Genomic DNA, 41,391 nt, shown 5'->3' with positions numbered 1-41,391 from the left:
AGTGCAGCGGTGGGTCGCGGCGGACGTCCCCATTACCGGACCGCTCGCGACCTGGCGCGGCTCCGAAGGCGACCGCACCACGTGGACCCAATCCACCGTCGCCGCGCAACCGAACGTCGCCGCAATCGAAGGAGCCCAAGCTGTCACATTCGACGGCGGCGACTTCATGGCGTCCACGTTCGTCCCCGGAGCGAGCTTCACCGCCTACTACGTGTTCCGCATCGACAGCATCGGTGCCGTGTCGCGAATCCTGTCGCACCTCGGCGGCATCGTCCTCGCAGTCAACAGCGAAGGCGTCCTCCGAATGGGCGGCTCCAACACCGGAATCTCCGGCGGAACCGTCATCCCGAGCCGCTGGTACGTCTTCGCGATCACCTTCACCGGCACCACCGCGACGATCAACTTCAACGACGCGCTCACCACCTCCACCGCACTCACCCGAGGCGCCAACCCCGGCTACTCCTCACTCGGAGCAGCCCCAGACGGAAGCACACCCCTGTTCGGTGCACTCCGAGACGTCATCTTCTACCCGACCGTGCACAACACCGCCGACCGGGAAAACATGGTCGCCGCACTCCGCTCCTGGTACACCGCCGCCTGACACACGAACGCCCCCTCGCTACTCCTCAGGGAGCGGCGAGGGGGCGTTCTTGTCGTTGACCGACGGACGGGGGCTCCCGCGGTCGTCAAGCTCGCAGATAGGATCGCGCGCATGACCGACGCGCTGCTGCACCAGTTCACTTCCCACATCGCAGGCAAAAACGCGAAGGTGAACATCTACGCCGACCGCATCGAATGGGAGAAGCCGCGCGGACTCTCGGGAGCCAAGCTGACCGCTGGCGTCGTGACCATGGGCATGTCGTTGGCGGCCACCGGCGTCGGCAAGAAGGGGTCCGCGTCCACCGAGATGATCCCCCTCCGCAGCGTCACCTCCGTGACCACCAAGCGCGACGGATTCCTCAACTCCATCGTTTCCGTACTCACCGGCGGCAACAGTATCGACTTCCGCGTCTCACACAAGGAAGCCGAAGAGGTCCGCGGAATCCTCAACCGGCTCCTGCTCGCCCTTTAGACTGGACGCAGGCCTAATGGCCGCAGAGGTCCGGGTTCGAGCCCCGGTCGCCGCAAGGCGAGAGCGCGAGAGGCAGCGCAGCGAAGGCCCCGACTCCAATAGGAGGGCGGGGCCTTTCGTGTTCATGCCCCGTAGAACTCGAACGTACGCGCGCACCCGTCGGAGCAGAACCCGTCACGACGCGCCCGGCGCAGGCCACATGCTGTGCATAGGCGGTGGAAGAACAGGCGACGGTACAGGGCGAACCACATGGCGGGAACGTTAGCACGTGTCTTTACGAATGTCTTTACGCGTGGGACACTTGGGGTATGCACCCTTTCCTCGTGATCAGCCTCAGCATCCTGCATTCTCATGCGCTCTCTGGTTGTTCACGCGCGCGGCGCTCGCGGTGCATCACTGGGCTCAGGTTGCTACAGATAGTGACGGAACCAAGCCAACCGAGGTTTCCGCAGAGATCGAAGCCGCGGTACGGCTGTTCGAAAGCACGGTCGAAGTGGACGCGCGCACCTGTAGCGAATCGAGCTCGTACGCCCGTTGGGATGCGCGTCGAAGGCTCATAGGGGAAATCCGGTTCGAAGCAGGCAAAGACAGGTTCGGACGAGGGGGAGACGCATGAGCAGTCAACAGAGCGTGAGGCGCTTCATGATCCGCCGACCCCCGGGGGACGCTTGGCGAAAGTGGTACCCGTGGGTCGTCTACGACCAGGATCTTCACACCGGGGAATTCTTCGGCGACCACGCGAGCGCCCTCCAACATGTCGCCGGTCGCCTCGCGGCAGAGGAGCGAGCCGGGTGTGACCGATGACCTCTGCGAACATGGACCGTGTGACCAAGACGCCCGTGTCGAACTTCCGCATCCCCCTGGATATCAAGCAGGCGGCGAAAGAGAAGGCTGAGCGCGAAGGCAAGGATCTAACGCGGGTCGTCGTCGACCTGCTCAGGGAGTACGCGAGAGAGGACAAGTCATGACGCTCGAGGAACGCATCGCCGCCATAGAAGCACGGCAACGGCTCTACAGCCAGCACGACCCAAGCTGCGCACTGCGGCCGTGGCATCAGGGCGACCAGCCACCGTCGCTCGCCTCGCGCTGCACCTGCTGGCTGGACCAGAGGGGCGACTGGTGAGAGAAGTCACGCAAGACGACATCGAACGCGCGTTGAAACGAATTCGCGCCGATCTTGGCGTGGACCGATACCAGATGCAGGCCGACACCGATTTCCGTAGCTACGACATCGGTGGCGACGTGGACGTCTTCGTGTCCGCGGAAGAGCTCATCCGATCGGTGCTCTCCTCCCTCGAGTGACCAAGGCGACCCATGCCGTTACGGCGACCTAGCCGGCCAGCAGCTCCCCGTACTGGATGGAATGACCAGCCGCCTCGCAAGCACGCGCCACGGCAGCAAGATCACCGTTGTACACCTCCCGGTTATCCATCCAGCCGATCATGTGCGCCGGCTCGGGAAGGTTGTCGACCACCGTCAAGATGCGCGCCTTCACGTCGCCTGACGCGCTCAACGCAACCTCGTCGTAGATCGCGGGGATGTCTATCTCAAGACCCTTGCTGTTCGCGATCGCAGTACCGACCTCGACCGTCGCATCCGAGAACGCCCCGCATGCAGCAGCGTTCGGGTCAGCCGTCGCTGTGGGCGTGGGCGTCTCGGGTGCAGCGTCCGGGGAGGATGAGCAACCCGCGAGGACGAGAGCGAGCACGAGCCAGGCAGTAGACGCTTCATGGCCATCAGCGGCTCAGGCTGCGGCGACGAGCGTTGAGGCCGACGATGAGGGACCAGACCCCGAGGCCGAGGAGAATGAGACCCGGGAAAGGGCCGCCCCCTTCGCTGCTCCCGAGCCCGTAGATGCCAGCGAAAAATCCCCATGCAATGAGGACCGCGCCGATCACAATGCGCGGGGTACCGGCGATCTTCTTCTCAGACATACGCGCGAGCCTACCGACTGGCGGGTGTCGGCGGTCACCCTCATCATCGGGTCATGGCGCACCACTGGACCCCCATGAGCATGGTCTCGAGATCCGTTCGACCCCGCGAATGGCGCATGGGCGACAAGAGGGAACACCTCGGGTGGATCAGGCTCGTGTACATCGACGGGAAACAGCGGTACGTGTGCGTCACGACAGACGAGATGGTCGTGTGTCAGGGGGAGACGCTGAAGGATGCGGCTGAAACGTTCCTGAAGTGGGCACAAGATGTCGGTAGTCGGCCGCACGATTGACCCATGCCCGACCTCGAGGTGCTCCACTTCGCACGCGACCATCGGGCGTGCGAGCAAACCGACGTCGAGATGCGACGCCTGTTCGGGAGCCCAGCGCGCTACTACCAGCGGCTCGGGCGGGCGATCGACGACCCTGACGTGCTCGAGAGTGACCCGCAGCTCGTGTACCGGCTGCGGAGGATCAGAGACGGACGGCGGGGGAGTCGGGCCGCGAGGACGCTAGAGCGCCTCTAGCTGTAGCGGCGGCTCGATGACGGGCAGAACGTGCCCCATCGCCTCCTCCATCGTGGCGCTCATCTGCCGGTGCGCGTCGGGAAGCAGATGACCGTAGGTGTCGACGGTGGTAGTGATCTTCTCATGCCCCAATCGCGCTTGGACGAACGGCAGTGGAGTCCCGGCGGCGATCTGCCATGACGCCTGGGTATGCCGCAAATCGTGAGGGTTGGGACGCTTCCCCAGCGTGGGCAAGCCAGCCGCAGCGCACCTCTCCGCATCGTTGGCAGCCGCCACCGCTCGATCCCAGATGCGCGTCTTGAAAGACCCATACCAGAGGCGTCCGCCGTTGTTGCGGCCCTGGAACAGGAACTCGTTCCCGGGGCCGTCGAGCGGCAGAGCGGCGATCATCGCGGGCCACAGACTGACGGTGCGCCGCGACTTCGGCGACTTCGGCGGGCCGATGACGTTGCCCTTCTTCCACGCCTTGTCAATGCGGACGGTCGGGGGAGTGGAGTCGAGGGTGACGTCTGAACGCAGAAGCGCGGTAGCTTCTCCCCACCGCGCCCCGGTGCCGGCGAGGAAGTTGACCAGCGGCTTGTAGTACTCGGGCACGAAGTGGAGCAGCGTGGCGAACTCCTGCCGCGACAGGAACGTGGCCTCGTACTTCCGTCCGCGCGTCAGCCGCGCCTTGTGCGCGGGGTTGTCGGCCATCAGCTTGTGTTCGACGGCGGCGCTGAGGATCGCGGACAGCAGCGAGTGGTAGTTCTTCACGGTCTTCGCGCTGATCGGCTGGCCCTTGGTGCGCCCCGACTCCTGCGACTCCTGCCACGCGATCCAGCGGCCCACGTCCGCCTTCGTGATCGCGTCCACGGGCAGCTCGCCCAGCACGGGCAGGAATGACTTCTCCGCGATCGACCGATAGCCGACACGCGTCCCGGGCTGGATGCCGGTGAGGATGCCGGACTCGAGATCCAGGTAGCGGCCGGTCCACTCTCGCAGCGAGGGCGCGTCGAGGTTCGTGTTGCGCGACCGGAGCACAGCCAAAGCCGACTCCGCGCCTACACGGTCAAGCAGCGCACCGAACGATCGTGCCGCCTTCTCCTCGGCGAACGTCTCCTGCTTCATTTTCGGCGGGGTGCCCATGCGGAACTGCACCCGCCATGAGGTGGTGCCGTCGCGGTTCCGGCGCGGGGTGACGCTAGCCATAGAGATCCTGCTTGCTGAACGCGCGCATATCAGCAACGGCCTGTTCGTAGCCCGCCCGGTACGCCTCATCTCGAAGGTCTACGTCCGCCTCGGGCGCGAGCTCGAAGAATGGCACGCCGAGCGCCCTAGCCAGCGCGGCAACGTCTGCCACGGACACGTCCTTCTTGTTGCCGCACTCGATATTCGCGATGACGCTCCGGGTGATCTTCGGCGGCAGCATGTCCGCGAGCTTCTGCGCGGACAGTCCCGCCGCGCGGCGCCTCATTGCGAGTCGGCTGGCTAACGTGTCTTCACTCATTGAGCGCCTCCCAGTCGCTCTTGGCGGTCGTCACGGTGCGCCGCATGATCTTCGGCTCACCCTGGGGAAGCTCGTCGTAAAAGATCGAGCCGGGCTTGAATGCACTGGCCCTGTAGCGGCGTTCGAGGATCATCCACTCCATGTCCACGAGCCTCAGACCCTCAGCGAAAGGCTTCGGGTCGCCCCAGAAGACGGCGTACTCCTCGTGGGTCCGCTCAGTAAGCATTGATCTGCCCCCGGCTGCACTCGAAGCTGTAGCTGTTGCTCGTCTTCCACAAGAGAACCTCCGCGCCGCGGTAAGCGATGTGGCTTCCGGCGTGCCCGACTGGCCCAACGCACGACAGCGATTTAGTCCGCGCACCGCAGTTGCTCGAATCCACGTTCAAATCATGGACGACACCACCGACATCCGCGATTGCGCGCAGGACGGTCCGGGCGAGGTACTCAGCGCTGCACCCAGCATCGTGGGCAAGATCGGAAACGTCCGACTGGCTGGCGACAAGCTCGTCGAGCGGTCTTCTTCTGGTGGTCACTTGCGGCTCCTCTGGTTGGAGTCCGCGGCTTAACTGTCGAGCGGGATGTAGGCACATCGTGTAGGCAAACCGAACACGAGGGGCTTACATCCCGCTCAATCACTGGGGTGAGTAACGGGGCTCGAACCCGCGACCTCCTAGACCACAACCAGGCGCTCTGCCAACTGAGCTATACCCACCAGGACGGTGTTCCGAGAGGGTGTCCCTCCCGAAGCAACTGTACGAGACTACTACATCCGCGAGGCGAACTCGTCCACGACGGCGGCCGACACGGCCTGGACATCGGCGGTCGACGGCCCCGGGGCGGCGACGAAGGCGGCCCTGCGGTAGTAGCGGAGCTCCCGGATGCTCTCGAGGATGTCGGCCAGGGCGCGGTGCCCGCCGTGCTTGGCGGGGGCGTTGAAGTAGATGCGGGGGTACCAGCGCCGCGCGAGCTCCTTGATGGAGGACACGTCGACGTTGCGGTAGTGCAGATGACCGTCGAGGCGGGGCATGAACTTCGCGAGGAAGGCGCGATCGGTGCCGATCGTGTTGCCGGCGAGGGGAGCGTGCTGCTCGCTGGGCACGTGCTTCAGCACGTACTCCAGGACCTGGTACTCGGCCTCGGCGACGCTCACACCCGACGGGATCTCCTCGAGGAGACCCGAGGTCTCATGCATCGTGCGGACGAAGTCGCCCATGTGCTCGAGCGCCGACGCGTCGGGCTTGATCACGATCGACAGGCCCTCGTCGAGGGGCTCGAGATCGAAGTCGGTGACGACGACGGCGATCTCGACGAGCTCGTCGACGGAGAGGTCGAGCCCCGTCATCTCGCAGTCGATCCACACAAGACGGTCGGGGGCGCTACTCATGCCGGGCAGTCTATCCGCGGCCGCCGACACGCCGCGGGCGGCCGGGCCGGCCTCGTACACTCGACTCCCGTGATGACCCTCGTCTGCTGGATGCTGATCGCCAACGCCGTCTGGAACGCGGTGGTCTGGCCGCCCTTCCTCCGTCGCGTGCGGAAGGACCCGCGGGCGCGCGATGCCAACGGTCGCGCGACGACCTTCCTCCGGGTGCACACGATCCTGATCGGGATCTCGCTGCTGCTGGCGGTCGTCTCGCTGATCGTCGGCGTGGTCGGGCTCGTCCAGGGCTGACCGCCTCGCGTCGGCTCCGCGTCGTTCCCGACCCTTCGTCGGAGGCCCGGTACTCTGGGGGACGGACGCCCCCGTAGCTCAGCGGATAGAGCAGGAGCCTTCTAATCTGATGGGTCGGTGTTCGGCGGGACGGGCGACCCTTCGCCGGTCATGAGCCAGTACTTGTCGACCTGGGTCCGCAGGACGATGCGGTTGATCTGCGCGTTGTAGTTGCGCGGCTGCGATCCCGCCTCCCACCCGGACCAGAGGTTCTGAGAGATTCCGCACTCGCGCTCGGCCTCTTTGACGTTCCAGCCCATGCGCCAGCGGACGAGGGCCAGGCGCGCGCCGAGAGACGCGGTGTCGGGGATCCATGCGTGAGCAAGAGTCGTCGTGGTCATGGGGAGACTCTATCCATATCCGCGCAAACCGCGCAACATGCGACGAGTCGTGAAAATCACTGCGCGTAAAGTTTGTATTTCACGACTCGGCGCGTATGGTCCTACCCATGACCGACGCAACCGTGAATATCACGACAAGGAAGCTCGCCGAGGCGATCCCCGTCGATCCCTCCACCGTGCGACGTTGGGTCGAGAAGGGCCTGCTCATCCCGACGGCGGTGACGCCGGGCGGACACTTCCGTTTCGACCTCGCTGAGGCAAAGCGCCAGCTGGGCATGAGCCCGAGCGCGTCCGAGGCGGCGCACACCGCCAGCGGCTCGGCGCTGCAGCCCACTGGACCCGCAGCAAACAGATTAGAAGGCTCCTTCTCTGCCTCTACGGCGCTCGCCGAGAGCGGGGCTGCCTGATGAGCGTCCCCGCTCCCGCGGTACTTCGAGTTGCAGACGGCCAGTTGTGGATCGACGGCTTGTCAGCCGAAGCCGGCAGCCCCGCGAGCTCAGAAGACCTCGCGACCTCCCGAGATCACTCCATCCGATCCGTCAGCGTCGGTGATCTTCGTCTCGATCTGAGTGACGGCACGGTCAAGGACGGCAACGGTGTTAGCCACGGTCTCGACGAGGTCGAGGACCGTCTTATTCGCCTTCGGAATCCAGGCGGTGAGGTTGAACTGGGTGTTGCCGCCCTTGCCGTCGGGCTCCCAAGCGGCGGACATCTTGGCGGTGCCCTCGCGCAGCTTGTCGATCTGGTTACGCAGCTCAGCGACCTCGTTACGCAGCTCTCCCATGAGACTTCCCCTTCGGTTGACGGGCAGGTGCTCGTTACACCGGCTTCCGTCGCTTCGACCGTAGGGGATCCCGCCGACACGGTCACCCGTCTCGGCGAGGGCGCCGAGCCGGCTCCCCCCGCCGGCTCGGCGTCTCCCTAGCTCTTCACTCTCTCGCTGCCCTTCGGGGCGCTCATCGTCGCGCCTCGGCGCGGGAAGGACTCGATCATGTTCGAGCTCGTGCAGTGGTTCGGCGGCATCGTCGCCGTCCTCCTGATGCTCTCCTCTGGTGGTGCGCGATGACGTGGCACATGCCGGCGATCGTCGCTCTCGTCCTGGTTGCCCTCGCCCTGACCGTGGCGAAGGTAGCGGTCGGCTCCTTCGTCTTCGATGGCGTGTCGGTCCTGATCGTCGTGCTGATCGTCCTCGCGGGAGTCGCTGGTCTCCTCTCGCTCGTGAAGCCGGAGGCGGCATCGTGCTGACGCCGTTCGGGGAAAAGCCCGCGCCGACGGTGCGGGAGATGATCGAGCTCGAGGCGTTCTGGCCGGACCGCTCTCGGCGGATGCGCGTCGACGGCGAGCTGCTGACGCACGACGAGGTCATCCGCAACCGGTGGGGTCTCTCGGAGACCCGCTACCGCCAGCTGCTGTTCCACGCTCTCGGGTACCGGATGCAGGAGTGCCTCGACGTGAACGCCGAGGTCACGTACCGGCTGCTCGCGGTCGCGGCGCGGCAGAAGAACGCGCGAGCGACGCGCACGGTCGCGGGGCTGCGCTGATGGCCGCCGAGATGTGCGCCCGTGAGGGCTGCTCGCGCCCGGTGCTCGCCCGCGGCCTCTGCGACTCCGACTACGAGACGGCGCGCAAACGGGGCGATTTCCTGGGTCTGGGGCGGCCGCGTCGTGCGCCCGGCTTCGTCTGCCCGCCGGAGCACCCGCATGGGGCGACGGGCGCGTGCTACAGGAACCACCGCTGCACCTGCGACGGCTGCTATCGGGCACGCTCGGCGGCCGCTCGGCAGTATCGGCTCGACCGGTTCTACGGCCGGCCGCGCAGCCTCGTGGATCCGCGTGGCATGCATCGCCGGATCCAGGCGCTGCACGCCGCGGGCTGGTCGTTCCGGGAGCTCGACCGCCGCATCGGCTTCCCTCGCGGCAAGACCGCGTTCCTGCTGACCGAGAAGTCCGTCATGCCCGCGACCTTCGAGAAGGTCCGCGAGGTGTTCGCGGAGCTCGAGCTGCGCGAGCCGCCGTCGTCGACCGCGCACGAGCGCGGTGCGATCGCCGGCGCCCGGAAGCGAGCGGCCGCTGAGGGCTGGGCTCCGCCGCTGGCCTGGGACGACATCGACGCCGACGACGCGCCCGCGGTCTCGGGCGGGCCGGTCGAGATCGACGAGGTCATCGTGCAGAACCTCGTCGACGGCTACCGCGAACCGGGAGCGAGCTACGCCGAGCGCCGGGAGGCCATCGCGACGCTGAACGGTCGCGGCCTCAGCGACGCCGAGATCGCCGAGCACCTGGGACTAACCCGCGCCGCCGTGAACAAGGTCCGCGAACGGGCTGCCATCTCCGCCGCCGTCGGTGCTGACAGGGAACGGATCGTCGCATGAGTGGGCAAGAGGGCCTCGAGGCGCTCGAGCGTAGGGTCATCGCCGCCATCTATGACGCCTCGGTGAGCCGCGCATCAGTCGAGTTCGACTGGCCCGAGTGCCACAAGCGCGCGTGTCAGGGGCGGCACGGTTCGGTCGAAAGCGCGTTCACGACGATCCAGATCCGCATCGCCGAAGCCGTCCGCTCCGAGCTCCGTTACCGGTCGACCACTCAGCCTGACGTGGCTGAGGACGGCGACTCGCCGGAGATGGCCGCTGCGATGACGCTCGCCACGCTTCTGGGCCGCTACACCTCGGGTACGACCGGCCGCGCGGGAACGTACCTCGGAGCAGCCCGGCTGATGCTCGAGGCGTACCCCGATCTCGTCTCAGTCTTCGCCGCGGCGCCCGGAGAGGTGGCGTCATGACGCGCTCGCCGATCTTCGCCGACGCGCTCGACCGCTGGAAGGAGATGCGCGCCGACTTCGAGCTGTTCCTCGAGAACGCCTACGAGCGCGCTGAGACCGCGTGCAACGGGCGGTTGCTGAACGACCGCGGCCGCCGCGCCGGGGTCGACGCCTACTCGCTCTTCTACGGCACGGCGGTGCGCGCTCGCGCGTATGCCTCGCCCGAGCTGGTCGAGCACTGGGCGAAGTACCCGCGGATGACGGTCGCGGAGTACGAGCGGCAGTGGCCGCTCCCGGAGCGTTCGGAGGAGGCCGCATGACGCCCGCGCACCCGAAGCCCGCGCCGCGCCCGAAGTCGCGGCCGGAGCCGGTCCCGATCGGGGTGCAGCTCGCCGTCGAGGCGCGGTCAGGCGGCATGTGCGAAGGCTGCGGCCTCCACCGTGCAACCGAGAAGCACCACCGCAAGTTCCGCTCGCGCGGCGGCGAGGACACGGTCGAGAACCTCCTCGACCTCTGCGGGTCCGGCAACCACTCCGGATGCCACGGCGCAGCGCACGGAGCCCGGCCGGCGCCGGAGCGCTGCGAGGCGATCGGCTGGGAGGTCCGCACGGACGAGGACCCCCTCGACGTCCCGGTCCCCTACCGCGGCCGGCTCGTCCACCTGACGGCCGACGGCTACACCATCACCCCCGAGCAGTACGAGAAGGAGAGGGCCGCATGAACGCCCCCGAGCTGGCCATGACCTACGCGGTCTGGTGGCCCGAGCACGGCGTGCTCAAGGTTGGCCGCGCGGCGAAGCAGTCGCGCATCCGCCGCTTCGCCGAGGCGGGCGCGCAGGTGCTGATGCTGCTGCGCGGAACCCCGGACCTGTGGGAGGCGGCCGCGCTGGCCGAGCTCGACGCGACCTTCGATCGCGCGTACTCCTCGCGCATCGAGGCCGCCGTGGTGCTGGGGAAGACGGGCGGCTACACGGAGTGCTTCCGCGTGAAGGCCGCGGAGGTGGCGGAGGCGGTGCGCACGATCATCAGAGGGATTCGACGGTATGTCCATGACGAAGCGCCGGATCTTGCATCCGGAACTGTGGCGGCACGAGCTGCTGATCGAGCTGCCGACGGAGGTGTTCACGACGGCGGTCGGTCTGCACATGTACGCGGACGACGAGGGCCGGGAGTCGGCGAATCCGGGCCTGATCCGGTCGGCGCTGTGGCCGAATCGGCCGGCGATCACGGACTCGACGATCGACGAGCACCTTCTGCTCCTCGACGAGATCGGGGTGATCGCGATCTACGCGACGGATCCGCGACGGACGTGCTTCGCGATCGGGGAGACCTGGTGCAAGCAGAACAACCCGACGCCGTCGCGGTTCCCGCCGCCGCCTGCCGGCTCGTTCCGTACGGGCTACGGATCCGATCCGGATTCCGTACCGGTAGAGGAGGGAGGGGGAGAGGAGGGCGAGCAGTGGGTGCCCGCCGAGGGAGCCCCGTCCGGACCCGATCCGGAGGGCATGCCACCGTCCCCGTTCTGCAAGGCGCACCCGTCAGGCACCGAACGACCATGCCGGAACTGCGGGACTGCACGCCTCCGCGCCCGCCGCTGGTACGAGCAGCAGATCTACTCCGAGGAGAGCTGAGCTGATGCACACGGGCTTCACCTACGCGCTCCCCGACGACCAGACCGTCTCGCTGTACCTCCCGCCGGGCATCGTCCCGCCGTCGTACATCCCGGTGCAGCGCCTCGGCCAGGTCGAGCAGGCGCTCCGGATCTCCGACCGGGACCTGACGTGCGAGAACGCGGCCGGCGACAAGCACGGCGCCCGCGGATGCACGGACACCGACTGCCACCGCCGCGAGCTCGGGAAGTGCCAGTGCGGCCGCCACCCGGGCGAGCTGCCCTTCCGCCGCGCTGCGGCCCCGACCACGAACAGAGAGACCACGCGATGAAGATCCTGACGGCGCTGCGGCGCCTCATCACTCGGCGAGTCGAGACGCGCACGCTCGTCTCGCTCGACCTCGCCGAGAACTGCGGCCACTGGACCGCCTGGATGGTCGAGATGGACGGCGAGGACGACCGCGACCCGGCGCTCGAGATGTCTGAGGAGCAGTGGGCGCAGCACCACCCCCTCGACGTCTACGACGACCTCGCCCTGTGCGACCTGAGCCAGCAGGGCGAGGTCGTCGAGTACCGCTGCCCCCGGGACGGCGAGTGGCACGACGCCTCGGACCTGCGGACCTGCGAAGAGCTCGCGGCCCGTCGACCGGCGAAGGCGGCGCGCTGATGGCCGGCGAGACGATCATCACCGTCGTCGGCAACCTCACCGCCGACCCCGAGCTGCGGTACACGCAGAGCGGCCTCGCCGTGGCGAACTTCACGATCGCCTCGACGCCGCGCACCTTCGACCGACAGAAGAACGAGTGGGTGGACGGCGAGCCGCTGTTCCTCCGGGCGAGCGTCTGGCGCGAGTTCGCGGAGCACGTCGCCGGCTCGCTGACGAAGGGCGTGCGCGTCATCGCGACGGGCCGCCTCAAGCAGCGCCGCTACGAGACGGAGGGCGGCGAGAAGCGCACGTCGACCGAGCTCGAGATCGACGAGATCGGCCCTTCGCTCCGCTACGCGACCGCACAGGTCACGAAGGCTTCGGGTGGCGGCGCTGGCGGCGGCCGCGGGCAGGTCGGCGGCGGTCAGGGCGCGAGTCAGGGTGGCGGCTTCGGCGGCAACTCGGGCGGCGCTCGCGGTGGCCAGGCCGAGGAGCCGTGGGCGCCGAGCGCTCCCGCTCCGGGCGACGTCTGGTCGACGCCGGGCTCCTACAACGACGAGACGCCGTTCTGATGCGGTGCGCGTGGTGCGGGGAGCCGGCGACCGGGATCGCGATGGAGATAGGTGACACGCAGACGAACCCGTCGTGCGGCGCCCTGCTGCACGGCATCCACTTCCGAGCGGAGGACTCGTGACGAAGCAGCAGGAGCTCGAGACGGCGCTCGCCGCGGAGGCGGCCGACGAGGGGGCCCCCGCTTGCATCCGTGGGTGCGTGCGGCGGGGGACTGAGCACGATGACGTCCCGGAGCTGCTGGGTGCTCGGCATGGCCGCTTCTGCGATCGGTGCTTCTTCGGAACGCAGTCCACGCTCCGCCTGATGCCCGTGCTCGCGGGTCACATCGCGGCGCTGGTGGGGGTGAAGGGCGGCGACGTCGACTCCGAGGTGCGCGGCGGGAAGGAGGCGCCGCTGCCGTTCAACGCGCAGGCCTTCGATGACCTGAACGGCCTGTACGAGTCGGTGGTGCAGTTCGCTGGCCTGTTCGCTGCTCGCCTGCGGGTGCAGCGCCCGGAGGCGGCTCTGCGGGCGTGGCGGACGTCGACGGGCCGGGTGAAGGGCCTGCCGGGGGATGCGTCGTCGTGGCTGGCTCGTCGCGAGGTGGCGGTGATGACGGCCTGGCTCGATCAGCATCTCGAGCGCGTGTTCGTGTCGGCACGGAACGACGAGTACGTCGACGTGATCTCGTACTTCGTCGATGAGGTCCGCGACTTCCGCCGGCTGGCGGCGCGGTGGCCGCTCGAGATGCGCGCGGCGTACTCCCGGCTCCCGCACTCAGACGGGGTGACGTGCTGCTGGCCGCGCCGCATCGCGATCATCCCGGCGCCGGGCGAGGGCGAGTCGAGGCACATCCGGTGCGACGGGTGCGGGCACCTGTGGACGGAGGACGAGTACGCGGCCGCGGTACTCGCCTACGAGGCGGAGTTGCGCGCGCTGGCGCGCCCGTCACGAGTGAAGCGGCACCTGGTCAGCAAGTACACGGAAGAGACGGGGACGGTATGAGCACGAGGAAGCGCACGGCGGAGGAGTGGCCGCGGATGAAGGTCCGCGGGGGCCGGCGGCGGCATGGGCACCGCGACGTCGGGAAGGCGCTCGACGAGATGTCGGCGGCCCTCGTGTGGGTGCAGGAGTGCCTCGGCCTGTTCGTCGACGAGTGGCAGCGGCATGTGATGGGGGCGGTGCTCGCGTTCGAGCGGAGCGCGGAGGAGGCGCAGGCGACGCGCGATCTCGGCGACGAGCTCGGCCTGAGCCCCGCTGTGGTCGCCGACGTGATCACGCGGACCCTGCAGCAGAGCCGGTCGGATCCGACGGACTGGGCGATCGCCCGTGAAGAGCTCTCGGCGCTCGCGAGGTGCGCTCGTGAGGCGCGTGCTGGTGGTCCTCGGCGTGCTCGCGGCCGCCGCGGTGGCGCTGCAGGTGTCGCAGGGCGACCCCGGCGTGCTCCGCTCGGCGTCGGTCCGGGTGGCGAATGCTGCTCTGCGCACGGTGGGGAGGACTCGGTGAGCGGCGTCGAGATCGTCAAGGTGGGCACGGAGTGGTCGCACCTGCACATCTCCGGCCCGGCTGAGCGCGAGGTGCAGGACTGGGATCTCGAGATGGCGATCGATGCGGCGCAGGCGGAGGCCGACGGGCCGGCTCTCGAGGTCGCCGTCGGCGGGTCGATGGTCGGGGCTCCGGTGGTCGACCTGATCGCGTACGGCCGTCTCCTCGCCGCGCATCACCCGGCGGGCTCGGAGGAGCGCGAGCTCCTCGCCGCCCTCGCTGAGGCCCTGGACGTCCGGCGGCCGGAGCGGGTCCTCGTGCAGATGGGCTGCCTGCAGTTGGCGGAGCGGAGAGCCCGGGAGCGGGTCGTCGTGCTCGAGCGCAAGCTCACCGAGGCACTGCGCCTCGTCCCCACCCCCGAACCCACGGCGCTCGCCGCGGGACAGAACACGATCGGAGACGACGATGCCCGAACCCCGTAGCAGCAACATCCCGGGGGTCTGGTTCATCAGGCGCCCGCTCGGCGAGTTCGTGGGGGCGGTCGCCGCGCGACGCGAGCGTGCGCCCTTCATCGATCCCGCTGAGTTGGCAGCCCGGATCACGGCCTACGGGATCACCCCGGCGATGTGCGAGAAGGCGAGAGAGGACGGCGACCTCATCGTCATCCTCGTCCGCGGCCCGCTCCCGTCGACGAGCGCAGAGCTGCAGGACCTGTACCTCGCGAAGTTGGCCGGCTACGCCGCCTGACCGCCGGACCGTGCTCGACCGAACCACCGACCTCACGGCGCTCGCCGCGGGTCAGAACCGATAGGAGATCACCATGACCACCACCGCCCAGCGCATCGACCACGTCCACCCGGGCCTCTCGGAGGCGATCCGCGCCGAGGCCCGCCGGCAGCTGCACTCGGAGGGCACGACGGACGGCCTGCTCGAGCAGCTCCGCACGGATCCGATCTCGACGGCCCGGCCGACGTTCATGCGTCACCTCAGGAAGTTCCTCGCCGAGGTGTCCGCGGAGTTCGCGGCCACTCGTGCTCTGGTGGCGGCCGCGATCGCCGGCTATCCGGAGAGCACGTGGAAGACGCCCATCTGGTCCGAGAACGCGATCGCTCAGGTCGCCGCTCGCGCCGCCGCCCGCGTCGCGAAGTAGGGGGGCCCGCCCGTGCCCACCCGCACCAGCATCACCCGCACCCTCCGACGCGTCCGACCCCGGTCCCGCTCGCGCGTCACCCCACTCGCGAAGGCCGAGCCGGCCGTCGACCTGTTGCACTCGCTCATCGGCCAGGTCGTCCGCGTACGTGGCATCAACCCCGGCCCGAGCTACCTCGCGGGACTCGTCACCGGACCCGAGAAGCCAGTCGACATCACCGGCCGCATCAACGGCGTGCGAGGCGATGGCATCGACCGAGTCGCGGTCGGCTTCGTGATCGGCGGCTTCTACACCTACCGCATCGACACCATCGAGGTCATCGAAGCGCCGGCCGCCGCAGACATCGTCGTCGCCCACACCAACCCGTACCTCGCCCTGTAGGAGCCCACCATGCCCAGAACTCGAAGCCGTGCCGCGTCCGCTGCCGGCGCCACCATCGCTGTCGTCATCATCACTCTCGCCGGGGTGCTCGTGTCGAGCGTCCTCGTCCTCGGGATCGTGTCCGTGTGGCGCCTGATCGCGGGGGTGTGACGTGAGCCCCGGCGTCTCCTACGCGCTCGGCGTCGCCACCATCCCTGCCCTGGCGGTGATCGTCGGGCTCTGCATCGTCATCCGCGAGGCCGCGCAGCCGAGTGGCGTGGCGCGTGGTCATTGCGACTGGTGCCGCGAGCTCGGAATCCGTTCCCGCGATCTCGACGGCAGCCAGTCGAACTTCGTCGACGTGATGCACGAGGCCCGGCACGACCTGATAGCGCGCCTGCACGCACGGCACCGCGACTTGTGGGAAGAGCGCTACCAGACCCGCCCCAGCCTCCGCGGGCCTCGCTGGGAGTCGGCGCGACGCAAGTACGGCCGACCGAACCGATCAACCAGACCCCCGGCGCCTGCCGCCGACCGATAGGAGCACGACATGGAGTCAGGACCGACGAACGTCCGGCACCTGCACACTGAGGCGCCGTCCGCGCCGTCCGCGTCGCCCGAGCCGACCCTCGCCGAGCGGAACGCGGTCGCCTTCCGCGCGGATCCCGTCTTGGCCTTCGGCTACGGCATCGAGTTCGGCCACGGCGACCCCACCCCCGTCCCGAAGCCGACTCGGCGGACGCGGATCCGCCGCCAAGTCCGGGAGGCGCGTGCTCGTCTCCGCGAGGCGTGGTCGATCATCCGTCACGGAGAGGACTACTGGCGATGACCCGAAGCGACGACGACCGCACCGTGTACGGCTACGGCGTCGAGGAGCCCCCCTGCGCCGGCGGCGAGCCGCTGGTCATCCGCGGCCGCGAGAACCGCCTCACGGACACGCAGACCGCCGGCGCGATGCTCCTGATCGGACTGCTCACCGACACGGACGAAGACGACGACGAACACGACCAGACGGCGCTCGCCGCAGACACGAAGGAGGGACACCGTGCCTGATGTCACGCCCCAAGAGCCCGTCGAGCAGGCCGAGATTATCGACGGTCCTGCCGTCGAGATCCAGCACATCAAGTTCGGCACGGTGCGTCGCTGGTTGGTGGTGCATCACGAGGGGAAGGTTCTGATGCTGTGGGGGCCCGAGGGCGAGTTTTCGATGCCCGGCGCCCCGCAGGACGTTGCAGCCGCGTTATTGCGCCACTACGAGTCGCTAGGGGGCCGCATCGATCGGTCGATGCATCCGAGGGACGCCGCCGCCGCTGAAGAGTCGCCGGCTCCCTAAAGGGTCCCGGGGACGCCGCGTCGCACGACGGCCTCGACGACCTCCTGCTTCCACACGTACCCGAGGCCGGACTCTTCTGAGACCCGACCAGCGTAGATACCGATGAACTGGCGCTGGGTGCCGTCGCCTTCTGGATCGACGAAGCCCATGAGCATCCGGTGGCCGGTCGTCGTGTCCTGGACTGGCGTGCCGCCCGCGGGGACGTAGGCGTAGACGGGTGACCCCGAGAGACCCTTCCTGGTGTTGCTATCAACGAGGAAGATCGGCCGGTCGAAGTAGTTGAGTTCCATTTCGGTCGCGATTGTGCCCTGGATCCAGATGGCAGCGGCGGGGGCGCCTCCGGTGAGGCCGAGCGGGTAGCCGACGATGAAGACGGTTCTCGCGACCGAGACGACCAAGCGGAGCTGGGGAGGACCGAGAACGAGTGGATCGATATTGACCGGTGAGAGGAGCAACCCATCGGGGATGGGGATCGGGAAAGCGACGACATCAGCGTCGCCACCGAGCTCAGGGTGTTCGAGCCAGCGCGGCTCGAAATTGTCCAAGAGCAGGTATGTCGCGATCGTCCTCTCGTTCACTCCCTTGCGAAGGAAGGTCACCTGCACCCGGTCGGGTCGTCGACCGCGCGCGTCGAGTACCTCGCCGGTGAACGCATGCCTTCCACGGAGGACGTGCCGGTTGGTGATGAGGTTGTAATGGCCCGCGTGTTCAACCAGGAACCCGGATCCGGTGCCGATTTGCTCGTCCCCCGCCCACAGCGTGAGAGGGAGGGTGGCGGTCGTCAGCGGGTCGACGCGGATAATCTTGACCAAGGGGACCTCTCCATCTAGGCGCGAGCGTTGCGCCTGGCGATCATCCCACCAGGGCGCGGTCGGCGGGAGCGCCTAGATCCTGGCCGCCGTCATCCTGGCCGAGTCGGCTTGACTTTCACTCGATCACGAAATGTGTATGATGGCCACAGGCCGACACGTGTAGGAAGCGAAAGTGTCGAGCGGAAGGCGCCTCCCCGGCAACCGGGTCGAGGCGCCTTCGTCGTTCTCGGGGAGGCGCGCGTGGCTGCTGGGATCCCGGGCCGCACCACAGCAGCGCACCGCAAGAACCGCGCCGACCTCAAGCAGAAGACGCGCGAGCACAACCTGCCGTGCGCGCTGTGCGGGGAGCCGATCGACACGACGCTCGACTGGCGCGACCCGCAGTCCTTCGCGTACGACCACAAGAAGTCGCGCATCGCCTACCCCGAGCTCGCCGACGACCCCGCGAACGGGCAGCCCAGCCACGCACGCTGCAACAAGAACAAGGGTGCCGGCGACCAGCGTCCCGGCCTCGGAGATCCATCGGAGGTCTGGTAGGCATGTCCGCAACGCTCATCACCACGCAGCACGTGCAGCGCGCCAACGCCGTGGCGATCGCTGACCTGCTCGCCAGCATCGCCGGCGTCACCCTCAGCCTCCGCCCTCTCGTGCAGTTCGCCGACCAGCCGATCGAGATCGAGACCTTCGCGAACGGCGGCGCCTTCCTCCACGCGACGCTCGCCATCGAGCTCGACGCCGACCAGCTCGCGAGCATCAAGCAGCTCACCGAGATCGACGAGGACTCCTCTGCACCGTCCCGCCCGCAGCAGCCCGCGTTCGACCACGACCACCGCCCGGTCCAGCACCGCGACGCCAAGCCGCCGTGGTGCCCCGTCTGCAAGCTCACCGCCGAATTCCGCGTCCCGCACGCGCACTTCGACGCCGCCCGCGAGGGTAGGGCCTCGAAAATCTCTGGCTGAATCGCACGACGACTTCCACCGGCAGTGATCTGTCCCCCCCGAGCAGTGCTGTCCCCCCTGTCCCGTGTCCCCCCACCTCTGGGAGGTGGTCTCCATGCCTCTCACCCCTGACGAGAAGCGGCTGCGCGAGCGAGAGAAAAAGGCCAGGCAGCGAGCTAGATCCCGCGAGTCCGGACACGTCGCTCCGGTCACCGACATGCACACGCCTCGCCCTGCGCGAGGGGGGACATCCGGGGGGACACGAGGGGGGACACCTGCTGTCCCCCCTGTCCCGCCTCCGCCGGTCGCGGGGGAGCGCCCTGCCGCGCTCGCCGGGTCCAACGAGGCCGCGGCGATCAAGGCGATCGCGGCGCTCGAGGTGCCCGACGCGATGGGCTTCCTGGCCGATCTCGTCATGACGCTGGCGCGCGACCTCGACGGCGCGGAGAACGTGCCGCAGCGCGCGAACCTCGCGTCTCGCTACGTCGAGATGATGACCAAGCTCGCCGAGGCGTCGAAGACCAAGGAGGTCAGCAAGCTCGACACGCTGCGCACGCAGTTCTGGAACGGAGGTTCACAGAGTGGCGGGAGCAGGAAGCGGGAGGCGTAGCGCGAAGCCGGTCCTCGGGCACGAGGTGCCGCGCGTCTTCACGCCGCCGCGGCGCAAGCTGACCGAGAAGACCTCGGCCGGCTTCGCCGCGATCCGCTTCTCCGAGTGGCTGCACGACGAGGTCGCCGGAACGAAGTTCGAGCCGCTCGTGCCTCCGCTGCTGCCTTGGGAGCGCTGGTTCCTGATCCACGCGCTCGAGCTCAACCCGGACGGCTCCTACCGGTTCAAGCTCGTACTGCTCTGGGTCGCGCGCCAGAACGGGAAGACCTTCGTCGCCGCGCTGATGATCCTCTTCCGCATGTTCATGGACGGCGACGCGCAGGTCATCGGCGTCGCTCAGAAGCTCGCGACCGCGAAGAAGCCGTGGGAGCAGGCGAAGAAGATCATCCGCGCGGTCGCCGAGCTGCGCGCCGAGTACACGCGCGAGTCGAACACGAACGGCGAGCTGTGGTTCGAGCTCGCGGGGGAGCAGCGCTACTGGGTCGACTCCGCGGACAACGGCGGCCGCGGCCTCACCTTCGACTTCGTCTTCGTCGACGAGATCCTCAAGCACAAGACCTTCTCGGCCTGGTCGGCGCTGTCGAAGACCACGAACGCCCGCCGGCGCGCGCAGATCCTCGCTGCAGCGAACACCGGGTACCTCGACGCCGTCGTGCAGCGCCACCTGCACAAGCAGGCGATGGAGGCGATCGAAGCCGGCGACAAGACGACTGCGACCGGCCTGTTCTGGTGGTCCCCTCCGAAGGGTGCGCCGGCAGACGCTCCGGAAACCTGGGCGTACGGGAACCCGTCGCTCGGACACACGATCCACGTCGACAGCCTGGCCGCCTCCTACAGCTACGACCCCGCGTCCGTGTTCCTCGCAGAGGTGATGAACGTCTTCCCCGACGACGCGACCGGGGGGCCCTTCCACGAGGGAACGTGGGCGCGACAGCGTGACCCGCTCTCCAAGCGCGCCGACCCGAAGACTCCGGTGTACCTCTGCGTCGAGGTCTCCCACAACCTCGAGTGGACGCACATCGCCTTCGCTGCAGAGCGCGAGGACGGCGACGCGCACGTCGGCGTGATGAAGTCCCGCCCGGGCACCGACTGGCTCGTGCCGTGGCTGAGCTCGCCCGACCGCAAGTTCCCGATCGGCGGCATCACGCTACAGAGCCGCGGCGCGCCTGCGTCCTCGCTGATCCCCGAACTCGAGGCCGCGGGCTTCGAGCTCACCGAGTGGCAGGGCCCTGACCTCGGCATCGGCACCGGCATGCTCCTCAACGCCGTGCACAACGGCAAAGCGTGGCATCGCGACCAGCCCGTCCTCGACGTCGCTGCAGGCTCGGCCGTGGTGAAGAAGCTCGGCGACGTCTACGTCCCCGACCGCGTCAACTCGCCCGGCGACGCTTCGCCACTCATGGGCGTCATCGGTGCTCACTGGCTCATGCGAGCTCACCCGACCGCCGGCCCATCTGTCTACGAGGAGCGCGGCCTGATCGCGCTCTGACCTGCGAGGAGCACCCCATGGCACACCCCGACCGGCTGATCCGAAACCAGCTGCGCTCGAGCATCGTCGTCACCCTCCTCAGCGAGGAGACGTTCGACGGGGTCCTCGTCGACGCCGACGACACGCATGTGATCCTCGCGAACGCTTTCGCGCTCGTCCCCAACGGCGACCGGGTCCCCGTCGAGGGCCGCCTCTGGCTGCCCCGCCTCGGCATCGCTACATGCAGCAGACGAAGTGACGAGGAGGCCCGAGTGATCATCTCCAACGGCGCCCTCGTCTCCGTGCCCGGGTCGGCCCTCGGCGACCTGACCCCGATGTTCAACCAGGGCAGCTACTACGCCAGCGGCGCCGGCCTCGGCCAGATGACCGCCTTCGGGAAGATCTACAGCGAGCAGCTCTGGGTCGGGATCGTCGTGCGCAAGCTGGCCATGGCGACCGCTCGCAACCCCTTCGACGTGAAGCGCCAGCTCGAAGGCACCGAGCAGGAGCCCGAGGCCGGCAATCTCTCCGCGCTGCTCGCGTCGCCGAACGAGCACATGTCCGGATTCGATCTGTGGGAGTGGACGTCGTCGACGTACGACATCTACGGCGAGGCGTTCTGGCTCAAGCTGCGCGGCACCGACGGACGCGTGCGCGAGCTGCACCCGGTCCACCCGACGAACATCACCGCGCACCGCAACGAGCGCGGCGAGCTGATCTACCGGTACGGGTCCGCGGTGAACGCGTCCGGTCAGCCGATCGAGTGGCCGGCCGCCGACGTCGTCGTGTTCAAGAACTACAACCCCGACAACATCCGGCGCGGCCTCTCGAACCTCGAGGGCCTGCGCATGACGCTCCTCAACGAGGACGCGTCCCGCCGAGCGAACGCCGCCTGGTGGCGCAACGGCGCCCGCCCCTCGCTCGTGCTCAAGCACCCCAAGAACCTTTCCGACGCCGCGGTCACCCGCCTGCGCAAGCAGATCGAGGGCGACCTCTCCGGCGCCGACAACATGGGCCGCGTGCTCGTCGTCGAGGAGGCGATGGAGCCGACCACAGTGCAGCTCTCCGCCGAGGAGATGCAGTACATCGAGGGCCGCAAGCTCAACCGCGAGGAGGTGTGCTCGGCCTACGACGTCCCGCCGCCGGTCGTGCACATCCTCGACAAGGCGACCTTCTCGAACATCACCGAGCAGCTGCGCTCGATGTACCGCGACACCATGGCGCCGCGGTTCGAGAAGTTCGAGTCGGTCGTCGACAGCCAGCTCGTCCCCGACTTCTACCCCGACCGTGACGTCTTCACGAAGTTCAACATGGACGAGGTCCTCCGCGGCGACTTCGAGACGCGCGCCACCGCCGTCACCAGCCTCATCCAGACCGGCGTCGTGAAGCCGTCGGAGGCGCGGCCGATGTTCGGCCTGCCCCGCGCGGGCGACGAGGCCGACCAGCTGTTCGCGAACGCCGCGCTCCTGCCCCTCTCGGCTGTCGCGGCGCAGCAGGCTCGCCAGCCCGGCGGCCAGCAGGTCGCGACGGACGGGACCCTGATCCCCACTCCGGTGCAGCGCGCCATCGAGCACACCCGCGAGGCCCGATCGGCCGCCGGGCGCCGCGGCCGCGTCAAGGCGAAGAAGAACGCGGCGCGCGACAAGCTCGTGACCGAGCACGTCGAGCAGCTCGAGATCTTCTTCGAGACCCAGCGCGACTCGGTCGTCTCGGCGGCCTCGTCGAAGGCGTCCGGCGTCTTCGAGCCGGCCGACTGGGACGAGGCGCTCGCCGAGATTCTCGGCTCGCTGTCCACGGCGACCGCGAAGGTCGCCGGTGGCGCCACCGCCGCGTCTCTCGGCGCGACCTACGACCCGAGCACCGTGCAGGGTTGGATCGACTCCGACGCCACGGACTCCGCGAAGCGCATCAACCGCACGACGGCCGACCAGATCGACGCCGCACTCGACAGCCTCGAGGACGACGACGACCCGGCCGACACGCTCGGCCGGCTCTTCGATGAGGGGCAGACGTCGACACGCGCGACCGAGATCGCGACCTCGCGCGTCGCCAGCGTCATGGGCTTCGCGGCGATCGTCGCCGGGCAGCAGGCGGGGCAGCAGCTCGACAAGCAGGTCACGAAGACCTGGAACACCGAGTCCGGGAACCCCCGCTCGGCTCACGCCGCGATGGACGGCGAGACCGTCGGCATCGACGAGCTGTTCTCGAACGGCATGAACGCACCCGGCGATCCCGCGGGCGGCGCGGACGAGGTCGCCGGCTGCATGTGCGGCATCACCATCAACGTCACCTGAGGAGCCTCATGAACGTCATCCGCAAGGACGCCACGATCACCAACACCGGACCGGACGACGCGTTCCCCGGCGAGTTCGAGGTGATCCTCTCCGCGCCCACCCTCGACCGCGACGGCGACACCCTCCTCCCCGGAGAGTGGAAGCAGCCGCTGCCCGAGCACATCACCTTCGACCAGGACCACGGCATGTCCGTCGCGACCACGGTCGGATCCGGGAAGCCGGAGCTCGACAAGGAGACGGGCAACCTCATCGTGCGCGGCACCTACAGCTCGCTCGCCCGCGCGCAGGAGGTCCGCACCCTCGTCAACGAGCAGCACATCCGCACCACCTCCGTCGCGTTCATGTCGACGAAGGAGGGCAAGGGGCCCGACGCCAAGTCCACCCGCGAGCTGCTCAACGGCGCCTTCGTCGCCGTGCCGTCCAACCGCGAGGCGCTCGTGCTGACGTCGAAGTCGATCGCGGTGAAGGCCGGCGCGCGCAACAGCGCGGCCGACTCCGAGCTCATCCAGGCGATCCTCGACGCCGCTCTCGCGCTCGGCGCCGCCAAGCCAGAGGGCAAGGCTTTCGGGCACCGCGAGACGAAGAGCATCGCAGGCAGCCTCGAGGCGATCCAGGACCGCGCCCGCGCCGCGCTGCGCGCCGCCTACCCCGGCTCGTGGGCATGGCTGCGCGGCACGATCCCGGCCGGCGACGGCGCGGGCGAGCTCGTCTTCGAGTCCGAGGACCGAGACACCTACGAGACCCAGCTCTGGCGACAGAGCTACACCGACGACGGCACGACGATCACCCTCACCGGTGAGCGCACGGCCGCGGGCGTGACGGAAGTCCTCACGCCGGACCCTGAGGAATCAGAGGCGAAAGCATCCCCCGACGGAGAACAGAAGGCCCCCGCCGCCGGCTCGACCGAGCCCGCCGCCGGCGCCTCCTCGGACTCCTCCGGCGATGAAGCCGAGTACCTCGCCACCAAGGCCGCCAGCATCCGCGCGCGGCTCGCACTCGCCACCATCACCACTCCGGAGGAGTAACCCATGACCAAGCTGAAGGACGCCCAGGACAAGGTCCGCGAGCTCTCCCAGAAGGCGCTCGCCGTCGCCGAGAACACCGACGGCACCTACAAGTCGTTCGCGGACCAGAAGGCCGCGCTCGACCCGCTCGAGGCGGACATCAAGAAGTGGACCACCGAGGTCCAGGAGCTCGAGTACATCGACGGCGCCCGCAAGCGCTTCGCCGGTGCCGGCGGCTCGCTCGACGACGCCAGCTCCGAGGACCGCAAGTCCGCGGTCGCCGAGTCGATCGGCCACCAGTTCGTGAACTCCCAGGGCTACAAGAACCTGATGGAGCGCGGGCTCAAGGGCAACTGGTCGACCGACGACGTCGAGGTGAAGGCGCCCCTGCTGCAGGGCACCGCCGGCGCCCCGGCCGGCGGCTACCAGGTCACCAACCAGCCCGCCGTCCAGGCCGGTGTCGTCGAGCAGCGCTTCCGCACGCTCACGATCTCCGACCTGTTCCCGGGCGGCACGACCACCTCGCCGCTGATCCGCTACCTCGTCGAGTCCGTCGTCACCAACGGCGCGGCCGCCGTCGCCGAGGGCGGCGTGAAGCCCGAGTCGGCCCTCGCGTTCACCAAGGTCGACGAGTCCTGCACAAGATCGCGACCTTCCTGCCCATCTCCGACGAGATGCTCGAGGACTGGGCGCAGGCGCGCTCGTACATCGACGCCCGCCTGATCCTGTTCGTCAAGCTCGCCGAGGAGGCGCAGCTGCTCTCCGGCGACGGCACCGGCGCGAACCTCGTCGGCCTGCTCAACCGCCCCGGCCTCGCGACCCCCATCGCCCGCGGTGCGGCGCCGTCGGCCGCGGACGACAACGCGATGGACGCGATCTACCGCCAGATCACGCGCATCCGCACCACGCAGTTCCTCGAGCCCGACGCGGTCGTCATCGACCCGCTCGGCTGGGAGGGCATCGCCCTCTCGAAGAACGCGCAGGGCGCGTACTACTCGCAGGGCCCGTTCGTCACCGAGGCGACCCCCTCGCTCTGGGGCAAGCGCGTCGTCAGCACCCCCGCGATCGCGTCGAACAGCGCGCTCGTCGGCGCCTTCGCGCAGGGCGGCCAGATCTTCCGGAAGGGCGGCATCACCGTCGAGGCGAGCAACTCGCACGCCGACTACTTCCAGAAGAACCTCACCGCGCTCCGCGCCGAGGAGCGCCTCGCCCTCGCGGTCTACCGTCCGGGCGCATTCGGCCTGGTCACCGCCCTCAACGGCTGACCTCGCCACCCACGGGGCGCCGGCCACTCGCCGCGCCCCACCCCTCACACCTCACCGAAGGAGACCACCGTGGCCCTCACCGTCGCCCCCGAAGTCACCGTCCCCAAGAGCACCGGCGCGGCGCCCTTCGACGGCGCTCCCGTCGTCACCGAGCTCCCCGCCGACAACCGCTCGACCGGCGCCGTCGCGCACATCCCCCCGGGAACCACCTCCGTCGCCCACCTCGACCAGCCCGTCGTCGTCGAGCACGACACCGGCGGCCCCGTGACCACCACGGTCTCCTGGCTCTCCGAGGTCGAGACCAAGCCGGTCACCGCGCCCGAGCCCGCCGCCGCGCCGAAGAAGACCAGCCGCCCGAAGGTCGAGACGAAGTAGTGGCCGGCCAGGAGGAGGAAGCGGGCGGGGCACTCTTCGTCCTCCCGGCCGACCTCGTCGCCCGCGGGCAGGGACTGTTCGCCGCCAACGACCCGGACGTGCGCCGCGAGCTCGCCTCCGCCACGAAGAAGATCCGCAACCGCGCCGGCTGGCACATCGCCACCACGCGCGAGGACACGCGCACACTGCGCATCCGCCGCGACGGCACTGCATGGCTGCCCACGCTGCACCTCGTCGAGCTCGTCTCGATCGTCGACAGCGGCGTCTCCATCCCCGTCTCCCGCCTCAGCTACGACGTCGCGCAGGACGACGACGAAACCGTCGACGGGCAGATCCACGGACGCACCTGGTCCACCACTCCGGGCGCGGTCGTGGCCACCTTCCGCCACGGCTTCTCCGCCGTGCCCGCCGACCTCGAGACGCTCTGCCTGCAGATGGCGTCCCGCGCACTCACAGCGCGCACCGGAGTCGTCCGCGAGCAGACGCTCAGCGCCTCCATCGTCAACTCCGCAACCGCCCCCGGCGTCGCGGGCGGCAACGTGATCCTCGAGAACGAGCAAGCCACCGTCGACGCCTATGCGATCGCGAGGTACTGATGCTCCCCAGCTTCGCCCGGATGGTGATCATCCGGAAGCGCTACCCGAAGATCAACGACCAGGGCACCCTCGTCCCCGACTACAGCCAGGCGCCCGACGTGGAAACAATCGCCGGATGCTGGCTTGAGCCGATCACCTCCACCGAAGTCACCGACGACCGTCTCGCTGTGGCCACCGGCTATCAGGTCGTCGCCCCTGCGGCCGCCGACGTCAACGCAGAGGACCGCGTCCAGTACGCCGGCGCCGACTTCGAAGTCGAGGGCGAGCCGATGCGGGTGCCGTCCCCGACCGGAGCGCTGGCGCACACACAGTTCGTGCTCCGGAGGTGGACGCATGGCCAGTAGGGGCAAGTCGCGGCTCGAGTTCCACTCGCCCGCGCTGGCGAAGATCCTCCGCTCCGACGCGGTCGCCGACTGGGTCGATGCCGCTGGCCAGCGCGCAGCGGACGAGCTCGGCGACGGCTTCGAGCCGAAGCGGCTCTACGGTTTCGACCGGGTCTCCACTATCGTCCGCCCGGTCTCGCCCGAGGCCTTCGACGCAGTCCGCGAGGACTCGACCATCCTCGCCTCCGCCCTCGGGGCGGTGCGTCGTGGCTGAGCTGCTCGCCGAGCCCGACCTCGTCGACGGGCTGATCGACTGGCTGCCCGAGAGGCTCGAGCAGAACGGCGCCAAAGCGACGGTGTCCGGCCGCGTCGAGGACGCCCCGCACGTGCGCATCGTCGACACAGGCGGCACCGACACCCGGGACGGGGTCCTCGTCGGCCAGCAGATCACCCTCGAGTGCTTCGGCCGCACCCTGACCGAGTCCAGTCGACTGATGCGTGTCTCTTCGGCCCTGATCCGGTCGCTCGTCGGCGAGGACTACCTCCCCGGCGTCATCGTCTACCGCGTCGGCTCGCTCGGCGGCGGGGCGAACAGCGCGGACCAGGTCACGAAGCGCAACCGCTACACGCGCACCCTCGTCGTCGACACACGCCTCACCGCGCTCTGACGACCCACCCGCTCCGTCCCCGCCGGGGACGGCCTTCGTCGCGCGCGCCGCGGCCACTCCACCACGTCTGAAAGGGGCACTCATGCCTGTCAGCAACCAGAAGGTCTTCGTCGGTGCGCCCGATCAGAAGGCCACCGGAGCGATCCTCTCCGGCCCCGAGCTCGACACCGTCTTCGACGACATCGACGACTTCACCGCGGCCGGCCTCGGCGACTCCGGCTACGTCAACGAGGACGGCGTCACCATCACGCCCTCCGACTCGACCGAGACGATCAAGGACTGGTCCGGCGCCGAGATCCGCCGCATCCTCTCCGAATTCACCGGCGAGATCGCGTGGACCCACCTCGAGCTGAACGCCGAGTCCGCCCGGAACTACTTCGGCGAGGACCACGTCGACATCACCGCCGCGACCGCGAACTCCGGCACGAAGATGCGCGCGTCGCTCGGGAAGAACGAGCTGCCGATCAAGGCCTGGTACTTCAAGGTCAAGGACGGCGACCGCCGGGTGCTCATCGTCGCACCGCGCGCGCAGGTCGTCTCCCGCGGCGAGATCCCCCTCACCGCGACCGGCGCGATCACGCTGCCCGTCACCCTCGCGACCTACCCGGACGCCGACGGCCAGAACATCTACATCTTCACCGACGACGGCGTCTTCTCCGCCTGATCGACCACCGGGCGGGGGCGCCCCAGGAACCCGCCCCCGCCCGGTCCTCACCCGGCTCCTGGACCCACGAGAGGTTCCTGATGATGGAGAAGTTCCACCACACCCTGCCCGACGGCTTCGAGCTCGTCCTGCCCCGCTTCGAGAACGTGTCGATCGGCACCATCCGCAAGACGCGCAAGCTCAGCGGCCTCGACCAGACGTTCACCCTCCTCGAGTCCGTCATGACCGACGAGCAGCTCGAGCATCTCGACGAGCTCGACAAGACCCAGTTCAACGACCTCATGATGGCGTGGAAGGACGGCTCGGACATCGACCTGGGGGAATCTACGGCCTCTTCGACCTCCTGACCGGAGAGCACGCAGAGGCCATTCGCACGGACCTCGTCCTCGCCGGCCTTCACCTGCACGACGTCGCCACCGAGCGGCTGAGCTGGTACGAGCTCCGGCTGCTCATCCGCCGCTGGGAGCAGCGGCCCGAGTCGTCGACGTCGGAGTCCGTGCACGGCATCCGCTGGGACATCTCCGCGCAGCTGCTCGCGATGGTTGCCGACTCGATCGCGCAGGGCAACTGGCAGCGCGCGGGCAAGAAGTCCGCACCTCGGCCCAAGCCCATCCCGCGCCCGTGGGAGAAGAAGCGCACCCAGCAGCTCGGCCGCGACGCGATCCCCGTCGCTGACTTCTCCGGCTGGTGGGACGCGCAGGCCAAGCCGAAGCGCCTGCGAGCACCGCGCGCCCGCGCGACTCCCGAGGTCGCTTCATCTCGCCGACGCGCGCGCAGCGTCCGCGCCGCGTGCAAGACGAGAGGTAGGTCGCCATGCCCGAAGGCAACGAGGTCGTCACTGGCTACATGCGCCTCGTCCCGACGCTCGAGGGCATCCAGGACGAGATCGCGAAGCAGTTCGGTGGGGCCGCCGATGCCGCGCAGGGTGAGGGCGACCGCGCCGGCAGCCGCTTCGGCGGCGGCATGGTCAAGGCCCTCGCCGGTGCAGGCATCGTCACCGGAGTCGTCGGGGCCTTCAAGGGCCTCTACGAGATCGGGTCGACCTTCGACGAGATCACCGACACCATCCGTGTCGGCACGGGCGCGCAGGGCGAGGCGCTCGAGGGGCTGTCCGAGGTCGCGAAGAACGTAGCGACCACCGTCCCCGCGGACTTCGCCGTCGCCGGTCAGACCGTCGCCGACCTCAACACCCGCCTCGGCCTCTCGGGCGACACCCTCGAGACTGTCGCGTCGCAGTACCTCGAGGCCGGCCGCATCCTCGGCCAAGAGGTCGACATCGACGCGACGTCGGCAGCGTTCTCCGCCTTCCGCATCGAGGGCGACGCCGTCACCGGAGCGATGGACTCGCTCTTCCGGGTGTCGCAGGCCACCGGCGTCGGCATGAACGAGCTCGCCACCGGGGTGCAGACCGTGGCGCCCGCGCTGCAGAACCTCGGCTTTGGCTTCGACGAGTCGGTAGCCCTGATGGGAACGCTCGACAAGGCGGGCCTGAACTCGACCGCGATCCTCTCGTCGATGTCGAAGGGCATGATCAACCTCGCGAAGGACGGCGAGGAGCCGCAGGCCGCGTTCGAGCGCGTCACCGGCGAGATCCAGTCGTTCGTCGACGCAGGCGACACCGCCTCCGCGCTGAACCTCGCGTCGGAGATCTTCGGCACGAAGGGCGCGTCGCAGTTCGTCGGCGCGCTGCAGTCCGGCGTCCTCAACATGGACGACCTGATGGCTGCGACCGGCGCCACCGGAGACACGATCCTCGGCGTAGGCGAGGAGACGATGGACTTCGCCGAGCGGTGGCAGGTCACCCTCAACAAGGCGATGGAGGCCTTCGAGCCAATCGCGACCGCGGTCTTCACTGCCCTCGGCGACGGCCTCACCGCCGCCATGCCGATGCTCGACCAGCTCGGCACCTGGGTCGGCGAAAACACCGAGTCCGTGGGCATCATCGCCGGCGTCATCGGCGTCGGCCTCGTCGCGGCGTTCGTCGCCTGGACCGCGTCGATCTGGGCGTCGACGATCGCGCTGCTCGCCAACCCCGTCACCTGGATCGTCATCGGCATCATGGCGCTCATCGCCGCCGTCGTCCTGCTCGTCCTCAACTGGGACACGGTCGTCACGACGATCACCGACATCTGGGGCGGCTTCATCGGCTGGATCACCGACGGGCTGAACACCTTCGGCGCCTGGTGGACCGAGATGTGGGGCGGCTTCGCGAACTGGATCGTCGAGATCTGGACCGGCTTCACGACCTGGATCGGCGAGACCTTCGCGCTGTTCCTGCTCGGCCTGCAGATCATCGGCGGCCTCATCTCCGTTTGGTGGACCGGACTCTGGCAGGGCATCGGGGACTTCGTCGTCGGCGTCTGGACCTGGATCGTCGAGCTCGTCACCGCCTACATCACCGCCGTCCTCACCGTCTTCACGGCCGTCGGCGCGCTGATCGCCGGCGTCTGGAACGGCATGTGGGACGGCATCGTCTCCTACTTCACCGACTCCTGGAACCGCATGGTCGGCATCCTCGGCCTGATCGGCTCCACCTTCGCCACCGTGTTCGGGACCATCGGAGACGTCATCCGCGGCGCCTTCGAGGGCGTCGTCGCGTTCGTCATCGACCTGATCAACGGCATCGTCCGGCCGCTGAACGACCTCATCGACGGCGTCAACGGCGTCACCTCAGTCGTCGGCGACGCGATCGGGATCTCGCTGTCCATCCCGAGCATCCCGATGCTCGCGAAGGGCGGCACGATCACCGGCTCAGGCTCGGTCATCGTCGGCGAGCGGGGCCCCGAGCTGCTCAACCTCCCGCGCGCGCGTCGGTCGACCCCGACATCAGCAACGCGGGCGGCGGCGGCGACAGCTGGACCATCATCACCCGGGACGACGCGAGGTGGTTGCCGAGCTCCTCGCCGAGAAGCTCGCCTATCGCGACAGGAGGCGTCGATGAGAGTCGATCGGACCTTCACCCTGCCCGGCGGCCTGCGGGCTTTCGCAGACGGCCTCGGTCGCCGGCAGGACGGCGATCTGGTCCTCGGCGAGGACGGCATCCGCGGCTGGGACTCCGCCCCGCCCATGCGCCGCGAGTCGATCGACCGGCCCAACTCCCCGGGCGCCTTCCGCGTCCCCGGACACCTCGCGCCCGCACGATCACCCTCTCGGGCAGCGCGCACGCCGAGTCCGCGAAGGACCTCAACGACCTCCGCCGCCGTCTCACGGCGTCCTCGCCGACGGTAGCGAGGACGAGCTCAGCGAGTCCGGTGATTTCGGCAGCTGGTGGGCGCGCGTCTCCCGCGCGACCACGACGTCGAGTGGGACGTCTCCGGCCTCGCTCGCCGAGACGCGACCTGGCAGATCCAGTTCATCGCTGTCGACCCCCGCAAGTACGGCGCCGAGCACACCTTCACCGGAAGCACCTCCGACCCGGCCACGCACGACGGGAACTTCACCGCGACGCCCGTGCTCACGATCACCGGGAACCGGCCCGACGGCTACACGCTCGCCGGGCCCGCCGACCTGCGCCTCGACGTCCTCGAGCCGCTGCTGCCCGGCAGCCCTCACGTGATCGACATGCGCGACGGGTCGCTGCGCGTCAACGGCGAGACCGTCGCCGGCGGCCTCGCCTCCCCGATCACCTGGGGCATCCCGCCCGGCGTCCCTGTCGTGCACGCGGTCACCGAGGGCGCGTACATCGCCGGGACCGTCCTGGACACCGACATCTGAGGAGACGCCCGTGGCCGACTGGACCTACACCCTCCACGAAGCCCGGACCGGCAACCTCCTGGGCGCGATCGACGGGGTCTCGTCGTTCTCGTTCGACCGCGTCGCGAACGACGTCTCGACGGGCTCCGCTTCCATCGTCCTCGAGCCGGGCAACCTCTGGGGGCCGCTGCTCACCCGCACGCACGGCAGCATCCTCGTCAAGGCCCGCGGCGGCCGCGTGCACGCAGCCGGCTACATCGAGAACGACGACGGCTGGCGCCGGAAGTCGCGCACCCTCACCGTGTCCCTCGTCGACGTCCGCGACCAGCTCACCGCCCGCCTCATGTACGCCGCGGACGCCGTCAGCTACCGCGCGGGCGAGGTCGCCTTCACGGGCAAGAACTACTCCGGCGCCGTCCGCGCGATCCTCATCCCGTCTGCCTCCGGCCGCGGCGAGGGCTGGAACCTGCCCCTCGTCTTCCCGCCCGACGGCTCCGGCGACCTCGAGCGCGTCTACCGCTACTGGGACATGGTCAGCCCCGACCGTGCCCTCGCCGAGCTGAGCGACCTGGCCGACGGCCCGGACCTCGACTTCGAGCCCCGCTACCGCGACGACGGCGGCATCGAGTGGGTCGTCCGCGTCGGCGGACCGCAGCTCTCCGGCCCCGACTTCGACATCAACCTCGACGCCCCCGAGAACGCGGCGATGGACTGGGCGTGGAAGGCGAACGGGCAGGACCAGCGCTCCGGCTCGATCGCAGTCGGCAACGGCTCCGAGGTCGACATGCTCGTCGCCTTCGCCAACAACCTCCCCGGCCCGAGCATGGTCATCCGCGACATGGTCGAGTCCTACAAGGAGATCACCGACGCCGGCACCCTCCTCGGCCACGCCTACTCCGACCTGTGGAGCCACCGCGCCCCGACCGAGCAGTGGTCCCTCGACCTCGACGCCGACTACCCGATCGCGCCCGGCGAGACCCTCCTCGACCGCCTGCGCGTTGGCGCCCGCGTCTCCCTCGGGCTCACCGGCGACCCCGTCATCCCCGACGGCTGGCACGACCTCTACTGCATCGGCTACTCGACCGACACGACCACGAAGGTGACCCTGCACCTGCAGCCGCTGAGGGAGCCCGTGTGACCCGCATCGACAACCTCGCCCAGGACCCGCAGCGCCGCGCCAACCAGCGCCTCGACCGCATCGAGCGCGGCACCCAGCTCGGCAACGCTCCATCACCGTCGGCCGCCTCCGCGTCGCCGGCCTCGAAGCGTTCCTCCTCGAGGGCACGGGCCGCGTCACTGGCACCCTCTTCGTCGACGGGCAGGCCGGGCAGAAGGGACGAGTCGACGTCACCGGCGACGTCCGAGCGTTCGGCGGCGGTCGCTTCGTCGTCTCCGCGAGCGGCGACGTCAACCAGTCCGCGCAGCTGATCCACGAGGCCGGAGAGGGACGACTCGTCGCCTTCGGCATTCCGCTCCGGCTGCTCGCCTGGGACAGCAACCTCGTCCTCGCCGAGAACGAGCTCGTCGCGCTGCAGGAGGACGCGAGCATGCGCCTCGCCCCGCACAGCGCGAAGATCGCGACCGGCGACGGCCGGGTCGAGGTCGCGCCCGACCAGATCACCCTCGACCGCGCCGGCTCGGCGATCGCCATCCGCGGCGACGAGGTCCGCGTCGAGCGCGGCGGAGCGCGCGTCACCCTCCGCGACGACGAGATCCGCGTGGAGCGCGGCGACTCCCGCGTCGTCGTCGGCGCATCCGTGGAGGTCCGCAACGCCGGCGGCGCGTACGTCCTCATGGACGGCCCCAACGTACGCCTCAAGCAGAAGACCGGCCCCGGCCTCGAACTGCGCGACGGCGACGCGTACCTCACCGATCTCCCCACCAGCTGATGCCGGTCGCGAACTGGCGGGCGTTCTACGACCCGTCGAACTTCCGCAACCGCTTCCGCGAGCAGGGCCCCTACTACTCGTCCTTCGGGCACCGCGGCCTCGACATCGCCGCCGCGCCCCGACAGGCGATCCCCGTCTGGGCGCCCGGCACCGTCTACGTCATCAGCAGCACCGGCGGCCTCGGCCCCGTCGTCGGCATCCGCATCGACGACTCCGACAAGCGCGCCGCCTGGGCCCACCTCTGGGGCATCACCGTCGCCGTCGGCCAGCACGTCGAGCCCGGCGACGTCGTCGCTACGCCGCCACCTACGGCGACTTCACCGGCTCCGCCTGGTCCGGCTCCCACTCCCACACCACCTACGGCACGAGCGACGGCATCTGGCAGGGCATCACCGACGGGCTGATTGACCCCGACCCCGCCATCCGCGCGGCGCTCGCCGGCGACTGGCCCGACACGGGAGATGGCCCAGACGGCCCGCCCACCGAGAACCCGAACGACCCGGGCGACCCGGGCGGCGGGAACCTGACGATCGGCGCCGACGGCCGCTTCACCCGCAGTGCGAATGGCGCCGGCAACGTCGGCGTCGGCCCCGACGGACGCCTCACCCGAACGGACACCGGCTCCGGCGACCTGCAGGTCGGCCCCGACGGGCGCCTCTTCCGCGCCGCCGCCTGACCCTCGACCAAGGAGATCCGCATGCAGATCATCAAGGCGGCGCGCGGCCGCATGACCAGCCCGTTCGGCGCGAAGAACGTCCCCGGCGCGAACGTGAAGTCTCACGGCGGCACCGACTGGGGCCATGGCAACGCGACGAAGGACGACCTCCGCATCGTCGCTCCCGCCGCCGGGACGGTCACCGTCGCCGGCTGGTTCGGCACCTACGGGAACCGCATCGTCATCGACCACGGCCGCGACGAGAACGGCGACCACTGGGAGACCCTCATCGCTCACCTAGCCGAGTTCCTCGCGGAGGTCGGCGACCAGGTCGAGCAGGCCGAAGAGATCGGCGTCATGGGCAACACGGGCACGAAGTACGTGCACTGCCACCAGGAGCTCCGGAGGAACGGCCGCCAGGTCGACCCCGCCCTCTACCTCGCCGCCACCGGCGGCGGGGCCACTACCGTCACCGCACCGCCTGAGGAGTACGACATGCAGCTGTCCGACATCATCGAGATCGACGACCTCAAGGGGGGCAAGCAGAAGGTCTACATCAGCACCCTGCTCAACCACCTCTTCGTCCACGTCACCGCGGCCGCCGACGCCGCGAAGGTCGCCGCCGCCGGCTCGCGCGACCAGCCGTTCCCCTCGACCGTCATGGTCAATGAGAAGGGCGAGCCGCAGCCCGTGACCATGGGCATCCTCGCCGACCACACCCGCGTCATCCTCGGCGGCGTCGACGCGCGCATCACCGCGCTCACCGCCGCGGTGCAAACGCTCGCTCTCGCGCAGGGCGTCGACCCGCAGGCGCTGACGGACCTGATCGCCGAGAAGGTCGACCAGGCCCTCAAGGACGACTTCGCGGCGATCCCGTCCACGCTCGCGGCGAGCCTGGCGTCCTGAGCTGATGGACCGGAACCCCATCCCGGAGAGCCGCCGTCGGCGCGCGGAGGCGATCATCCGGTGGATCGACATCGTCGCGTACCTGGCCGTGCTGACGGGCGGGATCTACGCGCTCGCCTTCACCCCCGACAGTGTCACCACGGAGCTGCGCGGCTTCGAGTGGCTCATCGGCGTCTGGGCGTCGCTGCTCCTGGTCGGAGGCGGGCTCGGCGCCCTCGGCCGCATCACGCGCTTCTGGGTGCTCGAGGTGCCCGCCGGGCCCGCTGGAATGTTCGGAGTCGCGATCTACGTCGTGATCCTTGGCAGCACCGCGCTCGAGTCCGTCACCGCGGCCGTCGCCACGGTCCTCGTCCTCGCGGCCTTCCTGGGTCTGCTGCGCCGCTACGTCGAACTGCAGATCTTCGGCACGGACCCCAGCCACCAGGACCTCACCGACCGACTGGCCGACGCGCTGCGGAGGCGAACGCAGAACGTCGCACCGCGGCACGAGTAGGGGGCAACGAGTGCTGACCGACGACAACCTCGTCCCTCTCATCGTCGCCATCCTCGGCGCCGGCGGCATCGGAGCGTTCAGCTCCCGCGGCGTCTCCATCTACCTCAAGATCCGCAACGGCATGTCCGCGCGCGAGTCGCACCGCAAGAACGACCTGGTCGCTCAGCGCGACCGCGAGTACCAGCGCGCCGAGATCTCCGACCGCAACCGCCGTCGCATCGAAGAGCACGCCGGACACCTGCGCCGCCTCCTCGCCGAGTTCGGCGCCACCGAGATCCCACCGTGGCCCGCCATCGAGGCCCTGCCCGCCAGCACCACGCCCGCCACACCCAAGGAGACCCCGTGATCCAGAAGTACCTCGCCGCGCTGCTGCCCGGCTTCATCCTCATCTTCGGCGCCCTGCAGACCGCGCTCGCCGACGAGCGCATCGACGACGTCGAGGCGGGCCAGCTGCTCGCCCTCGTCGCCGGCGCGATCACCACGTTCGGCGTGCCGCTGCTCAAGGGCCGCTGGGCCGGCGGTCTCAAGACCGGCGCCGCGATCCTGGCGTCCGTCGCGACGCTGATCATCCCCCTCGTGCTCGGCTTCACCTGGCAGTCCCTCGTCATCGCGATCCTCGCCGCGCTCTCCGCGCTCGCCACCGAGATCGGCGTGCAGGTCCGCGAGGACGGGCAGCGGCAGGGACGCCACGAAGCGGAGCCGGTGACCATCAACGTCACCGCCGCGCCCGGCACCTCCGAGTCCGCCCTCGCCGCCGCCGTCGTCCGCTCCCAGAAGGAACGAGACGCCCTCGGCGCTCGCCGCTGACCCACTCCCGCCCCGCGCTCCACCCCAGCCCCCGTCGACCCGGCGGGAGCTTTCGCATGCCCCTACACCCCTCCCGGCGGCTGAGCCTCACGCGCGCCGACACCCCTGACAGGAGACCGCCGTGGCCGCCACCGTTACCACCGTCCCGCCCGCCCCCGCCCTCAACAACACCGACTGGCGCGGGTGGGCAGCTGCTGCCACCACCGCGATCCAGGAACTGCAGGTCGGAGGCATCGCGGAGCAGTCCGTCGGCTTTCTCAACGCCGCGGACCCGAAGTGGAAGCTCACCTCCTTCGACCCCGACGCGGAGACCCCGGTCGCGAACGACGCCACGGCGCTCTACGCCGAGGCGCACCGCACGAAGAAGGCCATCCTCGCGCCGCATCGTTACCTGGTCGCGGAGACCACGGCGGGGTCGAACTTCAACGACAAGAACATGCACGTCATCGGCGTGGGCGGCGGCGGCTTCTTCGGCCAGGGCGGCACGATCGTCCGCCAGATCATCGCGCCCTCGCCCGGCGTCACGGTCTCCGCGTTCAAGGAGGCCGTCGTCGGCGGCGACGGTGTCAACACCGACGGCAAGCACGCCTCGAACTTCATCGACGTCCCCGCCGCCGACATCCCCAAGTTCCGCGCCGACACGGCCTGGCAGATCGTCGCGTCCGGCGCGACCAAGTCGACCACCAGCGACTACCGGTCCGGCTTCTACACCTGGGCTCTGCCCGGGACCGTCGTGCACGACCTGCTCTCGAGCGGCGACACCCCTCTCTCGTCCGGCAAGCCCGTCATGGCGGAGGCCGTGGCGATCCTCGGCGTCACCTACCTCCTCAGCAGCGCGGCGAGCACGCTCGCGGAGAACGACAAGCTCACCGGTGCGACGTCGAAGGCGTCGATGAAGATCGAGAGCTTCGGCGCCGACTACAACGGCTCCACGAACAAGCGGGTCACCACGCGGCAGGTGCTCGGCAGCTTCCAGGTCGGCGAGAACGTCCTCAAGGGCACGACCATCGTCGGGAAGATCGCGGCCGCCGGCCAGGTCATCACGAAGGGCACGACCCTCTACGACTGGTCGAAGATCACCGCGGGCAAGACCATCCGCAAGCTCGGCGGCTCGCAGAAGGGCTACACGCCCTCCGCGCTGTTCCCGGTGGGCGACTACTTCTCGAACCTCGTCTCGCAGCTCGAGGACCTCACGTTCGACACGGTCACCGACCCCAACGGCGTCAACCAGGTCCGCGGAGCAGCGGTCGACATCCGCGGCGCCGTCAACGGCCGCTACGTCGGCAACATCTTCAAGAACGGCTACCGGAACGCGTTCCGCCTCGCATCGCCCTACGGCGGCGTCGTCGCCAACAACCAGGTCCTCGCGCTCCCGAACGACGCCACCGATGAGGACGCGTTCGGCTACGGCGTCGAGGTCGAGGGCACCGGTCAGAACCTCCTCGTCACCGGCAACGTCTTCACGAACGTCCGCCACGGCTTCACGACGAACCCGACCGGGAACAGCCAGTTCCTCTCGGCCGTCGGTGACACGCTGCGCCACGGCACGCAGCGGTTCCTCTTCGTCACCTTCAACAAGACCTTCGACACCTACGCGCCCGGCTTCGACACCCACCACGGCGCCGACAGCATCTACTTCATCGGCAACATCGGCAACGGCGTCATCTCCGGCGGCCAGAAGGACGCCGGCAAGTCGGTGTTCCAGACGCGCTCGACGAACACCTGGTACATCGGCAACAAGAGCATCGGCGGGATCTACGGCTTCACCGACGCGACCGCCGGCTTCACCGTCCCGCAGGGCAACCCGGACCCGAACACGACCGGCTGGGTCCTCAAGCCCGTCCACTCCCGCTCCACCTACATCGGCAACGACGCGTGGGGCTACGAGGAGGTCGGCTACCGGCAGGGCCTCGCGGCGGAGTCCCCGTTCCACTCGGCCGTCTACCACGACAACGGCTTCGACGACGGAGGCCGCTCGGCGACGCGGTACCAGACGGTCGGCATGCGCCTCACCGGCGTCGACACCTGGATCTCGGGCACGCGCACCGGGCGGAACACGCTCGCGATGTTCGACATCGTCCCCGGCGGCTACTGGAAGGACGGCGACCCCGGCCCCAAGCCGAAGGTCCCCGTCACCGCGCACATCGCCTTCATCGGCCCGATGTTCGCGGACTTCTCCCGGAACGAGACCGACAGCACGAAGCTCATCCGGATGACGAGCCACGAGACCGAGGGCGTCATCAACCTCGTCCTCGACGGCAACGTGTCCGTCGCGAAGAAGGCGGGCGTCACGGGCATGCCCGAGGCGTGGGTGACGCACGTGTCCGGCAAGGGAACCATCAAGCACTCGAGCCCGAAGATCACCGTCCTCAACGGGACGGGGGACATCCCGGCGCTCAAGATCAGTGGAGGCACCGTGACCAAGAAGACCCTGCCCTCGACCACGTTCGCCTGATCCGATGGCTGGATTCGGAACCCAGCCGTTCGGAACGTCCCCGTTCGGTGTCGGCGACGGCCAGGCGGTACCCCCGCCCCCGCCGCTGCCGACACCGAACGCTGTGACCGTCTCCGACGTCTCGGCCACAGACGCCCTGATCACCTGGACGGGCGCCACCCCCCTCGGCTTCACGGTCGCCCTCAACGGCGACACCGTCAAGGCGGTCGAGGAGTCGCCTGCGCTGCTGCGCGAGCTCGAGCCGGACACCGTCTACACCCTCGTCCTCGCGACGCTCGAGGCAGAGGCCGGCGACGAGCAGCCTGCAGCGCCCGTCACCTTCCGCACCCTCGCGGCGGACACCGTGCCGCCGGTGGACCCCGAGGACCCGCCGGTCGACCCGCCGGTCGATCCGGAGGACCCGCCGGTCGACCCGGAGGAGCCGACCCCTCCGGACGAGCCGTCGCTCACGCCGTGGAAGCTCGCCGACGACACCGCCCTCGGCGACTCGGCGAACATCAACATCAGCGACGACGCCCCGCTCAAGGACTACGGCCCCGGCGACATCTGGCCCGTCCTCGTCGCCGATGAGCTCGACACGACGGTCAAGAACTGGGCCGACGGCGGATCGATCGCGATCGACGTCGCCATGCGCCTGCTCGGCCAGCCCGACAAGTTCGACCGGGTCCGCGAGTGGGACCACGCGAACGTCGCCGACCGCGACCTGGTCACGGTCGTCGTCGGCGGCAACGACGCGAAGTACTCCATCTCGCAGGCCGGCCAGCGCGGCTTCAAGAACGCGATGTCCGCGATCCCCGCGATCCTCTGGTCCGACCAGAAGATCGGCGCCGGCGTCGAGACCGGCGCGTGGAGCGACAACCCCGAGCAGTTCTCGGACAAGACCCGCATCACCACCGTCAACGGGGCGACGAAGACCTACGTCTTCGAGGGCCGCAACGCGACCCTGATGATGCTCGGTCGCATCGACCAGTCCGGCTGCGACTACACCTGGTCCCTCGACGGCGGCGCCCCCGTGGCGCGGTCGACGAAGTCCCAGGGCGCCCCTGGGTCCAACGGCGGAAAGTACGCGCCCCAGCCGATCCACTTCCAGGATCTCGCTGACGACGGCGAGCACACGGTCACCATCACGCACAAGGGCGCGGCCGGCGACGAGCTCATCTCGGTCGGCATCCTTCGGTGGGCGCCGAGCATCGTCGACCGGCCCATGGTCGTCATGGCGCCGCCGGCGAAGGCCGCGTCGTACCTCCTGTACGACGCACCCCGGCCGACGCACGAGACCATCGAGATGTTCCGCGACCTGCAGGTCGAGGCACTCGACGACTTCGGCGACTACCCGAACCTGGTGCGCGTCGACCCGCGCCTGATGGACGAGCTGTTCCCGCCGAACGTGTTCTCGCTCCGCATCGGCGACGGCCTGCACCCCAACAAGGCCGGCCACGCCGCGATCGCGAAGATCATGCTGCGCACCCTCGCGGCGATCCGCCCGGTCACCTCGGAGCCCGAACCTCCGACCGATCCGACGGACCCGACAGACCCCACGGACCCGACAGATCCCACGGATCCCACCGATCCAGAGAATCCGACGGATCCGACGGACCCGACGGACCCGACGGACCCGACCGACCCAGAAGATCCCGACGAACCGGAGGAACCCGCCATGGCGCTCGCGACCGTCTACGGCACCGTCACCGACTGCGGCCTGCGCCCCCTCGCTAACCGGCAGCTCCGCCTCCGGTTCACGCTCTCGGGGCCCGCCACCGAGGACGATCGTCTCCTCATCACTGAGCCGATCGAGATCATCCCCGACCTCTACGGAGCCTTCCGGCTGGACCTGTGGGAGACAACGTTCCTCGCACCAGCGACTTGGTACGACGTGGAAGCCGTGTGGAGCGCGGCGGGCCGCGCACCGATCATCAAGCGGATCCCGGCCAAGCTACGCGTCCCGCTCGGTGGCGGACCGATCGGCAAGCTCCTCGTCCAGCCCGCACCTCCCGGGGCGGTCGGATGGGGATTCGGCCCGCCTGACCGGGACTACCTCGTCTACCTCGACATCTCCGGCGAGAAAGCTCGCGTCCACGTACTTGAGAGGGCAACCACCACATGACGAACATGGCCTACATCGGCGACCTGCAGCCCGTCACCGACGGCACCATGGCAGCCAACATCCGGCAGCCCGGCTCGGAGACCCAACAGGCGATCAACGAACGGATCGAGCCCGTCGCGGTCGAGAGCGTCGTCAACTCGCCTCAGGTGCTCGAGGCCGCCAGCGAGGCCGCAGCTGAGCTGATCATGTCGAACACCGAGATCGTCATGAAGAGCGACGTCGGGGCACCCAGCTTCTCCTTCCAGCTGCCGGAAAAGTACCGGGTCGGTTACTGGAACCGGGTGCGGCAGCTCATCGCCGGGTGGACTGCCGACAACTACTTCGAGGTCCTCAAGGGCATCAGCATCGGCGGCCGGGCGAAGGTCCAGCCGTGGCACGCTGGGGCGTTCGCGATCCGCGGGAAGAACGGC

At 69.2% G+C, this 41,391-nt stretch carries 65 protein-coding genes and 1 tRNA gene; 55 read left to right on the top strand and 11 right to left on the bottom strand.

The annotated features are described in order from the left end of the window. The 5 genes from B0T42_RS12550 to B0T42_RS19580 all read left to right on the top strand — a co-directional run. Window positions 1–601 (top strand): LamG domain-containing protein (locus B0T42_RS12550; RefSeq protein WP_236720264.1); only part of this gene is annotated, 601 nt, incomplete at its 5' end. 111 nt (window positions 602–712) lie between these two features. Then, on the top strand, window positions 713–1,072 hold the full coding sequence (locus B0T42_RS12545) for a hypothetical protein (RefSeq protein ID WP_077223444.1): 360 nt from the start codon (window positions 713–715) through the stop codon (window positions 1,070–1,072). Window positions 1,073–1,896: 824 nt separating this feature from the next. Then, window positions 1,897–2,040: a hypothetical protein gene (locus B0T42_RS20090; protein ID WP_158078121.1), complete on the top strand. Its 144-nt coding sequence runs from the start codon at window positions 1,897–1,899 to the stop codon at window positions 2,038–2,040. Next, entirely contained in the window at window positions 2,037–2,195 is a 159-nt protein-coding gene (locus B0T42_RS20085; RefSeq protein WP_158078120.1) for a hypothetical protein, read from the top strand. The genes B0T42_RS20090 and B0T42_RS20085 overlap by 4 nt, the downstream gene beginning before the upstream one ends. After that, window positions 2,192–2,374 carry a hypothetical protein gene (locus B0T42_RS19580; RefSeq protein WP_139344507.1) on the top strand — a complete coding sequence of 61 codons (183 nt, stop codon included), beginning with the start codon at window positions 2,192–2,194 and terminating at the stop codon, window positions 2,372–2,374. Before B0T42_RS20085 ends, B0T42_RS19580 begins: the two co-directional genes overlap by 4 nt. Before the next feature lie 28 nt (window positions 2,375–2,402). On the opposite strand, the gene B0T42_RS12535 is transcribed toward B0T42_RS19580, so the two are convergent. Then, window positions 2,403–2,780, bottom strand: coding sequence for a hypothetical protein (locus tag B0T42_RS12535; RefSeq protein WP_077223442.1), 378 nt, complete (start codon window positions 2,778–2,780; stop codon window positions 2,403–2,405). 28 nt (window positions 2,781–2,808) lie between these two features. Further along, complete coding sequence (locus B0T42_RS12530; protein ID WP_077223441.1) at window positions 2,809–3,006, bottom strand: hypothetical protein; 198 nt, start codon at window positions 3,004–3,006, stop codon at window positions 2,809–2,811. A 296-nt stretch (window positions 3,007–3,302) separates the two neighbouring features. Here B0T42_RS12530 and B0T42_RS12525 point away from each other — a divergent pair, with 296 nt between their 5' ends. Continuing rightward, the gene (locus B0T42_RS12525; RefSeq protein WP_077223440.1) at window positions 3,303–3,533 is read left to right on the top strand and encodes a DUF3263 domain-containing protein; all 231 of its coding nucleotides are present in this window, start codon (window positions 3,303–3,305) and stop codon (window positions 3,531–3,533) included. Here B0T42_RS12525 and B0T42_RS12520 read toward each other — a convergent pair. The 6 genes from B0T42_RS12520 to orn all read right to left on the bottom strand — a co-directional run bounded on the left by B0T42_RS12520 (window position 3,519) and on the right by orn (window position 6,403). Then, window positions 3,519–4,721, bottom strand: a complete 1,203-nt coding sequence (locus tag B0T42_RS12520) for a tyrosine-type recombinase/integrase (RefSeq protein WP_158078119.1) — start codon at window positions 4,719–4,721, stop codon at window positions 3,519–3,521. The two genes, B0T42_RS12525 and B0T42_RS12520, sit on opposite strands and share 15 nt — an antisense overlap. Then, window positions 4,714–5,019, bottom strand: coding sequence for a helix-turn-helix domain-containing protein (locus B0T42_RS12515; RefSeq protein ID WP_077223438.1), 306 nt, complete (start codon window positions 5,017–5,019; stop codon window positions 4,714–4,716). The genes B0T42_RS12520 and B0T42_RS12515 overlap by 8 nt, the downstream gene beginning before the upstream one ends. Continuing rightward, complete coding sequence (locus tag B0T42_RS20080; RefSeq protein ID WP_158078118.1) at window positions 5,012–5,161, bottom strand: hypothetical protein; 150 nt, start codon at window positions 5,159–5,161, stop codon at window positions 5,012–5,014. Before B0T42_RS20080 ends, B0T42_RS12515 begins: the two co-directional genes overlap by 8 nt. Before the next feature lie 73 nt (window positions 5,162–5,234). After that, window positions 5,235–5,552 (bottom strand): hypothetical protein, encoded by a 318-nt coding sequence (locus tag B0T42_RS19575; RefSeq protein ID WP_139344506.1) that lies wholly within the window; start codon window positions 5,550–5,552, stop codon window positions 5,235–5,237. Between the two features lie 103 nt (window positions 5,553–5,655). Beyond that, window positions 5,656–5,731, bottom strand: a tRNA-His gene (locus tag B0T42_RS12505). Between the two features lie 51 nt (window positions 5,732–5,782). Next, window positions 5,783–6,403, bottom strand: a complete 621-nt coding sequence (gene orn, locus B0T42_RS12500) for an oligoribonuclease (RefSeq protein ID WP_077223447.1) — start codon at window positions 6,401–6,403, stop codon at window positions 5,783–5,785. A gap of 72 nt (window positions 6,404–6,475) precedes the next feature. Between orn and B0T42_RS12495 the strand changes: the two genes are divergently transcribed. Beyond that, window positions 6,476–6,691, top strand: coding sequence for an SCO4848 family membrane protein (locus tag B0T42_RS12495; protein WP_077223436.1), 216 nt, complete (start codon window positions 6,476–6,478; stop codon window positions 6,689–6,691). Between the two features lie 101 nt (window positions 6,692–6,792). On the opposite strand, the gene B0T42_RS12490 is transcribed toward B0T42_RS12495, so the two are convergent. Beyond that, window positions 6,793–7,071: a helix-turn-helix domain-containing protein gene (locus B0T42_RS12490; RefSeq protein ID WP_077223435.1), complete on the bottom strand. Its 279-nt coding sequence runs from the start codon at window positions 7,069–7,071 to the stop codon at window positions 6,793–6,795. A gap of 107 nt (window positions 7,072–7,178) precedes the next feature. Between B0T42_RS12490 and B0T42_RS20690 the strand changes: the two genes are divergently transcribed. Further along, entirely contained in the window at window positions 7,179–7,478 is a 300-nt protein-coding gene (locus B0T42_RS20690; protein WP_201788536.1) for a MerR family transcriptional regulator, read from the top strand. Between the two features lie 89 nt (window positions 7,479–7,567). Here the strand turns inward: B0T42_RS20690 and B0T42_RS12480 are convergent, their stop codons facing one another. Beyond that, window positions 7,568–7,855 (bottom strand): hypothetical protein, encoded by a 288-nt coding sequence (locus tag B0T42_RS12480; protein WP_077223433.1) that lies wholly within the window; start codon window positions 7,853–7,855, stop codon window positions 7,568–7,570. A 278-nt stretch (window positions 7,856–8,133) separates the two neighbouring features. On the opposite strand from B0T42_RS12480, the gene B0T42_RS19570 reads away from it, so the two are divergent. From B0T42_RS19570 to B0T42_RS12390, 20 genes are all read left to right on the top strand, one after another. After that, window positions 8,134–8,316, top strand: coding sequence for a hypothetical protein (locus B0T42_RS19570; RefSeq protein WP_139344504.1), 183 nt, complete (start codon window positions 8,134–8,136; stop codon window positions 8,314–8,316). Between the two features lie 38 nt (window positions 8,317–8,354). Next, a complete protein-coding gene (locus tag B0T42_RS12475; protein WP_139344503.1) occupies window positions 8,355–8,612 on the top strand; it encodes a hypothetical protein in 258 nt (85 codons plus the stop codon). A gap of 296 nt (window positions 8,613–8,908) precedes the next feature. Further along, the gene (locus B0T42_RS12470; RefSeq protein ID WP_077223431.1) at window positions 8,909–9,442 is read left to right on the top strand and encodes a response regulator transcription factor; all 534 of its coding nucleotides are present in this window, start codon (window positions 8,909–8,911) and stop codon (window positions 9,440–9,442) included. Then, on the top strand, window positions 9,439–9,849 hold the full coding sequence (locus tag B0T42_RS12465; protein ID WP_077223430.1) for a hypothetical protein: 411 nt from the start codon (window positions 9,439–9,441) through the stop codon (window positions 9,847–9,849). Before B0T42_RS12470 ends, B0T42_RS12465 begins: the two co-directional genes overlap by 4 nt. Further along, window positions 9,846–10,148, top strand: coding sequence for a hypothetical protein (locus tag B0T42_RS12460; RefSeq protein ID WP_077223429.1), 303 nt, complete (start codon window positions 9,846–9,848; stop codon window positions 10,146–10,148). Before B0T42_RS12465 ends, B0T42_RS12460 begins: the two co-directional genes overlap by 4 nt. After that, window positions 10,145–10,549 carry an HNH endonuclease gene (locus B0T42_RS12455; protein ID WP_139344502.1) on the top strand — a complete coding sequence of 135 codons (405 nt, stop codon included), beginning with the start codon at window positions 10,145–10,147 and terminating at the stop codon, window positions 10,547–10,549. Before B0T42_RS12460 ends, B0T42_RS12455 begins: the two co-directional genes overlap by 4 nt. A gap of 327 nt (window positions 10,550–10,876) precedes the next feature. Next, entirely contained in the window at window positions 10,877–11,458 is a 582-nt protein-coding gene (locus B0T42_RS12450; protein ID WP_139344501.1) for a hypothetical protein, read from the top strand. Window positions 11,459–11,462: 4 nt separating this feature from the next. Further along, window positions 11,463–11,768, top strand: a complete 306-nt coding sequence (locus B0T42_RS12445) for a hypothetical protein (protein ID WP_077223426.1) — start codon at window positions 11,463–11,465, stop codon at window positions 11,766–11,768. Next, window positions 11,765–12,103, top strand: a complete 339-nt coding sequence (locus B0T42_RS12440; protein WP_077223425.1) for a hypothetical protein — start codon at window positions 11,765–11,767, stop codon at window positions 12,101–12,103. Before B0T42_RS12445 ends, B0T42_RS12440 begins: the two co-directional genes overlap by 4 nt. Further along, complete coding sequence (locus B0T42_RS12435; protein ID WP_077223424.1) at window positions 12,103–12,654, top strand: single-stranded DNA-binding protein; 552 nt, start codon at window positions 12,103–12,105, stop codon at window positions 12,652–12,654. The genes B0T42_RS12440 and B0T42_RS12435 overlap by 1 nt, the downstream gene beginning before the upstream one ends. Window positions 12,655–12,772: 118 nt before the next feature. Continuing rightward, complete coding sequence (locus B0T42_RS12430; protein WP_077223423.1) at window positions 12,773–13,639, top strand: hypothetical protein; 867 nt, start codon at window positions 12,773–12,775, stop codon at window positions 13,637–13,639. After that, window positions 13,636–14,601: a hypothetical protein gene (locus B0T42_RS12425; RefSeq protein WP_077223422.1), complete on the top strand. Its 966-nt coding sequence runs from the start codon at window positions 13,636–13,638 to the stop codon at window positions 14,599–14,601. Before B0T42_RS12430 ends, B0T42_RS12425 begins: the two co-directional genes overlap by 4 nt. Further along, window positions 14,585–14,866 carry a hypothetical protein gene (locus B0T42_RS12420; RefSeq protein WP_077223421.1) on the top strand — a complete coding sequence of 94 codons (282 nt, stop codon included), beginning with the start codon at window positions 14,585–14,587 and terminating at the stop codon, window positions 14,864–14,866. The genes B0T42_RS12425 and B0T42_RS12420 overlap by 17 nt, the downstream gene beginning before the upstream one ends. A gap of 73 nt (window positions 14,867–14,939) precedes the next feature. Beyond that, window positions 14,940–15,269, top strand: coding sequence for a hypothetical protein (locus B0T42_RS12415; RefSeq protein WP_077223420.1), 330 nt, complete (start codon window positions 14,940–14,942; stop codon window positions 15,267–15,269). Between the two features lie 12 nt (window positions 15,270–15,281). Beyond that, the gene (locus B0T42_RS12410) at window positions 15,282–15,650 is read left to right on the top strand and encodes a hypothetical protein (protein ID WP_077223419.1); all 369 of its coding nucleotides are present in this window, start codon (window positions 15,282–15,284) and stop codon (window positions 15,648–15,650) included. A 9-nt stretch (window positions 15,651–15,659) separates the two neighbouring features. After that, window positions 15,660–15,800 carry a hypothetical protein gene (locus B0T42_RS20075; RefSeq protein WP_158078117.1) on the top strand — a complete coding sequence of 47 codons (141 nt, stop codon included), beginning with the start codon at window positions 15,660–15,662 and terminating at the stop codon, window positions 15,798–15,800. Between the two features lies 1 nt (window position 15,801). Continuing rightward, the gene (locus B0T42_RS12405) at window positions 15,802–16,170 is read left to right on the top strand and encodes a hypothetical protein (protein WP_077223418.1); all 369 of its coding nucleotides are present in this window, start codon (window positions 15,802–15,804) and stop codon (window positions 16,168–16,170) included. A 9-nt stretch (window positions 16,171–16,179) separates the two neighbouring features. Beyond that, window positions 16,180–16,458 carry a hypothetical protein gene (locus B0T42_RS12400; RefSeq protein ID WP_077223417.1) on the top strand — a complete coding sequence of 93 codons (279 nt, stop codon included), beginning with the start codon at window positions 16,180–16,182 and terminating at the stop codon, window positions 16,456–16,458. Next, a complete protein-coding gene (locus B0T42_RS12395) occupies window positions 16,455–16,682 on the top strand; it encodes a hypothetical protein (protein ID WP_077223416.1) in 228 nt (75 codons plus the stop codon). The genes B0T42_RS12400 and B0T42_RS12395 overlap by 4 nt, the downstream gene beginning before the upstream one ends. Beyond that, a complete protein-coding gene (locus B0T42_RS12390) occupies window positions 16,675–16,962 on the top strand; it encodes a hypothetical protein (RefSeq protein WP_077223415.1) in 288 nt (95 codons plus the stop codon). The genes B0T42_RS12395 and B0T42_RS12390 overlap by 8 nt, the downstream gene beginning before the upstream one ends. On the opposite strand, the gene B0T42_RS12385 is transcribed toward B0T42_RS12390, so the two are convergent. Further along, a complete protein-coding gene (locus tag B0T42_RS12385) occupies window positions 16,959–17,774 on the bottom strand; it encodes a trypsin-like peptidase domain-containing protein (RefSeq protein WP_077223414.1) in 816 nt (271 codons plus the stop codon). The genes B0T42_RS12390 and B0T42_RS12385 overlap by 4 nt on opposite strands. Window positions 17,775–18,014: 240 nt before the next feature. Here B0T42_RS12385 and B0T42_RS20070 point away from each other — a divergent pair, with 240 nt between their 5' ends. From B0T42_RS20070 to B0T42_RS12245, 27 genes are all read left to right on the top strand, one after another. Next, window positions 18,015–18,311, top strand: a complete 297-nt coding sequence (locus B0T42_RS20070; RefSeq protein ID WP_083741869.1) for an HNH endonuclease — start codon at window positions 18,015–18,017, stop codon at window positions 18,309–18,311. Between the two features lie 2 nt (window positions 18,312–18,313). Next, entirely contained in the window at window positions 18,314–18,733 is a 420-nt protein-coding gene (locus B0T42_RS12375) for a hypothetical protein (RefSeq protein WP_077223412.1), read from the top strand. Between the two features lie 94 nt (window positions 18,734–18,827). Next, window positions 18,828–19,322 carry a hypothetical protein gene (locus B0T42_RS20065; RefSeq protein WP_158078116.1) on the top strand — a complete coding sequence of 165 codons (495 nt, stop codon included), beginning with the start codon at window positions 18,828–18,830 and terminating at the stop codon, window positions 19,320–19,322. Beyond that, a complete protein-coding gene (locus tag B0T42_RS12365; RefSeq protein WP_139344500.1) occupies window positions 19,294–20,811 on the top strand; it encodes a terminase large subunit domain-containing protein in 1,518 nt (505 codons plus the stop codon). The genes B0T42_RS20065 and B0T42_RS12365 overlap by 29 nt, the downstream gene beginning before the upstream one ends. A 17-nt stretch (window positions 20,812–20,828) precedes the next feature. Next, a complete protein-coding gene (locus B0T42_RS12360; RefSeq protein WP_077223409.1) occupies window positions 20,829–23,084 on the top strand; it encodes a phage portal protein in 2,256 nt (751 codons plus the stop codon). 8 nt (window positions 23,085–23,092) lie between these two features. Further along, a complete protein-coding gene (locus tag B0T42_RS12355) occupies window positions 23,093–24,109 on the top strand; it encodes a hypothetical protein (RefSeq protein WP_077223408.1) in 1,017 nt (338 codons plus the stop codon). Between the two features lie 3 nt (window positions 24,110–24,112). Continuing rightward, a complete protein-coding gene (locus tag B0T42_RS22015; protein WP_077223407.1) occupies window positions 24,113–24,811 on the top strand; it encodes a phage major capsid protein in 699 nt (232 codons plus the stop codon). After that, window positions 24,763–25,353: a phage major capsid protein gene (locus B0T42_RS22010; RefSeq protein ID WP_077223406.1), complete on the top strand. Its 591-nt coding sequence runs from the start codon at window positions 24,763–24,765 to the stop codon at window positions 25,351–25,353. The genes B0T42_RS22015 and B0T42_RS22010 overlap by 49 nt, the downstream gene beginning before the upstream one ends. A gap of 69 nt (window positions 25,354–25,422) precedes the next feature. Beyond that, window positions 25,423–25,728, top strand: a complete 306-nt coding sequence (locus tag B0T42_RS12340; RefSeq protein ID WP_077223405.1) for a hypothetical protein — start codon at window positions 25,423–25,425, stop codon at window positions 25,726–25,728. Continuing rightward, window positions 25,728–26,324 (top strand): hypothetical protein, encoded by a 597-nt coding sequence (locus B0T42_RS12335; protein WP_077223404.1) that lies wholly within the window; start codon window positions 25,728–25,730, stop codon window positions 26,322–26,324. Before B0T42_RS12340 ends, B0T42_RS12335 begins: the two co-directional genes overlap by 1 nt. Next, on the top strand, window positions 26,324–26,668 hold the full coding sequence (locus tag B0T42_RS12330; RefSeq protein WP_077223403.1) for a hypothetical protein: 345 nt from the start codon (window positions 26,324–26,326) through the stop codon (window positions 26,666–26,668). The genes B0T42_RS12335 and B0T42_RS12330 overlap by 1 nt, the downstream gene beginning before the upstream one ends. Next, the gene (locus B0T42_RS12325; RefSeq protein WP_077223402.1) at window positions 26,658–26,921 is read left to right on the top strand and encodes a hypothetical protein; all 264 of its coding nucleotides are present in this window, start codon (window positions 26,658–26,660) and stop codon (window positions 26,919–26,921) included. Before B0T42_RS12330 ends, B0T42_RS12325 begins: the two co-directional genes overlap by 11 nt. Beyond that, window positions 26,914–27,315, top strand: coding sequence for a hypothetical protein (locus B0T42_RS12320; protein WP_077223401.1), 402 nt, complete (start codon window positions 26,914–26,916; stop codon window positions 27,313–27,315). The genes B0T42_RS12325 and B0T42_RS12320 overlap by 8 nt, the downstream gene beginning before the upstream one ends. Window positions 27,316–27,397: 82 nt before the next feature. Continuing rightward, entirely contained in the window at window positions 27,398–27,979 is a 582-nt protein-coding gene (locus B0T42_RS12315; protein WP_077223400.1) for a phage tail tube protein, read from the top strand. An 80-nt stretch (window positions 27,980–28,059) separates the two neighbouring features. Beyond that, window positions 28,060–28,326: a hypothetical protein gene (locus B0T42_RS12310; protein WP_077223399.1), complete on the top strand. Its 267-nt coding sequence runs from the start codon at window positions 28,060–28,062 to the stop codon at window positions 28,324–28,326. A 466-nt stretch (window positions 28,327–28,792) separates the two neighbouring features. Further along, window positions 28,793–31,207, top strand: coding sequence for a phage tail tape measure protein (locus B0T42_RS12300; RefSeq protein ID WP_077223397.1), 2,415 nt, complete (start codon window positions 28,793–28,795; stop codon window positions 31,205–31,207). A gap of 39 nt (window positions 31,208–31,246) precedes the next feature. Beyond that, window positions 31,247–31,693 (top strand): hypothetical protein, encoded by a 447-nt coding sequence (locus B0T42_RS12295; RefSeq protein ID WP_077223396.1) that lies wholly within the window; start codon window positions 31,247–31,249, stop codon window positions 31,691–31,693. A gap of 10 nt (window positions 31,694–31,703) precedes the next feature. Next, entirely contained in the window at window positions 31,704–32,810 is a 1,107-nt protein-coding gene (locus tag B0T42_RS12290; protein ID WP_077223395.1) for a hypothetical protein, read from the top strand. A gap of 409 nt (window positions 32,811–33,219) precedes the next feature. After that, complete coding sequence (locus B0T42_RS12285) at window positions 33,220–33,561, top strand: hypothetical protein (protein WP_077223394.1); 342 nt, start codon at window positions 33,220–33,222, stop codon at window positions 33,559–33,561. Then, window positions 33,561–33,965, top strand: a complete 405-nt coding sequence (locus B0T42_RS12280; protein ID WP_077223393.1) for a M23 family metallopeptidase — start codon at window positions 33,561–33,563, stop codon at window positions 33,963–33,965. The genes B0T42_RS12285 and B0T42_RS12280 overlap by 1 nt, the downstream gene beginning before the upstream one ends. 293 nt (window positions 33,966–34,258) lie before the next feature. Then, window positions 34,259–35,122: a M23 family metallopeptidase gene (locus B0T42_RS12275; protein WP_077223392.1), complete on the top strand. Its 864-nt coding sequence runs from the start codon at window positions 34,259–34,261 to the stop codon at window positions 35,120–35,122. 4 nt (window positions 35,123–35,126) lie between these two features. Continuing rightward, entirely contained in the window at window positions 35,127–35,615 is a 489-nt protein-coding gene (locus B0T42_RS12270) for a hypothetical protein (RefSeq protein WP_077223391.1), read from the top strand. A 10-nt stretch (window positions 35,616–35,625) separates the two neighbouring features. Beyond that, window positions 35,626–35,961, top strand: coding sequence for a hypothetical protein (locus B0T42_RS12265; protein WP_077223390.1), 336 nt, complete (start codon window positions 35,626–35,628; stop codon window positions 35,959–35,961). After that, window positions 35,958–36,422, top strand: coding sequence for a hypothetical protein (locus B0T42_RS12260; RefSeq protein WP_077223389.1), 465 nt, complete (start codon window positions 35,958–35,960; stop codon window positions 36,420–36,422). The genes B0T42_RS12265 and B0T42_RS12260 overlap by 4 nt, the downstream gene beginning before the upstream one ends. A gap of 121 nt (window positions 36,423–36,543) precedes the next feature. Then, window positions 36,544–38,877 (top strand): hypothetical protein, encoded by a 2,334-nt coding sequence (locus B0T42_RS12255; RefSeq protein ID WP_077223388.1) that lies wholly within the window; start codon window positions 36,544–36,546, stop codon window positions 38,875–38,877. A 103-nt stretch (window positions 38,878–38,980) separates the two neighbouring features. Continuing rightward, a complete protein-coding gene (locus B0T42_RS21405) occupies window positions 38,981–40,981 on the top strand; it encodes a hypothetical protein (protein ID WP_083741868.1) in 2,001 nt (666 codons plus the stop codon). Continuing rightward, window positions 40,978–41,391: hypothetical protein (locus B0T42_RS12245; RefSeq protein ID WP_139344499.1), on the top strand; the 414-nt coding region annotated here is incomplete at its 3' end. The genes B0T42_RS21405 and B0T42_RS12245, both read left to right, overlap by 4 nt.

It is taken from the genome of Rathayibacter rhapontici (assembly GCF_001995175.1).
Classification (GTDB): Bacteria; Actinomycetota; Actinomycetes; order Actinomycetales; family Microbacteriaceae; genus Rathayibacter.
This window is presented reverse-complemented; position numbering and strand designations above follow the sequence as displayed.

Bases quoted from the DNA above. Each gene is read 5' to 3' on its own strand.
- B0T42_RS12515 (WP_077223438.1), bottom strand. From the start codon at position 5,019: ATGAGTGAAGACACGTTAGCCAGCCGACTCGCAATGAGGCGCCGCGCG.
- B0T42_RS20065 (WP_158078116.1), top strand. From the start codon at position 18,828: ATGCCTCTCACCCCTGACGAGAAGCGGCTGCGCGAGCGAGAGAAAAAG.
- B0T42_RS12280 (WP_077223393.1), top strand. From the start codon at position 33,561: ATGCCGGTCGCGAACTGGCGGGCGTTCTACGACCCGTCGAACTTCCGC.
- B0T42_RS12395 (WP_077223416.1), top strand. From the start codon at position 16,455: ATGACCCGAAGCGACGACGACCGCACCGTGTACGGCTACGGCGTCGAG.
- B0T42_RS12300 (WP_077223397.1), top strand. From the start codon at position 28,793: ATGCCCGAAGGCAACGAGGTCGTCACTGGCTACATGCGCCTCGTCCCG.
- B0T42_RS12450 (WP_139344501.1), top strand. From the start codon at position 10,877: ATGACGAAGCGCCGGATCTTGCATCCGGAACTGTGGCGGCACGAGCTG.
- B0T42_RS12275 (WP_077223392.1), top strand. From the start codon at position 34,259: ATGCAGATCATCAAGGCGGCGCGCGGCCGCATGACCAGCCCGTTCGGC.
- B0T42_RS12545 (WP_077223444.1), top strand. From the start codon at position 713: ATGACCGACGCGCTGCTGCACCAGTTCACTTCCCACATCGCAGGCAAA.
- B0T42_RS12315 (WP_077223400.1), top strand. From the start codon at position 27,398: ATGCCTGTCAGCAACCAGAAGGTCTTCGTCGGTGCGCCCGATCAGAAG.
- B0T42_RS12435 (WP_077223424.1), top strand. From the start codon at position 12,103: ATGGCCGGCGAGACGATCATCACCGTCGTCGGCAACCTCACCGCCGAC.
- B0T42_RS12330 (WP_077223403.1), top strand. From the start codon at position 26,324: ATGCTCCCCAGCTTCGCCCGGATGGTGATCATCCGGAAGCGCTACCCG.
- B0T42_RS22010 (WP_077223406.1), top strand. From the start codon at position 24,763: ATGCTCGAGGACTGGGCGCAGGCGCGCTCGTACATCGACGCCCGCCTG.
- orn (WP_077223447.1), bottom strand. From the start codon at position 6,403: ATGAGTAGCGCCCCCGACCGTCTTGTGTGGATCGACTGCGAGATGACG.
- B0T42_RS12445 (WP_077223426.1), top strand. From the start codon at position 11,463: ATGCACACGGGCTTCACCTACGCGCTCCCCGACGACCAGACCGTCTCG.
- B0T42_RS12310 (WP_077223399.1), top strand. From the start codon at position 28,060: ATGATGGAGAAGTTCCACCACACCCTGCCCGACGGCTTCGAGCTCGTC.
- B0T42_RS20690 (WP_201788536.1), top strand. From the start codon at position 7,179: ATGACCGACGCAACCGTGAATATCACGACAAGGAAGCTCGCCGAGGCG.
- B0T42_RS12530 (WP_077223441.1), bottom strand. From the start codon at position 3,006: ATGTCTGAGAAGAAGATCGCCGGTACCCCGCGCATTGTGATCGGCGCG.
- B0T42_RS20085 (WP_158078120.1), top strand. From the start codon at position 2,037: ATGACGCTCGAGGAACGCATCGCCGCCATAGAAGCACGGCAACGGCTC.
- B0T42_RS12520 (WP_158078119.1), bottom strand. From the start codon at position 4,721: ATGGCTAGCGTCACCCCGCGCCGGAACCGCGACGGCACCACCTCATGG.
- B0T42_RS12490 (WP_077223435.1), bottom strand. From the start codon at position 7,071: ATGACCACGACGACTCTTGCTCACGCATGGATCCCCGACACCGCGTCT.
- B0T42_RS12480 (WP_077223433.1), bottom strand. From the start codon at position 7,855: ATGGGAGAGCTGCGTAACGAGGTCGCTGAGCTGCGTAACCAGATCGAC.
- B0T42_RS22015 (WP_077223407.1), top strand. From the start codon at position 24,113: ATGACCAAGCTGAAGGACGCCCAGGACAAGGTCCGCGAGCTCTCCCAG.
- B0T42_RS12285 (WP_077223394.1), top strand. From the start codon at position 33,220: ATGCGCCTCGCCCCGCACAGCGCGAAGATCGCGACCGGCGACGGCCGG.
- B0T42_RS12325 (WP_077223402.1), top strand. From the start codon at position 26,658: ATGGCCAGTAGGGGCAAGTCGCGGCTCGAGTTCCACTCGCCCGCGCTG.
- B0T42_RS12425 (WP_077223422.1), top strand. From the start codon at position 13,636: ATGAGCACGAGGAAGCGCACGGCGGAGGAGTGGCCGCGGATGAAGGTC.
- B0T42_RS12440 (WP_077223425.1), top strand. From the start codon at position 11,765: ATGAAGATCCTGACGGCGCTGCGGCGCCTCATCACTCGGCGAGTCGAG.
- B0T42_RS12360 (WP_077223409.1), top strand. From the start codon at position 20,829: ATGGCACACCCCGACCGGCTGATCCGAAACCAGCTGCGCTCGAGCATC.
- B0T42_RS12415 (WP_077223420.1), top strand. From the start codon at position 14,940: ATGACCACCACCGCCCAGCGCATCGACCACGTCCACCCGGGCCTCTCG.
- B0T42_RS12355 (WP_077223408.1), top strand. From the start codon at position 23,093: ATGAACGTCATCCGCAAGGACGCCACGATCACCAACACCGGACCGGAC.
- B0T42_RS12270 (WP_077223391.1), top strand. From the start codon at position 35,127: ATGGACCGGAACCCCATCCCGGAGAGCCGCCGTCGGCGCGCGGAGGCG.
- B0T42_RS12465 (WP_077223430.1), top strand. From the start codon at position 9,439: ATGAGTGGGCAAGAGGGCCTCGAGGCGCTCGAGCGTAGGGTCATCGCC.
- B0T42_RS12400 (WP_077223417.1), top strand. From the start codon at position 16,180: ATGGAGTCAGGACCGACGAACGTCCGGCACCTGCACACTGAGGCGCCG.
- B0T42_RS19570 (WP_139344504.1), top strand. From the start codon at position 8,134: ATGACGTGGCACATGCCGGCGATCGTCGCTCTCGTCCTGGTTGCCCTC.
- B0T42_RS12375 (WP_077223412.1), top strand. From the start codon at position 18,314: ATGTCCGCAACGCTCATCACCACGCAGCACGTGCAGCGCGCCAACGCC.
- B0T42_RS12420 (WP_077223421.1), top strand. From the start codon at position 14,585: ATGCCCGAACCCCGTAGCAGCAACATCCCGGGGGTCTGGTTCATCAGG.
- B0T42_RS12475 (WP_139344503.1), top strand. From the start codon at position 8,355: ATGATCGAGCTCGAGGCGTTCTGGCCGGACCGCTCTCGGCGGATGCGC.
- B0T42_RS12495 (WP_077223436.1), top strand. From the start codon at position 6,476: ATGACCCTCGTCTGCTGGATGCTGATCGCCAACGCCGTCTGGAACGCG.
- B0T42_RS20075 (WP_158078117.1), top strand. From the start codon at position 15,660: ATGCCCAGAACTCGAAGCCGTGCCGCGTCCGCTGCCGGCGCCACCATC.
- B0T42_RS12460 (WP_077223429.1), top strand. From the start codon at position 9,846: ATGACGCGCTCGCCGATCTTCGCCGACGCGCTCGACCGCTGGAAGGAG.
- B0T42_RS20080 (WP_158078118.1), bottom strand. From the start codon at position 5,161: ATGGAGTGGATGATCCTCGAACGCCGCTACAGGGCCAGTGCATTCAAG.
- B0T42_RS12525 (WP_077223440.1), top strand. From the start codon at position 3,303: ATGCCCGACCTCGAGGTGCTCCACTTCGCACGCGACCATCGGGCGTGC.
- B0T42_RS12455 (WP_139344502.1), top strand. From the start codon at position 10,145: ATGACGCCCGCGCACCCGAAGCCCGCGCCGCGCCCGAAGTCGCGGCCG.
- B0T42_RS12470 (WP_077223431.1), top strand. From the start codon at position 8,909: ATGCATCGCCGGATCCAGGCGCTGCACGCCGCGGGCTGGTCGTTCCGG.